Origin of the sequence: Streptomyces sp. NPDC057638 (assembly GCF_042800315.1) — a bacterium.
Lineage (GTDB): Bacteria > Actinomycetota > Actinomycetes > Streptomycetales > Streptomycetaceae > Streptomyces.
Window position 1 is genome coordinate 1 of sequence record NZ_JBHVHF010000019.1, and the last position, 55,856, is coordinate 55,856.

The window sequence follows — 55,856 nt, forward strand, 5'->3', positions numbered from 1 at the left end:
GTCCTTCCGGTGGGCCGCCGTGTCACGTTGAAGGGAGGGTTGGAAGGGTGAGTCGGAAGGGCGGAGGCTGGAGGTTGGAGGCGGAGGCGGGGGCGGGGGCTGGAGGCTGAGGCCGAGGTCTGGAGGTCCGGGGGCACTGCATCCCGGCGACCCGGGTGCGGGTGCCGGGCCGGGGTCGGGGGCCGGGGCCGGGGGGGTTCCGGATGTGGACCGGCGTGCCGGGTACGGGCGCTCGTGGCTCAGTTCCCGGCGGCTGCGAGCCCGAGGGGCGCGGGGCCGGGCCGGTGGCGCCGCAGGGCCGGGTGGGTTCCGGCGATCCGGCGCCGCATTCTGCGGGCGACATAGGCGGCGTCCTGGCCGACCCCGTGCAGACCGTTGGAGAGAACGGTGTGCTGCCCCTCGATCCCGACGAAGGCGAGCCCGGGGTGGACGGTGGAGATGCCGTGGCGCTGACGGGGCAGCCCGCGTCGGTCCAGGGCGCCGATCGGCCGCAGATACTCCAGCGCGGGCCGGTAGCCCGTACCGAGGATGATCGTGTCGGTCTTCTCCACCCGGCCGTCGGCCCAGCGCAGTTCATCGCCGTCGGAGTCGGTGAACATGGGCAGCCGCTCGATGACGCCCCGGGCGAACGCCTCCCGGTGGATGCGGCTGGGGTCGGGGACGACGTTGTACGCCCGGGTCGTCGACAGCAGCAAGGGGCCCACGGGAAGCCGGAAGAGACTCTCGGTGAGCCGGGTCAGCCCCTCGTGCTGCGGCAGGATGTTCCAGTCGGTGAATCTGATGGGGCGCCTGCTGGCCAGGAGGGTGGGGGTCCGTTCGGCGAGTTCGACGGCGATCTGCACCGCCGAGCTCCCGGCGCCGACCACGACGATCCGCTGTCCCTCGAAGGGTGCGGGTGAGCGGTAGTCGGCCGTATGCAGGACCGTGCCCGTGAAGGAGGCGAGCGCGGGGAGCCCGGGCCGGTAGGGGTTGTCGAAGTTGCCCGAGGCGGCCACGACGACGCGCGCGTGGAGCGCGCCACCGTCATCGGTCGCGACGACATAGCCGTCGCGGTCGGCGAGGACCGAGACCACACGCTGTCCGGTACGGATCTCGCAGTCCAGCCGGGAGGCGTAGCGCCGCAGATAGCCGACGACCTCGTCCCGGACGGGCAGATGGTCACGGGGTGCGGGGAACGCCATCCCGGGCAGAGAGAAGAGGCGGGCGGGGCTGAAGGTCCGGAGGCTGTCGTAGTAGCGGGGCCAGGAGCCGACGGCCTCCGTTCCCGCCTCCAGCACGATGGGCTGGAACCCCTGGTTCCTCAAGGTGAAGGCGGCGGCGAGCCCTGACTGCCCGCCACCGATGACTATGGCCGTGTCCATGTACGCGCTGACTCCTCGCTGGTTCTGCCGGGTGTACCTCGCCGGGCGGCACCCGGTGGGGATGGGTGGGAGCGGTCAGGCTTCGGGGAGAGTCCAGGGGCGCCGAGGGGGCCGGGGGTCAGAGGCTGTGCGGGGAGGTGTGAGGGCGAGAGGTGCGGGACCGGGCCTCGGAGTAGGGGGCCAGAAGGCCGGGGTGGGGGGACGGGGCCCGGGGGCGGGCCCGGGATCCGGATAGGCGCTCGCTCCGCGAGCGAGGTGGGGGGAAGTGACGGTCAGGGTGGCGGACCGCCGCTGGGGGCGAGGTCGCGCGGCGGAACAGGGCCGGGGGTTCAGGTCGTGGGGCGGCGGCCGGCGGGGTCGGGCCATCCGTCAGACCGGGGTGCGGCGGGGAGGGGCGGGGAGACCGGACTCGACCTGCGCCAGGCCCTGGTCGACCAGCGTCGTCAGCGGGACGGTCCCGCCGAGCCGCCGCCAGTGCGTCATCGCCGCGTACAGGACGCCACCGACCACGTGGTAGACGAGCGTGGGGTAGGGGTCGTCCCGGTCCAGTCCCAGCCGTTCGGCGAGCGCGTCGACCTTCCGACGCTCGTCCTGGGCCTCCCAGGCGAGCGCGCGGGCGGTGAGCGTGGGATGGTCGCCGATCACCTCCAGCCGGACGAGCCACTCCTCGCGGTCCTCGTCCATCTGGGCCAGTTCGTCGCGCCAGGACGCGGCGAGCACCCGGAGCGGGGAGAGCCGCTCGGGCATCGAGGCGATCCGTTCGGCGGCCAGCCGCACCCCCTCGTTCTGGTCCGGGTAGGCCAGGAAGAGGGCGTCCTCCTTGCTGGCGAAGTAGTTGAAGAACGTCCTGGGGGAGACACCCACGGCGCCGCTGATGTCCTCCACCGTGACGCGGTCCAGGCCGCGCTCGGCGACAAGGCGCAGCGCGGTGGTCGCGAGCAGGCGATAGGTCTCCCGCCGCTTGCGCTCGCGGAGACCCTCTGGCCGCTCGCTCTGTCGAGTCCGTGTCACACGATCGACCGTAGCCCGATTTTTGCAGGACCTGCAACTTTTCATATCACGCAATAATTCCGCCCGCTCGGGCCGCCACCCTCGGTCACCATCGGCTGCCGGACGCCCCCTCAGCCCCGTACTGCTCCCCGCGCCGCTCCCCCTCGCTGCTCCCCGCGCGCCGGACGGGAGCGCCGGACGGGAGCGCCAGACCACGGCGGACGGGGCGCGGCGGGCCCGTGCGGCGGGAGGGGTCGCCCACCAGGGCGCGCGAAGGGGCCACGGGCGTGGGGCGCCGGGCGTCAGGCCGAGGTGCGTTTACGGGGGGACCTCTTGGCGGGCGCCGCCTTCTTCGCCGTGGTCTTGGCGGCGGCCTTCGCCGTGGTGCCGGTGCCGGCCTTCGCCGCCTTCTTCGTGGCCGTCGCGCTCGCCGTGGCCTTCTTCGCCGCCGCCTTCTTCCTCCGCCCCTTCAACGGGGTCACCTCCCCCACCCTCTCCCCCTCGCCACGCGACTCCCGGGCGGCCTTGACGCTGCTCTCCAGCGCGGCCATCAGATCGATGACCTTGCCGCCCTCCGCCGCCGTCTCCGCCGGGGCCACCGTCTCCCCGCCCTCGGCCTTCGCGGCGATCATCGCCTCGACCGCCTCGCGGTAGTCGTCGTGCAGCGAGTCCATGGCGACCTCGCCGAGCGTGTCCATGAGGGCGTCGGCCAGGTCGAGTTCGGCGTCGCGGATGGTGACGGCCGCGTCCGGCGCCACCCCTTCCGGGCGGCGGATCTCGTCCGGCCAGAGCAGACCGTGCATGGCGATCACATCGTCCACGACCCGGAGCATCCCCAGCCGCTCCCGCCCGCGCAGCGCGAACTTGGCCAGCGCCACCTTCTCGCTCCGCTTGAGGGCCTCGCGGAGCAGGGTGTAGGGCTTGGCGGCCGGGACGCCGTTGGCGGAGAGGTAGTACGCGGAGTCCAGCTGAAGCGGATCGATCGAGGAGGCGGGCACGAAGGCGACGATCTCGATCGTCTTGGCGGTGGGGATCGGCAGCGCCGCCAGATCCTCGTCGGTGATCGGGACGATCGACCCGTCCGCGTCCTCGTACCCCTTGCCGATCTCCTCCTGGGAGACCTCCTCGCCCTCCAGCTCGCAGACCTTGCGGTAGCGGATGCGCCCTCCGTCGGCGGTATGGATCTGGCGGAAGGAGACGGAGTGGTTCTCGGTGGCGTTCACCAGCTTGATCGGGATGCTGACCAGGCCGAAGGAGATCGCGCCATTCCAAATGGACCGCACCGGCGACCCCTCTCATCCGAGACGTATGAGATGCATGAGACGTATGAGATATGCAAGATGGGCGGGATACATGAGAAATAGTCGTTGGTGGGGATTTATGGCGTTTCGTGGGATTCTCATCGTATGACGCCGATCACGGAGGTGGCAGGGCGGCGGCTGAAGCTCAGCAATCTGGCCAAGGTGATCCACCCGGTCACCGGGACCACCAAGGGCGAGCTGCTGCACTACTACGCGGTCACCGCCGAGGCGCTCCTCCCCCATCTGGGGGACCGGCCGGTCTCCTTCCTGCGCTATCCGGACGGACCCGACGGCCAGCTCTTCTTCACCAAGAACCCGCCGCCCGGTACTCCGTCCTGGGTACGGACCACCCCCGTGCCCCGCTCCGACGACCCCGGCGCCCGTCAGGTGGTCCTCGATGACCTGCCGTCGCTGGTCTGGGCCGCCAACCTGGTGGTGGAGCTGCACACCCCGCAATGGCGGGCGCCCACGCCCGCCGTCGCCGACCGGATGGTCTTCGACCTCGACCCCGGGCCGCCCGCGACCGCCGCCGACTGCTGCGCGGTCGCCCTGTGGCTGCGGGAGCGGCTCGCGGCCGACGGACTGGAGTGCGGGGTGAAGACCTCCGGTTCCAAGGGGCTCCATCTGCTGGTGCCGATCGAGCCGACCCCGTCCCGTACGGTCTCCGCGTACGCGCGGGGACTCGCCGTCGAGGGCGAGGCCGCGCGGCCCGCGCTCATCACCCATCGGATGACCCGGGCGCTGCGACCGGGCAAGGTCTTCGTGGACCACAGCCAGAACGCCGCCGCCAAGACCACCGCCGCGCCCTACACCCTGCGCGCCCGTGCCCGGCCGACCGTCTCCGCGCCCCTGACCTGGGCGGAGGTGGAGGCACGCCACCCTCTGGAGCTGTCGCTGGACGAGATGGGCGACCGGCTGGAACGGCACGGGGACCTGCTGGGGTTCCTGCTGGATCCGGCCCGGGCGCGGGCGCTGCCGCCCTGATGGAGGTGGCGTGCCCATGCTGAGACCGCCCGTACGTGTCGCGGGAGCGCTGTCCGTCGGGACGCTGCCGACGGGGGACGGGCTGGCCTATGAGCCGAAGTTCGACGGACACCGTGTGGTGGTCTTCCGCCTCGATCAGGAGGTGGTGCTCCAGGCACGGTCGGGGCGGATCATCACGGCGGCCTTCCCCGATCTGGCGGCGGCCGCCGGGGTGCTGCCCGTGGGGACGGTGCTCGACGGGGAGGTCGTCGTCTGGTCCGAGGGGCGCACCGACTTCGCCGCCGTACAGCGGCGGGCCGCCGCGACCCCGGGCCGCGCCCCCGCGCTGGCGCGCCGGCTGCCCGCCTCGTACGCGGCGTTCGATCTTCTCGCGGACCGGGGCGAGGACATCCGTGGCTGGTCGTACGCACGCCGGCGGCGCGCCCTTGTCGCGCTCCTCGCGCCGCTGGGCCCACCGATCCAGGCGGTGCCGATGACCCAGGACCCCCGGGAGGCCACCGAGTGGTACACCACCCTGCCCGCGATCGGGGTCGAGGGCCTGGTGGTGAAACGACTCGACCAGGGCTACCGGGTACGGGGGCGCGCCTGGTCGAAGCTGCGGCACACGGCGGTGCGGGACGCGCCCGTCCTCGGGTTCACGGGCACCGCGCGCCGGCCTGAGGCCCTGGTCGTGGCGGTGCCGGACGATGACACGCCCCAGGTGTCGGCCCCGCTGTCGGCACCGCTGCGGGCGGAGGCGGCCGACGCTCTGGTACGAGAGGTTCCGGAGGGAACAGCGGTGTCAGGGCGACCAGAGAAGCGGGAGAGTCCGGGGCTGCCCCTGGGGGTGGCGATGGCGGCGGGGCGCGGTGAGGTGACGTACCAGCCGGTACGGGCAGGGGTGATCGCGGAGGTCGCGTCCCCGACCACCCGCCACCCCAGCGTCAGCATCACCGTGCTGCGGCTCCGTCTCCCCCAGGACCTGCCGGAGGGTACGCGGGAGGAACCGTAGGAGGGCGCGTCGGAAGACCCGCCGGAGGGTACGTGGGAGGAACCCTCGGGCGACCCGCCGGACGACCACCGGGCGACCCGCCGGAGGACCCGCCCCGGGGCCTTCCGCGCCGACGGGCCGGACCGGCCCCGTGAGGACAAGAACCCCTCGTACCGCTTCCGTACCGCGAGCGGTGGTGGGCGCTCACGTTCACGCCTCCAGCCAGGTGTGCCGGTCGCGGGCGCGGACGTAGAGGGTGTGGACCGCCGCCGGGGCGTGGCGTGGCGTCAGTCGCCTGATGAGGCCCGCGATGCCGGTGAGCGCGGCGAAGCCGGTACGCCCCGTCCGCGCGTCCTCGCCCACCACCAGCACCTCCCGTGGCACCGCCGCCACCTCCAGCCGCGCCGCGCCCACCACCACCAGGGCCGCCCGGACCTCGGCCCCCAGCACCCGTTCCGCGCGCTCCGCGCGCCAGCGTGTCCGGCGCAGCAGGGGCACCGGCTCGCCGCGCCCCGCCCGTACCGTTCCGCCCGCCACCCGTACCCGCAGCCCGCACGCCGCGATGGTGTGGATGGCCAGCACCCCGCCCACCCCGATCGCGAGATGGTCGATCCGGTCCGCCCCCGGCAGTGGCACGGAGTGCAGAATCCGCCAACCCCCACCCTCCAGCGGATCCAGCGCCTCGCCGACCACCCTCTCGGCCGCTAGCTGCGCGAACGCCCCTCGGCGGCGGTCCGGCAGCAGTCGCCGCCGCCCTCCCCGGCCACGGTGCTCCAGCTCGCCCCGCAGGAGTTCGCCGGGTCGGTTGGGGGCCAGATCGTCATCGGGGTGGAGCGTCAGCCCGGCGAGGTCCACGGCGGTGGGCACGGGCGGCGGACCGACCGTGAAATCCCCGACCAGATAGGGCGCGAGGGCCTCCAGCACGGCGTCACGGCGCCCTTCGGAGACCAGGCTGACCCGGCCCCGGCCGGCGCCACCCCCGCCCCTGTCGTACCACGCGACGGGACGGCCGTCGGGCAGCGAGACGTAGAGCCGGTCCCGCCCGCCCCGGTGTGCCGGTGTGACCCGTAACGCCGTCATGGCACCACTCCCCGACCGCCTACGATCGCACTCCGAACCATGGGAACAGCCATGTGGCCTTCTGAGCAATAACCCCGCGAGGTCCGGGCTGTGGTGCAGACTCTCCCCAGGCGCGCGCTTCCAGCGCATCGTTCTGGGCGAGGAGTCCCGGGAGAACGGGGCGCGGAGTCCCGGCGGGGTTTGGGGAGGGGGCAGGCGTGTTCGGGGGCATCGAAGAGGTGCGGTGGGCCGCGCTGGAGCATGCCTACGGTCCGGCCGTCGACGTGCCGGAGCTGCTGTACGGTCTGGCGTCGCCCGACCCGGCCGAGCGCGAGGCCGCGCTGGACGGGATGTACGCGGCGGTGCACCACCAGGGCGACGTCTACGACTCGACGCTCGCCTGCATACCGTTTCTGCTGGAGCTGGTGGGTGATCCCTCGGTCCAGGACCGTGGCGGTGTGGTCGAACTCCTCACCAGCATCGGCTGTATCGACCTCGACGGCGATGACGAGCTGGACCCCGACGACGAGGAGTTCGAGTACGCCGCGAACTACGCCATGGCGGCCTCGGCCGTGACGGCGGGCGCGGACGTCTTCCTCGCCCTGATCGACTCCGAGGACCGGGGCGTGCGGCTCGCCGTCCCGCTGGCGCTGGCGACCCTGCACGGCGAGCCCGAGCTGGTGCTCGGGCTGCTGCGGGAGCGGCTGAAGGTCGAGCGCGACCCGGAGGTGCGGCTGGCCTGTGTGGAGGCCGGGGGGCGGATCGCGCTGCGGCACGCCTGGCTGGCCCCGGAGGTGGTGGAGTGGCTGGTGGAGCTGGCCCAGCTGCCGTTCGGTGCCTTCGGCGCGGGGGCGCCCGCGCTCCCCCGCGGCCAGGGTGAGCCCGCGCCGGGCCTCCGGTACGAGCGGGGTGGACCCGCCCCGGCGCGCCCGTACGGCCAGGGCGAACCCGCGCCCGACCTCCCCTACGAGCCGTATGAGCCCTACGGGCCGTATGAGCGTCACGAGCCGCACGAGCAGCGCGGAACCGCGCCCACCCCTCGGCTCACTCCGGGCACCCCCCTCCCGTACGACACCGCCGAACCACCCCCCTGTAACAGCTACGACAACGGCGACAGCCACGACAGCTACGACAGCTACGACAGCCGGGACGCCGCCGACACCACCGCCGGGCCCTTCCCGTACCGGCGCGGCGCGGCCCCCGCCCCGGCCGACCCGCCCGACGCGCATGACGCCGGGCTCCGGCTCTCCGCGCTCGCGCAGCTCGCCCGCTGCGCGCCCGGCACCCTGCCGGACGACATCGTCACCGGCGTGACCCGGCTGCTGCGGGAGCTGCGCGGCGAACGCCTCACCGCCCCGGGGCGGCGCCGGGACCCGGCCACCCCGGCGGGCCGCCGCGCCCCCTGGACCGGCGATCTGCTGCGCGCCCTGCACTCCGGGCTCGGCGACCGGGTCGAGGACCGTACCGCGCTCCTGTCCGACCAGCTCCGCAGCCCGGACCCGGCCCAGCGGATCGACGCGGTACGGATGAGCAGCGGCCTGCTGCGGACCTGGCGCGGGGAGTACGCGGAGCTGGTCCGGCTCGTCGGAGAGCAGCTCCAGCGCGGCGAACCCCGGCTCGCGGACGCCGCCGCCACCGCGCTCGGGGAGCTGTTCGGCCTGGCGGCCCCCGCCGCCGACGCGCTCGCGGACTATGTGGTCGCCGAGCCGGGGCGCTGGGTGCAGGAGTGGACCGGCGGCCCCCGCATGCTCGGCAGCGCGGTGGCGGCGCTGGCGCGGAGCGGGGACGCCCGGGTGGTGCCGGTGCTCGGCCGGATGCTGGAGCTGCCGGAGGCGCCCCAGGATCTGGGCTATCTGCTGGAGCATCTGGGTCCGGCGGCGCTGCCGCTGGCGCCCGCGCTGCGCCGCCGGCTGGCGGAGACCCGGCTGGATGACCGGCTGTACGACCTGGCGGGCCCGTTGCTGTCGGGGCTGACGGCGTTGCGGGCCAGTGACGCGATGCCGGAGGTACTGCGGGTGTTGCGGGGCGCCCCGGCGTATCGCCGTGAGTGGGTGGTGGAGCTGGTGCTGCGGGCGCTGGTCGCCTTCGGCCCGGCCGCGCGGGCGGCGGTTCCGGAGTTGCGGGCGCTGCTGGAGCGGGCCGCGGTCACCGGTCCCGGGCCGGGATCGGCCGTTCCGGGGGCGTTCGGTGCCAAGACGGCCGGTGCGCTCTGGGCGGTGGAAGGCGACGCGGAACCGATTCTTCCGGTGCTGCGCGCGGCGCTGGCGGCCCCGGACTCGGGCGCCCGGCGCTCGGCCGCCGCCGTGCTCGGCTCCATGGGGGAGGCCGCCGTGGACGCGGCCCCGGCGCTGCGCGCCCTGCTGCGGGCGGCGGACCCCTGGACCCGGGTGGACGCGGCCCTGGCGCTCTGGCGGATCACCGGCGATCCGGGGCGGTCCTGGCCGGTGCTGGCGGCCGCGTGGGAGGCGCTGCCGTTCACCCGGGTCCCCATCGCGGAGCGCCTCGCCGAGCGCACCCCGGGCACCCGGGAGCCGGTGGCGACCGACGTCACGGGCGCGGGCACACTGCTCCGCGCCGAGTTGTCCCGCCGCCGCAGGCACAACGCGATCGACGGCGGGTACGGGAGTCATGACATCGTGAGGGACGAGAAGCTGCTGGCCCTGTGCCGGCGCGCGCTGACCAGGGAGAGACCCGCATCATGATCATCTTTGGTACGAAGGGCTATCTGCACCAGCTCGCGATACTGACCCTCGTCTGCGGCTCCTGCGGCAATCCGGCCGCCCACACGCTGCGCAGGCGGGTCACCAAGTTCACCCTCTTCTTCATCCCGCTCTTCCCGGTCTCCACGAAGTACTCCACGCAGTGCACCTTCTGCGGCGCGGAACAGAAACTCACCCAGCAGCAGTCCGACCAGCTCATGGCCCAGCACGCGGCCCAGAGCGCGTCCGGCGGCGGCGCCCTGGGCGCGCCCCCGCAGTCGGGCCACCCCTACCAGCGCTGACGCCCGGCCCGCCGCCGGGGCAGCCCCGGCCCCGGGCCTGGTACGCCCCCGTATCCTCCCCGCCGCCTCGGGGCCCCGGCGGCGGGGAGCCTAAGGTGGGGGTCGACCCGACTCCCGTCCGGCGAGGAGAACCGTGCCCCCGCGCCCCCATCGCCCGCTGCTCGCGGCGGCCCTGACGGCCCTGGCCACGGTGTTCGTGGGCGGGCTCGCGGGCTGCGCCGACCCGGGCGGCCTGGAGAGCGCGGGCCCCACCCCCACCGCCACCGGACCGGTACGGCTCTGGCCCGATCTGCCGCCGGTCACGGCCCCTCCGTACGACTACGGCGAGACCGACACCGCGCTCATCGACGGGCTCACCGTCCCCGAGCAGGGGGTCCGGGCGCTCGATCCGCTCCAGGTGCTGCGCAAGGAGATCGGGCCGGAGCGCGGCGGCCCGGGCACCGTGGACGGGCTGTACCCGGAGACCGCCGACCGGCTGCGCTCCTGCGGGCCCCGGCGCTCCCCGTGCCCGCTGCTCCGCCCGCACTACCGCGATCTGACCGGCGACGGCCGGGAGGAGCTGATCGTGGGCCTGACCATGCCGGAGCAGCAGACGGCGGTGCGCGTCTACACCCCCGAGCGCCGGTCGGGCTCCAAGCAGACCGTGACCATGGTGCTGCGGCGGGTCCTGGCCACCTACGACCAGCTGGTCAGCGTGGAGGTGGCCGGACGGGATCTGGTGACGCGTTCGGTGTCGGCGGGGATCCCGGGGTACGAGTACCGGACCGTGTGGTCCTGGGACAGCCGCACCCGGGCGCTGCTGCCCGCGCGCGACGAGATCGTCCAGGTCACCAAGGCGCCCACCGGCCCGCCGGAACGGGTGCGGCCGTCCGGCGGCGCGACCTCACCGCGACCGGCGGAGAACCCGTGAGCCGACTCCGATCCCGGCCCCGACCCCGGCTCCGACCCCGGCTCCGGCTGCCGCGCTGGACCGCGACCCTGACCTGGAAGGCCGCCGTCTTCATCACCGTGATGTGCTGCGCGCTCGCCGCGCTGCTCGGCGCGCTGGTGCACGCGGCGGTCACGGACCAGACCGTGGACCAGGCGCGCGAGAAGGCGCTGGGGAAGCTGACCGAGGTCGCCTCCGAGTACGAGGTGGGGGCGCCCCTGCCCCCGTACGCGGGCGTCGACCCGGCCGGGCTGCCCGCCTCCCTGCGGGAACTGGCGCTCCGCGGCGAACGCGGCACCATGGTCGCCACCCACGCGGGACGGCCGGTGATGTGGGCCGCCGCGCCCGCCGACGGGCACGCGCTCGCGGTCCGCGTCGACTACACCCTCAGCGCGCGCACCATCACCGGACTCGACCGGGCCATCCTCGGCTCCTCGGTGCTGGCGATCGGGGCGACACTGCTGGTGGGGGCGTTCGCGGTGACCCGGGTGACCCGTCGGCTCCACCTCACCGCCCAGGTGGCGCGGCGGATCAGCGCGGGCGACCTCGACGCCCGCGTCAACGACCCGCGCACCCGGCGGCCGGGCCGCCCCCAGGACGAGGTGGCGACCGTCTCCGGCGCGCTGGACACCATGGCCTCCTCGCTCCAGCGCAAACTCCAGACCGAACAGCGCTTCACCGCCGATGTCGCCCATGAGCTGCGGACCCCGCTCACCGGGCTCTCCGCCGCCGCCGAACTGCTGCCCGAGGGCCGCCCCACGGAGATGGTCCGCGAACGGGTACGGACCATGCGGGCGCTCACCGAGGACCTGCTGGAGATCTCCCGGCTCGACGCGGGCGGCGAGACCGTGGAACTCGACATCCTCCCGCTCGGACCCCTCGCGGAACGGGTGGTCCGGGCGTCCGGGGCGGTGACGGAGATACGGATCGCGCGCGACGAACCCGTCGAGACGGACGCCCGGCGGCTGGAGCGGGTCCTCGGCAACCTCGTCGCCAACGCGCACCGGCACGGCGCCGCGCCCGTCGTCCTCACCATCGACGGGACCGTGGTCACCGTGACCGACGGGGGGCCGGGCTATCCGGAGTACCTGCTGGCGCACGGGCCCGCCCGCTTCCGTACGGAGGGCGGGGGGAAGGGGCATGGGCTGGGGCTGACGATCGCGGTGGGCCAGGCGGCCGTCCTGGGTGCCAGCCTCACCTTCACCAACCCGCCATCCGGCGGCGCCCAGGCCCGCCTCACCCTCCCCACCAACTAGACCTCGCCGCCGACGGCACGGCGCGGGCCCGGGCACGGGCACGGGCACACGGGCACACGGTGCGGGCCTGGGCACGGGCACGGGCACGGGCGCATGGACACACGGCGCGGGGGTACGGGCGCGAGGGCGAGCGAGCGAGCGGGCGGCGCGAGCGGGCGGCGCGGGCGGGCGGCGCGGGCGGGCGGGCGGCGCGGGGACATGGACGCATGGGCACGGCGCGGGCAGGACGAGCAGAGCGGACATCAGCGACATAGCACCCACGTCTTGTTACGTTGCGGGGCATGCGCGCCCCCACCGCCACCCCCCACCGCCGTGGCGTCGAACTCTCCCTCCTCCTCTGCGCCGTCCTCATCTCCGCCACCGGCTACGCCTCCGTCGGCCTCGCCACCACCGGCACCCTCCCCCCGGACACCCTCCGCCACGCCACCGGCCTCGGCGCCCTCGCCCTGCTCGCGCATCTCGCGGTCCGGCTGCGCGCCCCGCACGCCGACCCGCTCCCCCTCCCCATCGCCGTGCTCCTCAACGGCCTCGGTCTGGTCCTCATCCACCGGCTGGACCAGGAGACCCCGGGCGAGGCCGCCGCCCCCACCCAGCTGCTCTGGTCGACCCTGGGGGTGGCGCTCTTCATCGTCGTGGTGGTGCTGGTCCGGGATCACCGGGCGCTCCAGCGGCATGCCCGGCTCTGTGTCACCGCCGCGCTCGCGCTGATGATCGTGCCGATCTTCTTCCCCGCCGTGAACGGCGCCCGGATCTGGGTGCGGCTGGCCGGGTTCTCGTTCCAGCCGGGTGAGTTCGCCAAGATCCTGCTGGCGGTCTTCTTCGCCGCGTACCTCGCCGCCAACCACCGGACCCTGGCCCGCGCGGGCCGCCGGATCTGGTGGCTGCGGCTGCCCAGCGGGCGGGTGCTGGGGCCGGTGCTGGGGGTCTGGCTGATCAGCGTCGGTGTGCTGGTCCTCGAACGCGACCTCGGGACCTCGCTCCTCTTCTTCGGCCTCTTCGTGACCGTGCTCTACGTCGCGACCGGGCTCACCGGCTGGATCGCGGTGGGGCTGCTGCTCGCGGCGGCGGGGGCGTTCGCGGTCGGGACGCTGGAGCCGCATGTGCACGGCCGGGTGGAGGACTGGCTGGACCCGTTCGCCTCCATCACGGCGGGCCGGGGCCCGAGCCAGGTGGCACAGTCCCTCTTCGCGTTCGGGGCGGGCGGGCTGCTGGGCACCGGTCTGGGCCTCGGCCACTCCACCCTGATCGGGTTCGCCGCCAAGTCGGACTTCATCCTGGCGACGGCGGGCGAGGAGCTGGGGCTGGCCGGTCTGACCGGTGTGCTGCTGCTCTACGCGCTGCTGGTGGCGCGCGGCTATCGGGCCGGGCTCTGTCTGCGCGACCCTTTCGGACGGCTGCTGGCCGTGGGGCTGGCCTCGATCCTCGCGCTCCAGGTCTTCGTGATCACGGGCGGGGTGACCGGGCTGATCCCGCTGACCGGGATGGCGATGCCCTTCCTGGCGCAGGGCGGTTCCTCGGTGGTGACCAACTGGGTCATCGTCGCCCTGCTGATCCGGGTGAGCGACGCGGCCCGGCGCCCGGAACCCGTCCCGGACCGGCTCCCCCTGACACAGGGGGCGCACCCATGACCCGCGCCCCCCACCCGCTCCCCCTGACGCGAGGAGAGCGCCCGTGATCCGCCAGATCCGCCGCTCGGCCGTGCTCGGTCTGGTGCTGCTCTCCGCCCTCCTGGTCAATATCGCCCGGGTCCAGCTCGTCGACGCCCCCGAGCTGGACCACAACCCGGCCAACCGGCGCCCCGCCATCGCCCGCTACCAGGAACCGCGCGGTGATATCCGCGTCGGCCGTGGCGCCGTCACCGGCTCCCGCGACTCCGGGCAGCAGCTCCGCTACGAGCGTGTCTACACCGACGGCCCGCTCTACGCCCCGGTGACCGGGTTCTCCTCCCAGACCTACGGCACCAGCCTGGTGGAGCACGCCGAGGACGCCGTACTGGCCGGGACGGCGCCGTCGCTGACGGCGTTCCCGCTCTGGCACGACCTCACCCGGGGCCGCCCGCCCGCCGGTGATGTCCTCACCACCATCGACCCCATGGCACAGCGCGCCGCTTACGAGGGACTGGACGGCCGCCGGGGCGCGGTGGCGGCCCTGGAACCGGCGACCGGCCGGATCCTGGCGCTGGTCAGCAGCCCTTCGTACGATCCGTCGGCGCTCTCCGGCACGGGACGGACGGTACGGACGGCCTGGGCGCGGCTGAACGCGGCCCGCACCCAGCCCATGCTGAACCGGGCGCTCCACCAGAGCTATCCGCCGGGCTCGACGTTCAAGATCGTGACGGCGGCGGCGGCGCTGGACGCGGGCGCGGTCGGGGACGCCGACGCCCCGACCGACACCCCCGACCCGTATGTACTGCCCGGCACCCGCACCCGGCTGCCCGACGCGGTCAAGGGCTGCGCGGGCGCCTCCCTGGCCGCCGCGCTGACCTGGTCCTGCAACACGGTCATGGCCCATCTGGGCACCCGGGTCGGGCTGACCCGGATGCGGGAGACCGTGCGCGCCTTCGGCTTCAACGACCGGGGCCTGCGGATCCCCTCGCCGGTCGCGGCGTCGACCTTCGACACCCGGATGTCGGCGGACCAGCTCGCGCTCTCCTCGATCGGCCAGTTCAACACGACCGCGACCCCGCTCCAGATGGCGATGGTGTCGGCGGCGGTCGCCAACGGCGGCGCCCTGATGACCCCGTATCTGGTGGAGCGGACCCAGACCGCGGGCGGCCGGATCCTGCACCGGACCCACCCCCGGCTCTACGACCGCCCGATGAACGCCTCGACCGCCCGCCAGCTGCGGCGGCTGATGGTCCGGGTGGTGGAGCAGGGCACCGGCGCCAACGCGGCGATCCGGAACGCGACCGTCGGCGGCAAGACGGGCACCGCCCAGCACGGCCTCGGCAACTCCGGCACGCCCTACGCCTGGTTCATCTCCTGGGCCCAGGCCGATGACGCCCCGCGCCCGGGTGTCGCGGTCGCGGTGGTCGTGGAGGACGCGGAAGCGGTACGGGGGCATATCAGCGGCGGCGGCAGCGCGGCCCCCATCGCCCGCGCGGTGATGGCGGCCGCGCTCTGGCGGGACGATCCGCTCGACCCCGCCCAGGACCCGCTCGACCGCACCCACGATCCGCTCGATCCCGCCGGGGACCCGCTCGATCCCACCCCGTGAGAAAGGGGTTGCGTCACCGCACGAACGTTCGGTTACCGTGCGCCCATGATCCCGTACCAGCTCGCTCAGGTGAACATCGCCCGGATGATCCACCCCCTCGACTCCCCCGAGATGAAGGACTTCACCGACGCCCTCGACCCGGTCAACGCCGTGGCGGACGCCTCGGACGGCTTCGTCTGGCGGCTGACGGGCGGCGAGGGCGACGCGACCGACCAGCGGATCTTCGAGGACGACTGGATCCTGGTCAATATGTCCGTCTGGCGCGACGCCGACGCCCTGAAGGCGTTCATGTACGCCGGACTCCACCGCGAACTGCTCCGCCGCCGCCATGACTTCTTCGCCCGGGTCCAGGAGGCCATGTCCACCCTGTGGTGGGTGGAGCCGGGCCACCGCCCCACGGTGAAGGAGGCGGAGGAACGACTCCTGCTGCTGCGGGAGAAGGGGCCGACGGAGGAGGCGTTCACACTGGGACGGCTCTTCCCGCCGCCGTCGGCCCCGTGACCTGCTAGAGGGCCCTGAAGCCCCGTCGACCTGCCGCCGTGAGATCGATATCCATGGCGAACGGACGGTCCACGACCAGTTGTTTGTGGTGGATCCCCGTCAGGCCATAGGTCCGGGTGGCCGGGTCACGCTCGTATGTGTAGACCACCGGCAGCCCTTCGCTCTCCTCCACCCTCCAGAAGTGAGGAACACCCGCCTGGGCGTACTTCACGGGCTTGATCTCACGGTCCCGTTCCAATGAGTCCTCCGAGACCACCTCCACCGCGAGCACCACGTCCGACGGATGGAACGAGGTCTGCCGGGGCCCAGTGTCAGCGTCTAACGGAACCACCAGCACATCGGGCTCCGGCCGGTTCCGCCTGTCCACGTTCAGTGTCATCTCGGCGATGGCCTCCAGATGCTCCGGCGCCAGCGCGGTCAGGACCTGAACCAGAAAGTGGATCGTCCGAGCGTGGAAACGCGTCTGCGGACTCATGAAAACAAGGTTCCCGTCGATCAGCTCGGTGTGTGGAGGAAGGTCGGGAAGCCTGTCGAGGTCGTCAGCCGTCCAGCCCTCGGCCGGCGGACGAGGCCAGGGGTACTGCTCGTCCTGCACGTGTTCACGCGCGGCGCTCATGATTGCTCCCATGCGGCCGGAGTCTGCCTGACCTCACGAGCCTACCCACGGGGTACGACACAGCACTCCGCGTACGGGTGAACCACGGGGGCGTGTTGACGTACGGACCCCTGTCCAGGTCCGCACGCCCCATCGGCGGACACGGCCAGACCAAGCACGCTCCCGCCGCGCCGCCACGCCGGAACGAGGCCCGCCCTACCCCGCCGCCGCCCCCTCCTCGATCGCCGCCGCCACCTCCGCCACCCGTTCCCGTTCCTCCGCCGCGAAGCGCCGGCGGTCCAGTTCCTCCGCGATCTCCTCGTCCTGGGTCATCAGCAGGTCCAGGTTGGCGTCGCCGAACTCGAAGACGCCCATGTCGACGTAGGCGCGCTGGAGGCGCTCGCCCCAGAGTCCGATGTCCTTCACACAGGGCACGATCCGGGCGAACAGCAGCTTCCGGAAGAGCTGGAGGGACTCGGACCGCTCGGCCAGCTGATCGGCCTCCTTCGGGGGGATGCCGAAGTTCTCCAGCACCTCGGCGCCCTTGAGCCGGTTCTTCATCAGATAGCAGCCCTCGATCACGAAGTCCTCGCGCTCGCGCAGCTCCGCGTCGCTGAGCTGGCGGTAGTAGTCACGCAGGGCCATCCGGCCGAAGGCGACATGGCGGGCCTCGTCCTGCATCACATAGGAGAGGATCTGTTTCGGCAGCGGCCGGTCGGTGGTGTCGCGCAGCAGGCCGAAGGCGGCCAGCGCGAGTCCCTCGATCAGGACCTGCATACCGAGGTAGGGCATGTCCCAGCGGGAGTCGCGCAGGGTGTCGCCGAGCAGGCCCTGGAGGTTGTCGTTGATGGGGTAGAGCATTCCGACCTTCTCCTGGAGGAAGCGGCCGTATATCTCGGCGTGGCGGGCCTCGTCCATGGTCTGGGTCGCGGAGTAGAACTTGGCGTCCAGGTCGGGCGCGGACTCCACGATCCGCGCGGCGCAGACCATCGCGCCCTGCTCGCCGTGGAGGAACTGGCTGAACTGCCAGGCGACATAGTGGCGCCGCAGCTCGGCGATGTCGTCCCGGCTCATCGTGGACCAGTACGGGGTGCCGTAGAGGGCGAGCAGTTCGTCGGGGGTGCCCAGCGGGTCGTACGGGTCGACTTCCAGGTCCCAGTCGATCCGCTTGGCCCCGTCCCACTGCTTGTCCTTGCCCTTCTGGTAGAGGGCGAGGAGCCGGTCGCGGCCCTCGTCGTACTCCCAGGTGAAGCGGGCGGCGCCGGACGCGGGCACCTGCCACCGGGGGGAGTCGGGCGGGAGGACGTAGTGGTCGTACGTCGACATCGGATCGGCTCCTTCGCCTCATGGACCGTCGGTGCGGGCTTACTTGGGCGTTACTCGGAGGTTCCCGTCGCAGGCTCACACTTGGTAGACGCGTAGTCAACAAGTCGCGCGTCAGGGATTGACGGGCTTGCTGACAAGGAGTCTCATCATGGGCATGACGACCGTGACCGACCGCGACATCAGTCTCCTCCGCGACGCCCTCGGCCCGCTGCGGGACCGGGAACAGGTCGCCGCGCGCCTGCTGGAGTCCTCCGCCCGGCACTCCTTCGACCCGGACCGCGAACTGGACTGGGACGCCCCGCTGGTGGACGGCGCGTGGTTCTGGCCGCCGGAGCTGCTCTCCCTCTACGACACCCCGCTGTGGGACCGGATGTCGCAGGACCAGCGGATCGAGCTCTCCCGCCACGAGGCCGCCTCGCTGGCCTCCCTCGGCATCTGGTTCGAGATCATCCTGATGCAGCTGCTGGTACGGCACATCTACGACAAGCCGGTGACCAGCAACCACGTCCGCTACGCCCTCACCGAGATCGCCGACGAGTGCCGCCACTCGATGATGTTCGCCCGGATGATCGAGAGGAACGGCACCCCGGCCTACCCGGTGCCCCGCGTCTACCACCACATCGCCCGCGTGCTGAAGACCTGCTCGACCACCCCGGGCTCGTTCGCCGCCACCCTGCTCGGGGAGGAGATCCTCGACTGGATGCAGCGGCTGACCTTCCCCGACGAGCGGGTGCAGCCCCTGGTACGCGGGGTGACCCGGATCCATGTGATCGAGGAGTCCCGCCATGTCCGCTACGCCCGCGAGGAGCTGCGCCGCCAGATGGTGACCGCGCCGCGCTGGGAGCGGGAACTGACCCGGATCAGCTCCGGGGAGGCCGCCCGGGTCTTCTCCGTCTGCTTCGTCAACCCGGCCGTGTACGAGAAGGTCGGGATCGACCGCCGTACCGCCGTCGCCCAGGTGCGCGCCAGCGCCCACCGGCGCGAGGTGATGCAGACGGGCGCCCGCAGGCTCACCGAGTTCCTGGACGACATCGGAGTGCTGCGGGGCCCCGGGCGGGCACTCTGGCGCAAGTCGGGACTGCTCGCCTGAACAGCGAGCGGAACGGCGACCAGGACCGCGGCCAGCACGGCGAGCGGGACCGCGGCCAGCACCGCGGCCAGGACCGCGGCCAGGACCGCGGGCCGAACGACGAGCGGGACAGCGCGCCGAAGGGCGGACGGAACGGCGAGCGGGGCCGGGAACGGAACAGGCGGCGGGGCCGGGAGCAGGCCCCGGAGCCGGACCGGGCCCCGGACCGGGAACGCACCGGGCAGCCGGACGTCCGGTGGAGGGACGAGCCGGGCACCGGCCTGAACACCCCCTCCAGGGGGTGCGGTTACCCTGCGGTCATGACCAGTCCCGCTCCGGCGACCCGCGCGTACCGACGGCTGAGTGTCGAGGAGCGCCGCGCGCAACTCCTCGCGGCAGCGCTCCGGCTCTTCGCGCACCACCCACCGGAGGAGGTCTCCCTCGACGATGTCGCGGAGGCGGCCGGGGTCTCCCGGCCGCTCGTCTACCGCTACTTCCCGGGCGGAAAGCAGCAGTTGTACGAGTCCGCGCTCCGCTCCGCCGCGGACGAGCTGGAGGAGTGCTTCGCCGTCCCGTCCGAGGGCTCACCGACGGCCCGCCTCGGCCTGGTCCTCGACCGCTACCTCCTCTTCGTGGACGAGCACGACGCCGGGTTCAGCGCGCTCCTGCGCGGCGGCAGCGTCGCGGAGACCTCCCGGACGACCGCGATCGTCGACGAGGTGCGCCGGGCCGCGGCCGAGCAGATCCTGGTCCACCTGGGCGTACCGGAGCCGGAGCCGCGGCTGCGGATGCTGGTGCGCACCTGGATAGCGGCGGTGGAGGCGGCGTCCCTGATCTGGCTGGACGAGGGGAAGCAGCCCCCGGCCCCCACCCTGCGGGACTGGCTGGTCGACCAGCTGATCGCGCTGCTGACGGCCACGGCGGCGACGGACGCGGAGACCCGCACGGCGATGGCCGGACTGGCGAGCCTGGAGCACCCGGACGGCCCGGTCTCCCGCCTCGCCCGCGCCGTCTCCCCCTTGCTGCGGGAGCTTCCCGGGGCCTGCGGGACGGAGTAGCGCGCGCCGCGCCGCGACCGGCGCGGCGGCCCGGCCGCGGCGTCGGCTGATCCGCCGGTGCGTCATCCGGCGACACCGCCCCGCCCAGGACGGGCGCCCTCGCGCGCTGTCGCCCGCTCCGGCGCGGTCAGACAGGTGTGCCGGGCGGTGGCGCGGCGGCGTCGCCGGGCCGCCGCACGGCACCGGCCGCGGCGCAGGCTTCCGGATCGTAGCCCCCGGTCAGCGCCGTGGCGGCGATCATGGCGTCCAGCCTGTCCCGCGCGGCCAGCAGGCCCGCCACGGCCTCGTCGACGCGTTCACGTTCCCGGTTCAGGTCGGGCAGCATGCCGGAACAGGCGGGGGCCAGGGTCTGCCCGTCGTCGACCATGCAGGGCATCAGTTCGGCGATCGTGGCGGTGTTGAGACCGGCGCCGAGGAGCATGCGGATGCCCCGGACGGTGGCGATGTCCTCGTCCGCGTACTCGCGGTATCCACTGGGCCGCCGCGACGGCCTGAGCAGTCCCTGCTCCTCGTAATAGCGCAGCAGGCGCTGGCTGACCCCGGTCCGCCGGGAGAACTCCCCCATGCGCATGTGACGATCACCACGTCCAGTTGACTCTCACACCGATGTGAGACAGCAGTCTATTCCGCATGACGAACCAGCCATCAGCAAGCTCACAGCTCACTCCCGTCACGGTCATCGGCCTCGGCCCGATGGGTCTCGCCCTCGCCGGGGCACTTCTGGAACGCGGCCATCCCACGACCGTCTGGAACCGCACCCCGGAGCGGGCCGACCGTCTTGTCACCCGGGGCGCCCACCGGGCGGGGACCGTCGCCGAGGCGGTGTCCGCGAGTCCCGTCACCATCATGTGTCTCAAGGACTACGCGACGATGTACGCGATCTCCGCGTCCGCCGGTGACGCCCTGAAGGGCCGCGTCCTGGTCAACCTCAACTCCGGTACACCGCAGGAGGCGCACGCGGCGGTCGGCTGGGCGGCCGAGCGGGGCGCCGACTACCTGGACGGCGCGATCATGGTGCCGCCGCCGCTCGTCGGGCGCCCCGAGTCCGTCTTCCTCTACAGCGGGCCCCGGGACGTCTTCGACCGGCACCGGACGACGCTGGAGAGCATGGGCGGCCCTCGGTACCTCGGCTCCGACCCCAGCCTGGCGGTGCTGTACAACGCGGCACTGCTCGGCATGATGTACGCGACCATGAACGGCTTCCTGCACGCCACGGCGCTGGTCGGGTCGGCGGGCGTATCGGCCGTCACGTTCGCCGATCTCGCACTCGACTGGTTTGTGCCCTCGGTGGTGAACCCGACCCTCATCGCCCAGGCTCCCGAACTGGACAGCGGTCACTACCCCGGCGACATCGGCACCATGGAGATGAACCTCAGCGCGCTGGAGCACATCACCCGCACCTCGGTGGAGCAGGGCGTCCACTCCGACCAGCCGCGGCTGATGAGGACGATCGCCGAGCGGGCCATCGCCGAGGGCCACGGCGGCGAGAACTACCTGGCCGTGTTCGAGGTCTTCAAGCAGGCGTCGCCCTAACCACCCAGCCCCGGCAGCACCCGCGTGCCGAACGTCTCGATCGCCGCCAGGGCGTCCCGCTGCGACAGCCCTGGCGGCTGGACCCGCAGGATCACCCCGTCCGCGCCCATCTCCCCGTAGGCCGCGAGCCGTTCCGTACAGCGCTGGACGGAACCGACCACCGACCGCGCCTCGATGTCGTCCCACTCCTGGGCGTACCGCCCGGCGTCCATGGAGGTGCGCTTCCAGGTGCCGTACGCGTCGTAGAGCTTGCGCAGCGGGAGTTCCAGGGTGGCGCGGGCCTGCTGGGAGCGGGCGGCGGCGAAGCCCTCGCGGCAGACGATGACCTCCTTGCCGAGACTGGCCGGTCCCACCGGGTACGAGAGGTACTCGGCGATCTTGGCCGGGAGTTCGGCGTCGGTCTCGTTGAACGAGGTGGTCCAGCCGTCGCAGAGCCGGGCCGTGCGCTCCAGGACGGCGGAGACCCTGCCCCCGTTCCAGATCCGGGGCCGGGGCGACTGGAGCGGACGGGGCGACAGGAAGGCGCCCTCCAGTGAGGTCCAGCGTCCCCGGTGGCTGACCTCGTCCTCGGTCCACAGCCGGGTCAGCAGCTCCAGGCCCTCCTCGAACCGGGGGACCCGCTCCCTCGGCTCCGTCCCGTACAGCGTGAACTCCTCCGGCCGGTAGCCGAGCACGAACCCCGCCGTGAGCCGCCCCCCGGACAGCACATCGATATGGGCGAGGGTCTCCGCCAGCCAGACCGGGTGGTAGACGGGGGCGAGCAGCCCGGCCGTCGCCAGTCCGACGCGGTCGGTGTGGGCGGCGAGATAGGTGAGCGAGGTCAGCGCCTCGTGATAGCCCGGCCGGTGGAGGTGGCGCTCCCCCAGGACCACCCAGTCGAACCCGGCCTCCTCCGCGAGCCGGGCCTGTTCCACCGCGTCGGCGAGCCGGGGCCGGTCCGCCGGGTCCGCGTAGAGGTTGAGGTAGAGACCGAGGCGCGGGGCTCGCCGGGGAGGTTGCGGCGGCTGGGTCATAGGACTGAGCCTTTCCTTTACGGTCCGGGCCGTAAAGGCTAGCGTGAAGCCACCCAGCGCGACAGACGGGAGAGACGCCATGTCCGCGACGCCCGCACCCCTCGCAGCACAGACGCTGATCCGCCGACTGCGGGGCACACTGCTGCCCGCCGTCATCACCCCGATGGACGCGCGCGGGGTCGTCGACCTCCCCGCCCTGGAGTCCTACGCCGAACACATCGCCGCCCAGCGGATCGGCGGCGTCGCCGTCTGGGCGCACACCGGCCGGGGCCTCCATCTCACCGAGGCCGACCGGGAACGCGTCCTGCGGGTATGGCGCGCCGCCGTCGACGCGCCGGTCGTGGCCGCCGTGGGCGTACCGCGCTCGGTGCGCCCCGGGACCGCGCGGGAAGCCGTCGACGCGACCGTGGAGATGGCCGGACACGCGGCCGACCTCGGCGCCGACGCGGTGATGGTCTATCCGCTGGCCGCGCTCGCGGACCAGCCCGACCCGACGGCGGCGGCCCTGGACTGCCATGACCGGGTGGCGCGCGAGAGCGGACTGCCGGTCATCGGTTTCTTCCTCCACGGCGAGGCGGGCGGCTACCCCTACCCACCCCGACTGGTGCGGGAGCTGCTGGCCCGCCCCGCCGTCGCGGGCCTCAAACTGGCCACCCTGGACCGGGCCATGGCCTGCCAGGACGCGATCCGCGCCGCCGAGGGCAGCGGAAAGCTGGTGCTGACCGGCGAGGACCGGATGTTCGGCCCCTCCCTGATGTGGGGCTCCGACGCGGCGCTCGCCGGGATCGCGGCGGCGCGGGTCGGGCTCACCGGAGCCGTCCTGGACACCTGGACGGCGGGCGACCACGCGGGCTTCGTCCGGGCGTCGGGGCGCCTGGACCGGTTCGCGGAGGTGAGCTTCCGGGCGCCGATCGAAGGCTACGTGCGGCGGATGATGTGGGCGGCGGTGTGGGAGGGCCTGATCCCCGAGTCGGCCGCGCACGACCCCTACGGCCCGCGCCTGCCCCTGAGTGAACGCGACGCCCTCGTCCGGGTCCTGGAGTCCCTCGCCCACGAGAAGGACCTCGCCTAGCGGGCCCTTGGGCTCAGGCGGGCGGGGGCTCGCGCACCGCCTCGGGCCCAGGTCGGCAGGGGCACGCGGGCGGACCCGGGCGGGCACCGGCTCGCGTGCCGCCCCAGCTCAGGCCGCACCGGCTCGCGCGCCACCTCGGCCTCAGACCAGCACCGGCTCGCGCGCCGCCTCGGCCTCAGACCGGCACCGGCTCGCGTGCCGCCTCCAGGGCGTCGGCCAGCCCGAACAGCTCCACCGCGTTGCGCCACAGCACCCGCTCACGCTCCCGCGCGGAGAAGCCCGCGTCCCGGATCACCCCCAGCGACACACAGGGATCGATCAGCGTCGCGTCCGTCCCGAAGAGGATCCGTTCCACCGGAACCCCCGCCTCCAGCGCATAGGCGATCCGGCCCGCGTCCGTCGCCGTACGGCAGTGCTCCAGATACAGCCGGTCGCAGGAGGCGGCGGCGTGCGCCGCCTCGCGCCAGGCGTCGCCGCCCGCATGGCCCATGATGACGCGCAGGGCCGGGCGGCAGGCGACCAGCTCGGGCAGGAGGGTGACCTCCTGGCCCCAGGTGTGGAGCAGCAGCGGCACACCCGCCTCGGCGACGAGGTCGAACGCCTCCGCCATCTGGGGGCTGCCGGGGAGCCGTCCGGGGTAATGGGTGTGGATCTTCGCTCCGACGAAGCGTCCCGTGTCCAGGCAGCGCTTCAGATCGGCGGCGGACTCCTCGATCCGGTTGGGGTTGACGACCGCGTACCCGTGCAGCCGGGGCCTGCTCTCCAGGGCCTGGCGCAGAGCCGCGTTGCCCGCGACCGCGTCGTACACGACCGCCTCGGAGGCGGAGACCAGCTGGAGGTCGATGCCGTAGCGGTCCATCTGGCGGAGGTTGTTGTCCGCGTCGCCGCAGCTCAGATGGAACTGCCAGCGTCCGACGTGGGCGTGGACATCGATGATCGGCGTACGGCCGTCGAAGCGTGGCGCCGGGTCGCCGGTGGCCGGGGTACGGCCGTCGAAGCGTGGCGCCGGGTCGTCGGTGGCCGGGGTACGGCCGTCGAAGCGTGGCGCCGGGTCGTCGGTGGCCGGGGTACGGCCGTCGGTGGTCCGCATCAGTCCAGCAGCTCCTCGACATTGGTGGTGGAGATGGCGGCGCGGTCCTCCTCGGAGATGTCCGCGTACCGCAGTTTCAGGGTCTGCGGGGAGATGTCCATGAAGGGGGTGCGGGAACCGAAGACGAGGTGGCGGGCGCCGACGGACTCCACCACCCGTTCGATGGAGTCGGGTCCGGAGAGCATCCGGGTGGTGACGCGGAAGCCGGGCTCGCCGCGGGCGAGGAGCAGGAAGTCGGCGAGCAGGTAGGCGTGCAGATCGAGGAAGATCACGTCCGCGCCGCGTCCGGTCAGCGGCGGCCCGAAGCGGCGCGGGTCGCCGTCGTGGAGGAGGACCATCCGCCGTTCGAGGGCGAGGTCCACGACCCGGCGGTAGCCGGGGAAGCCGGGTTCGGCGGCCTGGTCGAGGGTGAAGAGCCGCAGGAAGCGCACTCCGGCGTCGGCGAGTTCGTCCAGGCGGTCCTCGGCGGTGAGGGCGTCGCGGACGTCGATGGTGCCGACGGGCCGCAGTTCGGGGCAGTCGCGCAGGTCGCGCACGGTTTCGGCGTTGCCCGCGCCGTCGTCGTAGAGGGGGCCCCGGGTGGAGAGCGCCAGTGCCCCGGCGACGGGGGAGTTCTTGAGGATCGAGCGGACCTCGGTGAGGCCGGTGTCCTGGTGGTGCCGGGGCCACGGTCCGTACAGCACGTCCACGTCCCAGCCGATGTGTTCCTCGGGTGAGGGGATCAGCCAGTCGTGTGCGTCGGTACTCATCGGGAGATTCCCACCTCTCGCAGGGCACGGGCGATCCGTTCGACATCGCCCGTGGTGTACGCCTCGTTCCACTCCAGGACGAGCAGGGTGCGGTCGATCAGTTCCTCGGCCCGGGGACAGAGCCCGGGCGGGTACGGGGGGAGCCCCGCGCCCCCGGCGGGCGCCACCGGCCCCTCGGCGCCCCTCAGTACCGGATTGGCGTACAGCGGCCGCTCCAGATATCCCGGGAGCGCCGGGATCCCGCGCTCCCGCAGCCCCTTCGCCCATGCCTGGTTGTCGTCCACCAGCAGGGGCATCACCCACCAGGCGTGGCCCTCGCGCCGCTCGGGCATCCGCACCCCGCGCGCGGTGGCGAGCGCGCCCGCGAGGTGTTCGGCGCCGGCCCGCCGGGCGCGGACGACCTCGGCGACCTTGGCGAGCTGGGCGCGGGCGACGGCGGCCACCAGTTCGGGCATCCGGTAGTTGAGGCCCATCTGACGGTGGATCCGGCCCTCCGTACGGTCCCAGCCCTTGTCCATGAAGAGCCGCATGGCGCGGGCGAGGGCGGGGTCGCCGGTGAGGGCGATGCCGCCGTCACCCGCGGTGATGTGCTTGTACTGCTGAAGGCTGAGGCAGGCGATGTCACCGACGGTGCCGAGGAGCCGGCAGGCGCTGTCCTCGCCGAGCCATGCCTGGGCGCAGTCCTCGATGAGGACGAGTCCGTGCCGGTCGCACAGGGCGCGCAGCGCGTCGGTGTCGGCGGCGGCGCCGAAGAGGTGGACCGCGATGACGGCTCTGGTGCGTGCGGTGACGGCGGCCTCGACGGCGGCCGGGTCGAGGGTGCCGTCGTCGGCGCGGACGTCGGCGAAGACGGGCCGGGCGCCCTGGGCGAGGATGGGGGCGACGGTCCCGAAGTCGGAGATGGGGGTGGTGATGACCTCGTCCCCGGGGCCGACCCCGGCCGCCGCGACCGCCAGATGCAGGGCGGCGGTGCCGGAGGAGCAGGCGACCGCCTCGGCCATGCCGTACAGCCGCGCGGTCTCGGCCTCCAGGGCGCGCGCCTCGGTCCCGAAGGAGCTGCACAGCACCGCCGAGTCGAGGACGCGCAGCACCGCGGCCCTCTCCTCCGCGCCGAGGGTGCGGCCGCGCGGTTCGAGAACTGTCGGTAGTGGCATTTCCCGTTCTGCCATCGGGGCACTATCCTCTCCGCAGATACGCGGTTATGGCCTGGGCCGAAAGTAGGGCCGTGGTCGCCGGGCGTCAACCCCGGTCGGGCGCGCGCCGTCACGAAGCTCCGGCCGCGCCGCCGTACGGCTCCGTCCCCGACGCCTCGGGGCGCGCCCCGCGCCATGGCGGCGACGGCGCCGTACGTGTACGAGTACGAGAGGGCTCCGCCCGCCCGGACGTGTCCGACCCCGGCACCCGACGGCGGCGCCACGGCAGCGCCGCGCTCGTGGCGGCGCCCCAGAGAACGGAGACCGGCCGATGGCACTCACGGTCGGCGTCATCGGTCCCGAGGACCTTGTCCCCAAGGTGATCGCGGTCGGCGGCGCCTCCGGCGCGGAGCGCCTCGTACCGCTGGCCTACCGGCATGAGGACGAGACCCTCGACCGGGTGGTCCGCGCGCGGGAGGAGGCGGACGCGCTCCTGTTCACGGGGGTGGTGCCGCATTCGCTCGCGGCGGCGGCGGGGCTGCTGGACCGGCCCGCGATGTACGTCCCGTACAGCGGCGCCACCCTGCTGCGGGCCCTGGTGGAGCTGCTGCGGCTCGGCCATGACGTCTCCCGCATCTCCATCGACACCCTGCCCCGGGGCGAGGTCATGGAGACCCTGACCGAGGCGAAGCTCCCCACCGAGCATGTCCAGGTGCTGCCGCACCGGCCCGGACTGACCTCCCGGGAGATCGCCGACTTCCACCTCCAGGCACGGGAGCGCAAGCGGACCCGGGTGGCGCTGACCTGTCTGGGCTCCGCGTTCCATCTGCTCGACCACGAGATGCACACGGTACGGCTGGCACCGGCCCGCCACTCCATACGCTCCACCCTCCAGGCGCTGGTGCTGGCGACGGCGGGCGCCCACAGCGGGGACGCCCGGGTGGCGCTCGGCATCGTCGACCTGCCCGGCGCCCGCCGCGGCCCCGCCGCCGAACGGGAACTCGCCGCCGAGCTGCGGGTCCTGGGCGGCTCGATCGCCGACCTGCCCGACGGCCAGCGGCTGATCGTCACCACGAAGGGCGTCCTCGCCGAGGTCAGCGAGGGCTTCACCACCCTCCCCTTCCTGGAGACCCTCGCCGACCGCTACGGCGCCGCCCACTTGGGCTTCGGCCTGGGGCGTACCGCGGCCGAGGCGGAGTCCCTGGCGCGGCGGGCGGTCAACCGGGCCCGCTCGGTGGGGTCGGTGGCGGCCGTGGTCTGTCTCGCCGACGACGTCGACATCGTCATCGACGGCGGACGCCCCAGGCCGCTGACCCTCGGCGGCGGCCCCGAGGGCACGGCCGCGCTCGCCCGCCGGGTCGGCCTCAGCCCGGCGACGGTGGACCGGCTGCGGGAGCTGGCCACCGCCTGCGGCCCGGACGGCGGACTCACCGCCCTGCGGGTCGCCGAACACCTCTCCGTCCAGCAGCGCACCGCCCGCCGCATCCTCAAACGCCTGGAGCGGGCGGGTGTCGCCGTCCCCACGGGCAGCCGCCAGGAAGGCCAGACCGGCCGCCCGCCGATCGTCTACCGCGTACGCCTCTGAACACGCGGGTCGGCCCCGGGGCCGGAGTCCGGGTGAACGCGCCCGGGTCAGCGTCGGAGTCCGCCTCGGGGCCCGGCGAAACGCACCCGGGCCCTTCTCAGGGTCCGGGGGAACGCACCCGGGCCGCACGCGCCTGGGCCACCACAGCCGGGCCGCACTCGACCCGGGCGAACGGAACCGGGCCGCACTCGACCCGGGCCGACACAGCCGGGCCGCACAGGTTCCGGGTGAACGGAACCTGGCCCCACAGGATCCAGATGAACGGAACCGGGCCGCACCAGGTCCCGGTGAACGGAACGACGCACCCAGGCCGCGCCGGGCCCGGGTGAACGCACCCGGGTCTCCTCCGAATCCGGGTGAACGCACCCGGGTCTCCCCTGAATCCGGGCGGACGCCCGGCCCCGTTCGGGTCCGGGCCGTAAACCGAAGGAGCCGTGCTTGAAGATCGCCGAGATCCAGACGCGCGTCATCAGGGCCCCCTACCGGCGCCCCTTCGTCATCAGCAGCGGAACCAGCCCCGAACTCGTCAGCCTCCTGGTGGAGGTCCGTACCACCGACGGCGCCACCGGCCATGGCGAGGCGTCCCCCATGACCGCCTACACCGGGGAGACCCTCGCCGGGCTGGCCGCCGCCGTCACCGACCATGTCGCCCCCGCCCTCATCGGCCGCGACCCGCGCGACCTCGCGGGCGCCCACACCGCCATGGACCGCGCCATCCGGGGCCAGCGCCTGGCCAAGGCCGCCCTCGACATCGCCCTGCACGACCTGGCGGCCCGCGCCGCGGGCTGGCCGCTGCACCTCCTCCTCGGCGGCGCCGTCCGCGACCCGGTGGAGACCGCGTGGGTCGTCGGCCTCGGCACGCTGGACGAGATGGCGGCGGAGGCCGCCGAGTACGCCGCGCGCGGCTTCACCCATGTGAAGGTCAAGGGCGGCGACGACCCGGAGGCGGACATCCGTCTGGTCCGCCTGGTCCGCGACGCCATCCCGTCGACCACCGAACTCTCCCTCGACGCCAACGAGGGCTACTCCCCCGCCACCGCCGCCCACACGGTCACCCGCCTCGCGGACGCGGGCCTGGACCTGATCGAACAGCCCCTCCCCCGCTGGGACCTGGACGGCATGGCCTCCCTGCGCCGCGCCGGAGCCGTCCGGGTGATGGCGGACGAGTCCCTTCACTCCCTCCAGGACGCGCTGGAGATCGTACGGAGAGGGGCGGCCGACGTCCTCAACATCAAGCTCCTGAAGGTGGGCGGGTTGTACCCGGCCCGCCAGGTGGCCGCGGTCGCGGCGGCGGCGGGCCTGCCCGTGAAGCTCGGCACCATGCCCGAACTGGGCGTCGCGACCCTGGCCGCCGCCCACCTGGCGGCGGCCCTCCCGGGCGCGACGGTCGCCCCCGACCTGGTGGGCCCCCTCCTGGTGGCCGCCGAGCCGCTGGCCCCGAAGGCGTTCGCGGGCGCGGCGGAGTCGGGCCGGGTGACGCTGCCGGGGGTGGCGGGGCTGGGGGACGATCTGTAGGGGTGTCGCCGGGAACGGCGGCGGGCCCATCGCGCGCCTCGGGACAGCACGATCAGGCGAGCGCTCCGATGCGCTGGGCGAACGCCCGTACCCCGGGAAGGCGCCTGTCGTACCGCACGAGGTCAGCGGCCAGGACACGGACGGCACCACGCCGGACCTCCTGGGCCGCCGCGGCCTCGGCGGCGAGCAGCGCGCGGTAACAGCGGTCGGGTTTGCCCCATTGACCGAAGGAGCGGGCGACATCGATCCAGTAGCGCGCTTGGCGCTCGGCGGTGGGCAGCGCGGCGGCGTCGACGCTCCGGGCGTGGTCGATGGCCTGTCCGGCGTCGCCGAGGAGCTGGCTGATCGAGATCCGGTGCAACAGGACCTGGCTGGGCCCGAAGAAGGCGGTACCGGCCCGCTGTTCATCCTGGCCGAGGCGTTCAGCGGTCGCCGCAGCCTCCTCGATGAGTACGTGGGCGGTGTGACGATCGCCCTGCTTGGCCGCCGTGTAGGCGGCGGTGGCGTAGAGGTTTCCCTGGACCGACAGGCATGCGGCGACGGGAGCGGTACGGTCGGCGGCCAGTTGCTGGGCGGCGCTGGCCGCGACGTCGGCGGCGCGGGCGTGGTGGCCCTGGCGGCGCCAGGAGCTGGAGACCATGCGATGGGCCTCGGCGACGGTGAGCGCGTCCGCCCCGGCGAGAGCGGCGGTCAGGGCCCGATCCGCGGTGACGGCGGCCAGCCCGTCCTCGCCAAGCTTGATGCACAGGCGGGTCGCGGTGTTGTACAGCTCGGCGACGGCGTTCGCGGACCGCTCCTCCGCCCCTCCCTGTCCACCGAGAGCGCGGGCGAGGGCGATCCGCCCGGGAAGGGCGCGGGCAAGGGTCTCGTAACGGCAGGTGCCGAACTCCCGCTGGGAAGCGGCGAGGGCCGCGGAGACGGTGTGCGCGGTGGCTTCGGTCCCGGGGCCCGGACCACCACGATGAAGCAGGAGATCTTCCAGACTGGCCAGCGCCGGATGTGCGGAGGCGGGCCCGGCACCGAGGGCCGTGCCCGTGGCAGCAGTGGCCAGGCCGGCGGCCAGGAGGTTGCGGCGTCGCACTGGGTCCTCACCCTCTTCACCGAACGACGGCAGTGGCGCAACCCTAGTTGTCGTACGGGACGGGTGAGGCGTGAAGACCCAGGGCGAGCAGGGGGTGTGTCGCGGAGCGAGCCCCAGCAACTGGGGCGGGATGTTCGGCGTGTCCGCAATGCGCTGGAGCAGGACGACGTCCGGCAGCGGCCGCTTGCCGCGTTCCATGCGGGAGATCAAGGCGGCGGTGTCGGCAGTTGAGCGGATCAACTCCACCTGATGACACGCCAGTCAGACGATGACAGCAGGGTGGCTCACGGTGAACTACCTATGCTGGCTGTCATGCGGACTCCACCTCTCGACCTGGTTCATGACGTAGTCCGACAGCTAGGTGCGCGCGGCATGCAACCAGCACTTGGCGGGTCTGGCCTACTCGTGGCGCTTGGGCTTGCCGAGGTTGCCAATGACTGGGATCTGACAGTCGACGCTCCGGAGGACCTGGTAAGCGAAGCATTGGAGGAGGGAGGCTTCCGGTTCTCTGACGGAACGGGCGGCGATCGGTTGTACGCGACGCGGCGACGGTTTGTCATCGACGGTGGTGATCACTCAATCGACCTGCTTGTGGGGTTCGCTTTGAGAACTGCGCACGCGGTCGTGCCGCTGCCCGTACGGACTACCAGTTCGTGGAGAGGGCTACCACTGGCGGATCCGGTGGTGTGGGAGCAGGCGTATGTTCTGCTGGGACGCCCAAGGAAGGCAGCTGCCCTGCAGCAGTGGCTGAACAGCCAACCCGGCGGGAGGTCATGAGCCACCTACCGTCCACAGCTACAGAGGTGCGCTGACAGCTTCCCCCTGGTCACGTCTCCATCGGCGGACGCCGCACCTCCAGCCAGCACGCTGCGTGAAGCAGACAAAGTCGTACCGGGCCTTTAAGACAATGGAGAAGTGGGGTCGGGCACGCCCGCCACAACCTGCGCCTCCCTCACGCCGTATCCCCTCAGCCTCGTACCTGGCCTCTCCTCCCGCTCGTGACAATCCACGGCGGTCCACGGTCAAGGTCACCCTCGCCGGATTCCCGAAAGACTCACGTGCGGCCACGGCGAATGCTCACCGATGAGCTGGTGCATCGCCGCCGACTGACCCTCACTGGTCGATCGCCCGTCTACCGAGCGACCGGATGGCCTGCCGGACCAGCCCCAGCGAGCCGGACGCAGGGACCGCAAGGAGGCTCTCCCCACCTTCATTCCAGCGCCATGTCGCGTTCCGGGCCACTCGTCCGGCCCTCCATGCGAATGACCGGCCGTCGCCCCGACCGCCGCCACAGACCGCCCCGCCTGGCGCTCTCAGGGCACCCCCCTTCCTCACGCACTTGCCGCCCCAGGTATCTTGCATCGCATGGAACCAGGCGATTCGACCAAGCAGGCCCGGGCCGCCGCCCAACTGCGCAAAGGGGTCCTGGAGTACTGCGTCCTCGCCCTGATGCGGGACCGCCCCCGCTACGGCGTCGAGCTGCTCCACGCTCTGGAGGAGTCCGGCGCCCTGGCCACCAGTCAGGGCACGGTCTACCCGCTGCTCTCCCGGCTGCGCCGCGACGACCTGGTCACCACCACCTGGCAGGAATCCACCTCCGGGCCGCCCCGGCGCTACTACGCGCTCACCGACAGCGGCCGGGCCGCGCTGGAGGAGTTCACCCGCGCCTGGCCCGGCTTCCGCGACGCCGTCGACGGCTTCCTGACCACCCCGCACCCCGCGACCGGAGACCCCGCATGAAGACGTCCGCCGACCCCGTACGCGACTACCTCTCCGCCGTCGAGCGCGAGACCTCCGCGCTCCCCGCCGACCGGCGCCAGGAGCTTCTCGCCGACCTCGCCGAGCACATCGAGGTGACGCGCGCCGAGCGCCCCGGCGCGGCGGTCGGTACGGTCCTGACGGAGCTGGGGGACCCCCGCACGATCGCGGCGACGGCGCTGGCCGAGGCGGGAGCGCCCCAGGGCGATACCGGCGCATCCGCCCGGCGCGGCAAGGTGCACCCTCTGGTCCCGCTCCTGATGACCACGCTCTCCGCCGCCGTCATCATGCTCGTCCCGGTCCTGCCCGTGTCGCTGCCGGCCGTCGTGCTGCGCCTCACCGGCGCCGTACTGCTCTGCACCTCGGTGCACTGGAGTGCCGTCCAGAAGACCGTCGGCGTGCTGCTCACCCTCGTCCTGCCGACCGGCGTCTTCATCACCTGGAACCTGGTCTCGGGTCACGCGGCGGAGCAGATCCCGGCCCTGCTGGGCAATCTGGGAGCGCTCACCCTGATCACCGGCACGGCGGTATGGCTCTGGCGGGTCCGCCGCGCCTGAACGCGGGCGGTGCCGTCTTACGGAGAGGAGCGGAAGGCCGTGGACACCCGCGTACGGGTACGGATCCCGGCCTACCCGGTCGTGGTCGGCGACGACCGGCTGCCGGTGGACATGAGCCGCCGACGCTAGCTCCCCAGCGCCATCCGGATGCCCAGACCCACCAGCACGACCCCCGCGACACGGCTCATCCCGCGCCGGAACCCCGGCGTGTCCAGGACCCCGCGCGCGGCGGAGATCACCGACGCGCAGAACAGCAGCCATCCGAGGAGGACGACCACGTGCGCGGCCACGAGCGCCGCGATCTGCGGCGCGACGGGACGGCCCGGGGTGAGGAACTGCGGTACGAGGGTGAGATAGACCGTCACCGCCCTCGGGTTGGTGACATTGGCCCAGAAGCCCTGACGGAAGCCCCCGAGCCCGGCCCCGCGAGCGGGCGGGCCCGCCCCGGCGGGATCCCGGCGGGCGGAGCGCCAGGTGGTCACGCCCAGCCAGACGAGATAGACCCCGCCCAGGATCTGTACCGCCGTCAGGGCCCACGCCGACGACATCACCAGCGCCGACAGTCCCACGGCGGCGAAGGCCGCGTGGACCAGGAGCCCGCAGGCCGTGCCGAGGGCGACGAGCACGCCGTCCCTGCGGGAGCCGTTGATCACCCGCTGGGTGACGAGGGTGAAGCTGGTCCCGGGCGTGAGGGTGAGGGGGATGACGGCGGCCGTGAAACCGAGTACCTGATGCCACTCCACCCGGTGAGCCTAAGCAACGGGCCATCCGTTCCGTCCAGAGGCGCATACCCAGGGCCCCGGCGCTCCGAAGGAAGCTTGGATTCTCGTGATCGTCGCCACACCGACCCGGATCTCCACGAGGCTCTCCACCAGCCCGCCGCGCCGAACCTCCCGGCGCATTCACCGGTAGCGCCGGTCTCCAGCGCCGTGCCCGCTCAGGCCGAAAACGAAAAGTTGAAAATCTCCTCTCGGTTTCCCTCGGCGATGTGGGCACCGCGTAGCCCATCCACCCTCTGCGAGGTCAACCCGCGATGCATCCGTGAGCTGCGGAGCCCGCCCCGCATTTCACCAGAGGTGACGCCTCCGGGTTCCATTCCTTCGGGTGGGCCGACAATCTCCAACATTTCTGTCTCGGCCGCGAAGTTGAGCGGACTCTGCCGATACACCAGGCTGAACCGCCGTGGGAGTGCGAGCACTACGGCGAGGAGCGGGCCGAACCGGTCTCCGTGGTCATCCCGGACGGCCCCCACCGCGACACGTTCGCCATCGCCCCGGCCCCCACCCTCCTGGAGACACACCATGGCCACCCCCCGAAAGCATCGCGAACGGGCCCTCGCCGACGGGGAGCGGCTGATCATCCGCTCCCGCCACTACGGCGACACCCTCGAAGCCCTCACCGCCGAGTACCGCGTACTCCTCCACCGCCATCTGACCACCACCCACCCACCGGAGGAGCGGAACGAACAGCCCGACACCCACAACACCCCTTGACCTGAACCGCGCTTGAGGTCCTACCGTCCTGCCTCGTTGATCATCTCCCGACGACAGGAAGAAGAGACCCGTGATCCTTGTGACGGGAGCGACCGGGAACATCGGCGGCGCCCTGCTCGGAGAACTGCTGGCCACCGGTGCCGGGCCGGTGCGGGCCCTCAGCCGCGACCTCGCCCGCGCCGCGTTCCCGGACGGGGTGGAGGGGGTGGAGGGCGACATCGGCGATCCGGCGTCGCTGGCGGCCGCCCTGGACGGGGTGCGTTCGCTCTTCCTCGTCAGCGGGATGGGGTCGGAGGAGGAGATCATCACGGCGGCCCGGCGGGCCGGAGTGGAACATGTGGTGCTGGTGTCGTCCATCGTGGTCGAGAGCCATCCGCACCTCGCCGCCGCCCGGGAGAAGCGGGAGGCGGAACAAGCCCTGCGGGAGAGCGGACTGGCGTGGACCGTGCTGCGGCCGACCCAGTTCGCGTCGAACGCGCTGTGGTGGGCGGAGACGATCCGGGCGGGCGAGCCGGTGCTCCTGCCCTATCCGGAGGTCGGGCTGCCCACGGTCCATCCGGCCGATATCGCGGCCGTGGCCCGGGTGGCGCTGACCGAGCCCGGCCACCGGGGGCGGGTCCACACCCTCACCGGGCCGGAGCTGGTCACGGCCCGGGGGCAGCTGGAGGCGCTCGGAGCGGCGCTGGGGCGGGAGGTTCCGTACGCCACCGTCGGACTGGAGGAGGCCCACCGGCGGCTCGCCACCCTCCTCGGCGACGAGACCGCGGACGCGGTGCTCGATCTGACCGGCCGTGATCTGAACGACGCGCTGGTGGCGGTGCGCGACACGGTCTCGCGGGTCACCGGAGAGCCGGGGCGTACGGTGCGGCAGTGGGCGGTGGAGCACGCGGCCGCCTTCCGCTGAGCGCCGGGCCGGAGCAGGGCTGGGCAGGGGCACGGGCCAGGCAGGGCAGGGCAGGACAGGGCCGGGGATCACGGACCGGGGTTGTCTCCAAGATCACCGTGACGGAGTCTGAGGGGATGCGAAACTCACCGACCTTCGTCCTCGTCCACGGCGCGTTCGCCAACTCGTTCTCCTTCGCGCCGCTCCAGGCCGAACTCGGCCTGCTCGGGCACCGGTCGGTCGCCCTCGACCTGCCCGGCCACGGCTTCCAGGCCACCTTCCCCGCCGCCTACCAGGCCCCCCAGGACCCGGCCGGGCTCGCCACCGCGCCGGGCGCGATACGGGGGGTCACCCTCGCCGACAACGTCGCCCATGTCATCGAGGTACTGGAGCGGGCCCGGCGCAACGGGCCGGTCATCCTCGTCGGCCACAGCCGGGGCGGCATCACCATCACCGCCGTCGCCAACGCCCGGCCCGACCTCATCGACCGGATCTGCTACGTCTCCGCCTGGTGCCCGGTCGAGCTGGACGTCAACGACTACTACGGCGAGCCCGAGATGGCCTCGGTCGACCCGATGGCCTTCGCGGGCGCCGTCGCCGCGAACCCGGCCGAGCTGGGAGCCCTCCGGGTCAACTTCCGCACCGCCGACCCGGAGGCGCTCGCCGCCTTCCGGCACGCCTTCGCCGCCGATCTGACCGACGACGAGTTCCGTACCTTCCTCAACACCTTCCAGCCGGACGAGAACCTGGACGTCGGCACCTCAGCCGACCGCGCCCAGGCCGCGACCTGGGGCCGGATCCCCCGGACGTACATCCGCCTGGCCGATGACACCAGCATGCCGCCCGCCGTCCAGGACCGCATGATCCGCGAGGCCGACGCCCTCACCCCGGACAACCCCTTCGATGTCCACACCCTCCCCGGGGGCCATCTCCGCTGGCTGGTCCACCCCCGGGGCGCGGCCGAGGTGCTGGCGGGGCTCGCGGAGGACTGACGGGCCCGCTGAGGCGTCAGCCCCGCTCCCGCACCGCCTCCGCCGCCTCCGCCACGTCCGCCATCGCGCCCTCCTCCGCCATCAGGAGTTCCTGGCGCAGCCAGACCACCGACGCGCCCGCCTCCTCCGCGACCGGGCACGACGCGAACCGGCCCAGCTGGGGAGCCACGGCGGGCTCGCGGGTCAGGGAGCGGTAGCCCGCCGCCAGGGGGACGCCCTCCGCCGCCATCGCGGTGAGGAAGTCGGCGGTGGGGCGGCCGCCGAAGGCCGAGGGGGTGTAGCGCAGCAGGGCGAGGTGCCAGGTGTGGCGGGTGGTGCCGGGTGGGGCGGGGAGGAGGTCGAGGCCGGGGACGGAGGAGAGGGCGTGGGCGAGGGCGGTGGCGTTCGTGGCGCGCTGGTCGATCCAGGGGTCGAGGAGGTCGAGCTGGGGGTGGAGGAGGGCGGCCTGGAACTCGGTCATCCGGAGGTTCCAGCCGAGGCGGGGGTGGTCGTACCAGGCGCCGCCGTCCACCGAGCGGCCGACGTTGTGGAGCGCCCAGAGGCGTTCGTACACGGCCCGGTCGCTGGTGACGACGATGCCGCCCTCGCCCGCCGTCATCGCCTTGCTGGACTGGAAGCTGAAGCAGGCGGCGTCGCCGAGGGTGCCCGCCGGGCGGTCGTGGCGGTGGGCGCCGTGGGCCTGGGCGGCGTCCTCCACGACGGCGAGGCCGTGGCGGCGGGCGACCGTGCGCAGGGCGTCGGTGTCAGCGGGGGCACCGCCCAGGTGGACGGGGATGACCGCCGTCGTCCGGGGCCCGGCGAGCTGGTCGACGGCGGCCGGGTCGAGGTGGAGGGTGTCGGTGACATCGGCGGCGACGGGGACGGCCCCGGCGAGCACCACGGCCGTGGCGGTGGCGACGAAGGTGTAGGCCGGGACGATGACCTCCTCCCCGGGCCGTACGCCGAGGGCACGCAGGGCGAGGAAGAGGGCGATGGTCCCGTTGGCCACGCACACCCCGTGGGCCGCGCCGACCCGTGCGGCGAAGGCGGCGGCGAACCGTTCGGTCTCCTCGCCCGAGGTGGCGCCCCACCGGCCGCTCTCCAGCACCCTCAGCAGCGCCTCCCGCTGCCGCCCGGTGGGCGGCGGCGGCCAGGTCGGCCAGCCCCGCGTCCGTACCGGGGTCATGGGCCCACCCCGCTGAGCAGCCGGTCCATCGTGCCGTGCAGGACCGCGCGGCGCTCGTCCCCTGTCAGCTCCGCGAACAGCACCCGGCCCAGGGTGGTGCGCGGATCCAGGAAGAGCGCGTCGGAGCCGAAGACGACCCGGTCGGCGCCGACCGTGCGGACCAGCCGGGTCAGCTGGTGGGCGGTGGTGCGCGAGCCGCAGATCTCCAGGACGAGGTGGGGGTGGTCGGCGGCGATCCCGGCGGCGGCCACCAGGCCCCGGGGCCAGAGCCCGGCATGGCCCATCAGGATCGGCACCCCGGGCCAGCGGGCCGCGACGGCCGCGAATCGGGCCGGATCGGAGTGGAGGGAGCCGTACTCGCTGTGGGCGAGGACGATCCGGCCGCGCTCGGCGGCGAGCGCGAACGCGGGGTCGTAGGCGGGGTAGTCCAGCGGGAGGCGGTGGGTCTCCGGGTGGAGTTTGACGCCGATCACCCCGGGCGCGTCGAGGAGTTCGGCCAGCCGGGCGGGGCCTTCCGGGTCGTGGGGCTGGTGGACGGCGTAGCCGAGCAGCCGCCCGGGGTGGGCGGCGAGCGCGTCGAGCAGCAGGCGGTTGCCGGTCCGGGCGTCGGGGCCGACCGCGAGGAGGTGGGAGACGCAAGCGGTCGCGATCCCGTGCCGGTCCATCGCCCGCACCAGCCCGTCCGCGCTCCCGTCGGTGATCGCGAAGGCGCCCCACCGGCCGAGGTGGCCATGGGCGTCCACGATCCGTTCCGTACGGGGGAGGGTGAGCGGAGGGGGGACGGCGGCCGTCTCGGTGAGCGGCGCGCGGGCGGAGAGCGTCTCCTGTACGCCCAGCAGGCGCAGCGCGTTGCCGCCGCCGATCCGGTCCCGGTCGGCCTCCGGCAGATCGAGCGTGGCGAGCTGGTAGCGCGGCCCGGCGGCGTCGGTCTCGGGGGCTCCGGTGCCGAAGAGGACCCGCCCGGCTCCGTATCTCCGTACCAGCCACTCCACCTGGAGATGGCCCGCGAGGGTGGAGGTCTCCACCCTCAGGTGGGGGTGGGCGTCGAGGAGGTCGGCGAGGTCGCGCAACGAGCGGTAGCCGGTGCCCGTGAGGACGGTGGTGAGCCGGGGCGCGGCGCGGGCGAAACGGTCCAGGCCGTCGGGGGTGGCGCTGTCGTACGGGAGGAGGACGGCGGTCTCTCGGCGGGTCAGCTCGCCGGTGAGGGCGCGGGCATGGGCGCCGGTCAGGGTCCAGTGGTGGGCGGCGGGAGTGAGCCGGACCAGTCGGGTGCCAGGGGGCGGGAGGCCGGTGCCGAGCGGGCCGGGGATCAGGACCGGGACCGGGACCAGCCGCCCGGCCGGAAGGGGCGGGACGGCGGTGGCGTCGCGGGGGTCGCCGTGGGTGGCGTGGGTGTGGCTGACACAGGCGGTGTCGATGGCGAGCCGGTCGAGTTCATGGAGGAGGGGGGCCGGATCGGGCAGGGCGGTGTCCGGTGTCCGTACGAGGGTGTCGGGCGTCCGGACGAAGGCACCGGGCTCGTGTCCGTACGGCAGCGGCCCCCACAGCCGGTGGATATCGACGACGGGGGCGCGGCTCACGGCGTCACGACTTCATGCCGGAGGTCGCGATCGAGTCCGTCAGATAGCGCTGGAGCAGGCCGAAGACCAGCAGGCAGGGGATCACGGTGATGGTGGCGCCCGCCATGATCTGGTTGATGGTGACGTTCTCGCCCTCCAGCGTGGCCAGCCCCACCGTCAGGGTGCGCATCTCGCCCGACTGGCCGATGACCAGCGGCCACAGGAAGTCGTTCCAGTGCCACAGGAAGACGAAGACGCCCAGCGTGGCCAGGATCGGACGGATCAGCGGCACCACGACCGTGACATAGATCCGCCACTCGGAGGCGCCGTCGATCCGGGCGGCCTCGAACAGTTCGTCGGGGAGTTGCGCGATGAACTGGCGCATCAGGAAGACGGCCTGCGAGTTGGCGAGCGTCGGCACGATCATGCCCCAGTAGGTGTCCACCCCGCCCATCTCCGAGATGAGGAGGTAGTACGGGATGAGCGTGGCCTGGAAGGGGACCATCAGCGTCGCCAGGAAGGACCAGAAGAGGATCTCCCGGCCCGGGAAGCGCTTCTTGGCGAAGGCGTATCCCGCCATGGAGGCGAAGAGCAGGATCAGGACGACCGACACCAGCGAGTAGACCAGCGAGTTGAGGGCCCAGCGGGTGATGTCGGCCGTCTGGAGCACTCCGGTGAAGTTCTCCCAGGTGGCGCGGGTGAGGTCGAAGGCCCCCGGCAGTGTCTTGCCGCCGGGCGGGGCGAAGGCGACCAGCACCATCGCCACGAAGGGCGTGACCGTCACCAGCGCCACCAGGATCAGCAGCACCGGCAGCCTCAGCCGCCCCATCACCCGGCCTCCCCGCCCACGAAGAACCGCGCCATCACTCCGCCTCCCCGCCCACGAAGCACCGCGCCATCAGTCCGCCTCCCTGCCGATGAGCCGGCGCTGGATCAGCGAGAAGACCAGCACGACCAGGAAGAGGACGATGCCGATGGCGCTCGCGTAACCGAAGTCGAAGAACTTGAACCCGGAGTCATAGAGGAAGTACACGAGCGAGTAGCTCGCCCGCACCGGCCCGCCGCCGGTCATCACATACATCGCGTCGAAGACCTGGAACGCGCCGATGGCCTCGATGACCAGCACGAAGAAGAGCACCGGGCGCAGCAGCGGCAGGGTGACCCAGCGGAACCGCTGCCAGGCGGAGGCGCCGTCGATGGTGGCGGCCTCCACGACCTCGCGCGGGATGGACTGGAGCCCGGCGAGCAGGATGAGCATCGAGTAGCCGAAGCCCTTCCAGGCCGAGGTGACGGCGATGGAGGAGAGCACCAGCTTGTCGTCGCCGAGGAAGTCGACGGGGCCCAGGGAGATCCAGCCGAGGGCCGTGTTGAGGAGGCCGTCCTCCAGGTCGTAGATCCACTTCCAGATGACGGCGGCCAGCACGACGCTGGTGACGTACGGGAGGAAGAAGAGGCCCCGGAAGAAGCCCCGGGCCCAGACCGTGCGGTGCAGCAGGACGGCGGTGCCCAGCGAGAGCAGCACGGTCAGCGGCACGAAGACGGCGGTGTAGAGGGCGGTGACCCCGAGGCTCTCCCAGAACAGGTCGTCGTCGAGCAGCCGGGAGTAGTTCTCGGCGCCGATGAACTCCCACTGACCGCTGAGCCGGTAGTCGGTGAGGGAGAGGAAGAAGCCGCCGAGGGTCGGGCCGAACCGGAAGACCAGGAAGAGCAGGAGCATCGGCGCCACGAAGGCGAGCCCGACCCGGGCCTCGCGGCGCCGGGCGATCCGTCCGGCGCGTGAGGGGCGCTGGGGCCCGGTCCGGCGGCGGCGCGGGGACCCGGTGCGGCTCGCGGGGGCGGCGGTGCCGTCCGCCTCACCTGTGCTCTCGGGATCCTTGGTGAGCATGGTCGTCAGCGCTGCCGTGCCAGCAGGTCGTTCCCCGCGCGGGCGGCCTCCTCCAGGGCCTCCTTGGGCGACTTCTTGCCGGTGAGCGCGGCCTGGATCTCGGGGCTGACCAGCGACATCAGCTGACGGGCCGCCGGGTGGGGCTCACCGGGGAAGGTGTGGTCCAGCGCCTCCTGGTACGGCTTGGCGTAGGGGCTGTCATGCGGCACGGTCACATCGGTGCGCGGGGAGAAGAAGCCCGCGGCCTGGCCCATGTCGATGATCTGCTGGGGCTGGGTCATAAAGGTGAGGAACTTCTCCGCGCCCGCGATGTTCTTGCTGCGCGCGTTGATGCCGAGGCCGCCGGGCATGCCGAAGGAGACCTGCTTGACGCCCTTGAGCGGGGTGCCGACGACCACGTTCTCCGCGCCCCACGCCTTGGCGGCCAGTTCGGCGTCGGCGGGGGTGTTGGTGAAGCCGGTGGCGACCTTCTGGTTGCCCAGGGCCTGGTCGGTGAAGAGGTTGGCGTTGGTCAGGGCCGAACGGGGCACCGAGCCGCTCTTGTAGAGATCGGTGAGGAAGGTGAGGGCGGCCAGTCCCTCGGGGCCGTCGAACGCGACCTTCTTGCCGCCGTCGGCGAAGACCTTCCCGCCCGCCTGCCACAGCAGCGGGTAGAAGCTCATATTGAGGGAGGCCTCGTTGCTCGCCGAGTAGTCCAGGGCGCTCAGCCCGGCCTTCTTCAGCTTGGGGGCGGCGGCCCGGATCTGGTCCCACGTGGTGGGCGGTGTGCTTATCCCCGCCTTGGCCAGCAGCTTCTTGTTGTGCAGGGTGCTGGTGACGGTGTGGTAGAAGGGCGCCGCGTAGACCTTGCCGTCCTGGGACATGGCCGCCAGGGCGGCGGGCCGGAACTTCGCCTTGTCCTTCTCGATCGCCCGGTCGACGGGGGCGAGGGCGCCGTTGGCGTGGTACTGCGGGATCTGGTCGGGGCCGAGGAGGACCACGTCGGGGCCCTTGCCCCCGGCGAAGGCGGTGGCGAGCTTCTGGTCCCGGTTCTCCCAGGGCTGCTGTTCGATGAGGAGGTCGACGCCCTTCTCGGCGGCCTCGTACTTCTCCTCGACGGACTCCCAGAACTCCGCGTTGGCGGCCGCGTTCATGATCACCGGGAACATCCAGACGGTGACCTTCTTCGAGGAGCCCGAGCCGCCGTCCTCCGTACAGCCCGCGAGTAACCCGGCGGTCAGGGTGAGCAGCGCGAGCGGCGCCGCCGCGCGCGTGAAGCCTGTCTTCATGAAGGGCCTCCGGAAGACCTGAGAGAGGGAGTCAGCGCCCGAGTTTCGGCCTGGGCCGAAAGTAACTCTGTGGTTACGGCATGTCAATGCATCGGTATCAGGTCGCCCTTGGAGCGTTCGTGCGAGTTCGGGGCGTGCCCGCCGTCGGCCCGGTGGGGGACCTGGGACAGACTGACCGCTGTGAGAAGTGAGAACACCCCCTTCGTGGGCGGACCGCTGGACGGACGCGTACTGCCGGTACTGGTGGGACCGACGGGCCATCCGCCGAAGTGGTACGAGATCCCCGTGCCGAACGACGACGGGCGTCCGCCGACAGTCCATGTGTACCGACGCGCACCCGCTGGTTACACCAAGCGGCTGGGGTTGCAACGCGGATGGAAGTACGAGTACGCCCCCGAGGGCCGCACCCGCCCCACCCGGAACTGGCCGTTCCGGTCCTCTTCGTAGAGCGGTACGGGCGTACCGCGCGGGGCGGTTCGACGGGGGCCGGACCCGCAAGGAGGCGCGCCCGGCGGGAGACCGGCCGGGCCGGTACGGAGGACAGGGCGGGGCCAGGCGGAGCAGCCCCGGATGCGGGGGCGGCGGACGGGTTCCACGCTGCGCCCGTAACGCCCACCCCACCGGAGGCGCCATGCAAGCCCGACTGCTCCGTACGGCGTGCACCGCCGCGCTGCTCGCCACCGCCGCGACGGCCCCGGCCCTCGCCGACCCGGATCCGGGGGGCCGTCCCGCGCCCCCGTCCGCCACGACGGCGCTCACCCGTCTTCCGTCCCTCTACCGGGAGGCGGAGCGGGCGACGGCCGCCCATCGCACCGCGCAGACCCAGCTCACCCGGGCCCGTACCCGCTCGGCCACGCTCGGCCGGGCGCTGGCGGGGGCGCGGGCGCGTCTCGACATCTCCCGTACGGAGGCGGGCCGGTTCGCCCGCGCCCAGTACCAGGGCGGCTCGGAGCTGTCGCGGCCGCTGCGGCTGCTGTTCGCCCGGTCGGCGCAGAGCGCCCTGGACGAAGGCCATCTGCTGGCGCGGGTGGCGGCCCGCCGCACGGCCACCCTGGCGCGGAGCCAGCGGGACACCCACCGCGCCGCCACGCTCGCCACCGCCGCGCGCCGGGCGCTGGACCGGGAGCGCGCGCTGGCGGACCGGCACCGGGCGGCGAGCGCGCGGGCGGCGGCGAAGCTCCGTGAGGTCGAGCGGACGCTGGCGGCGCTGACACCCGCCCAGCTCACCGCGCTGACCTCGCCCGCGTCCCAGCGTTCCCTGACGGCCTCCGGCGCGCTCGGCGCCCCGGCCGCCGACCGTCCGCCGACCGCCGAGGGCGAGGCGGCCGTACGGTACGCGGTGGACCAGATCGGCAAGCCGTACGTCTGGGGCGCGGCCGGGCCCGACACCTTCGACTGCTCGGGGCTGACCTCACGGGCCTGGGCGGGCGCGGGCCGCCCGATCCCCCGGACGAGTCAGGAGCAGTGGGCCTCGCTGCCCCGGGTGCCGCTGGGCGAGCTGCGCCCGGGGGATCTGGTGGTCTACTTCCCGAAGGCCACGCATGTGGGGATGTATCTGGGGGGCGGCCAGGTGGTGCACGCCCCGCGTCCGGGGGCGGTGGTGAAGGTCTCCCCGCTGGCGGCGAACCCAGTGCTGGGGGCGGTCCGCCCGGATGAGGGCGGGGTGCCGCTGGACCGGTATGTCCCGCCACGGCTGCCCGAGGGGGCCATGGCGGGACCGGACCGGGGCTACTCAGAGGAGGAGGCTCCGCTTCCGTAACGCACGTATACATCTCCCTGGCTCAGCAGGGCCTCAAGGACCTCAAGGATCACAAGGCCCTCAAGGATCACCGGGACCCCAGCGGCGCCCTCACGGCGAGGCGACCGCCGCGCCAGCCGCGACCTGGGCCAGATACGCCCCGGCCAGTTCCGGCTCGTAGAAGAAGTTCTCGAAGTCGGAGGGGTCGTCGAACCCGTTGGCGAACCGGTCGGCGACCGGCTGGAGGGAGCCCGCCGCGCCGATCACGTTCAGGACGTGCTCCGGCGGGGGCGCCAGCATGGCGTTGGTCCACTTGGTGACGTGCTGGGCGGTCTCCCAGTAACGGTCGAAGGTGGACCGCATCCACTCCCCGTCGAACGGCCGGTCCCCGTGGGACACGATCGACTCCAGATAGGAGGCCGCGCACTTGGCGGCCGAGTTGGAGCCCTGACCGGTGATCGGGTCGTTGGCGACCACGACGTCGGCGACGCCGAGCACCAGCCCGCCACTGGGGAGGCGGCCGATGGGGTGGCGCACGGTGGGGGCGTAACGACCGGCGAGGGTGCCGCCCGCGTCGGTCAGCTCCACCTTGGTGGCACGGGCGTACTCCCAAGGGAGGAAACGTTCCAGCAACTCCAGGGTGAGCCGCAGATGCTCCCCCGGGTCCCGGATCCCCTGGAAGGCGTCCAGAGGACCGCCGGGGATCCCCTCCCAGAAGAGGATGTCGGCCCGGCCGGAGAGGGTGTAGGTCGGCATCACGAACAGTTCGCCGACCCCGGGCACCAGATTGCACCGCACGGCGTCGAACTCCGGATGCTCCGGACGCGGCCCCAGACCGTGCACATAGGCCACGGCCAGCGCCCGCTGCGGGGTGGAGTAGGGCGAGCGGGCGGCGTCCCGGCCGAACATGGAGACCAGCTCGCCCTTGCCCGCCGAGACCATGACGAGGTCATAGGTACGGGCGAAGTAGTCGAGGTCCCCGACGGCCGCGCCATGGATGACGAGCTGACCCCCGCGCTGTGCGAAGGTCTCCATCCACCCCGCCATCTTCACCCGCTGGTCCACCGACTGGGCATGGCCGCGCAGCCTGCCGACCCAGTCGACGGCCCGCTGTCCGTCGGGCCCGGCGACGGAGACGCCGAGGCCCTCGATGTCCGGCGCGTGCGGCTCCCAGAAGTTGATGCCGAGGTCGCGCTCGTGCTGGAGGGCGGTCTGGAACATGCACTGGGTGGACATGACCCGGCCGGAGCGGATCTCCTCGGCCGTGCGGTTGGACATCAGGGTGATGTCGTACCCGCGCGACTGGAGGCCGAGGGCGAGCTGGAGACCGGATTGACCGGCGCCGACAATGAGGATCTTCCGCATACGGTGATCTCTTTCGTCTGAGCGAGGGGACTTTTCGGGGAGGGGCGGGGGGTCACTCGGGGTGTTCGCCCGGCGGGATCACCGGGGATCACCCGGGGGCGCCCCGGGGGATCGGCCGGGAGGATCTCCGGAGGGATCGCCCGGGATGGCGGCTCCACGGAGGTGCTCGAAGCCGCTCAGAGCTCACGGGGCTGTGCGAAGCCACTCGGGGCGGCTCGGAGCCGCTCAGCTCCTCGGAGCCACTCGGGGGAGCCGCTACTCGGGTGTGGCTTCGAGCGCGTGGGCCACGAGTTCGAGCAGCGACTCGATGACCGTGACCCGCTCGCGCGCGTCCATGATCACGATCGGTACCCGCGCCGGTATGGTCAGGGCCTCCCGTACATCCTCCGTCTCGTACAGCGTCGAACCGTCGAAGTGGTTCACGGCGACGACATACGGCAGCCCGCTGCTCTCGAAGTAGTCCAGCGCGGGGAAGCAGTCGGACAGCCGCCGGGTGTCGGCGAGCACGACGGCACCCACCGCACCCCGCGCCAGGTCGTCCCACATGAACCAGAAGCGCTGCTGCCCCGGGGTGCCGAAGACATAGAGCACCAGGTCCTGGTCGAGCGTGATCCGGCCGAAGTCCATGGCGACGGTGGTCGTCACCTTCTCCGGGGTGTCGCTGAGGTCGTCGGTCTCCTCGCTCGCCTGGGTCATCAGTGCCTCGGTCTGGAGCGGGGTGATCTCCGAGACCGAGCCGACGAAGGTGGTCTTGCCCACGCCGAAGCCGCCCGCGACGACGATCTTGGCGACGGTGGGGGCCCGGGTGTGGTCGAGCTGCCACGCCTGGAGCCCTTCCTCGGTGGCGGGGGCGCCCTGTCGCCCCGCCCCCTCGGCGGGGTCGGCGGCGGGAAGAGTCTCAGAGGCGACGGAGTCCACTCAGCACCCTTTCAAGCAGTGCGCGTTCGGGTCGTGCCGGGCCCTGCCCGGTGCCGTATACACGGATCTTTCCCTGGTCGGCGAGGTCGCTCAGCAGCACCCTCACCACACCCAGCGGCATCTTGAGGATCGCGGAGATCTCCGCGACCGTCCGCATCCTGCGGCACAGCTCCACGATGGCCTGGAGCTCGGGCATGACCTTCGACAGGTCGCCCTTCGGCAGCTCCCTGCGGTCGGCCGGCGCCTCCAGCGCGGCCACGAAGGTCTCCACCAGCAGGACATGCCCGAAGCGGGTACGGCCCTGGGTCAGCGCGTAGGGGCGCACCCGGGCGGGCCGCCGGTTCTCACCGCGTACGGGGAGACCATGGGGGCTCCTGCGGCCCGGGGCCGGAGCCCCCGGGGAACCGGGCGGGCCCGGCAGGGCTGGGGGCGGGGTCATCGTGAGCCCTCCAGGGACTTGCGCAGCTCGCTGCGGAGTTCGGGGGTCAGCACATGTCCGGCGCGCCCCACGAACAGGCCCATGTGGTAGGCGACGACGGTCATGTCGCAGTCGGCGTCGGCCCGCACCCCGAGCAGCGAGCCGTCACTGATCGACATGACGAACACACAGGCGTCCTCCATCGCGACCACCGTCTGCCGCACCCCGCCGCCGTCCATCAGTTTGGCCGCGCCCACCGTGAGGCTGCCGATGCCGGAGACGATGGTGGCGAGGTCCGCGCTGGAGCCCTTGGGCCCGTCCTGGCCGCTGGTGCGGGCGGCCGGGGCGGCCGTGTTCTGGTCGGGATCGGAGGAGAGCAGCAGCAGCCCGTCGGATGAGACGACGGCGACCGAGCGGAGCCCTGGCACCTCCTCGACGAGATTGCCCAGCAACCATTGGAGGTTGCGGGCCTCACTACTCAGGCCGAACGTGCCGGTCGCAGTCAACTGCGTGCCTCCTCGACTGTGTCCCCCGAATCCTCTGGTGCGGTGTGCCCCGTGTCCGTGGTCGTACGCGCGCCCACGGGTGCCGTGCCGCCCGGGTCCGTGGCGGCGCCCGTGCGGGCGATCTCCGCCTCGGCCTCGCGACGGCCCTGGTCGGCCGCGCGCTGGAAACCCCCCAGCCTGCGCCGGAGATCCTCCGCGTCGACGCTGCCGGTGCGCTCCCCGGGCGCGGCGGCGGGCTTGACGACCTTGGGGGTGCGCTTGGGCAGGCCCTTGTCGGTGACGCGGTCCCACACGGGCGCGGGACCGGCCAGCGGGCCGGGCGGCTCGGCGCCCGTGGCGCGGGCGGCCCCGGTGCCGCGCCCGGTGCCCATGGCGGGCCGGTCCGCGTCGTTCCGGGCCTCCGGCTCGGTGACCCCCGGTTCGGACGGTTCGGACGGTACGGATACGGGGGCGGTGGGCCCCGTCGCCGACGCGTCCGGCCCGGGCTCGGGCTCGGCCCCGGGCTCGACCTCCGGCTCCGGCTCCGGCTCCGGCTCCGGCTCCGGGGGCAGCCTCATCTCGAAGGTGGGCTCGTCGACGAGGTGGGCGTCGCCCCCGTCCGGGGTGCGCTCATGTGTCTCCGGCTCCGCCTTGCGCAGGGCGGCCTCGGCCGCCTCCACCAGGGGATCGGCCAGGGCGGGCGGCGGGATGAGCCCTCCGGCGGGATCCCCCGTCCCCGTACCGGTCTCCGATCCGGAACCAGAAACGGAAACAGAGCCGGAACCGGAACCGGAGGCAGAACCAGAACCGGGCGACGGCGCCGCCTCGGCGGGCGGGGCCTCCAGGGCCTTCGCGGACGGCCTCTGACGCGGCAGGGGCGGGCGGGAGCTGGTCGGCAGGGCGTTGGAGTTGGCCTCGGCGACCGAGCCGGGCAGCTGGACGGTCAGGGTGTCACCGGAAGCAGAACCGGAACCCGCACCGGACCCGGGACCCGCGCCGGGACCCGCGCCGGACGCCCCGGGCTTGGCCGGGTCCTCCGTCGGCAGCAGCCCCTGCGGCAGGACGACGACGGCGGTGATACCGCCCTGCTTCTGGTCGCGGAGCTGGACCCGGACGCCATGGCGGGCCGCGAGGAGCGCGGTCACCCGCAGTCCGAGCCCCTCCGCGTCCCGGCCCGAGGGCGGGGTCTCGAACGAGGCCGGATCCTCCAGCTTGGCGTTCAGCTCGGCGAGCCGCCCCGCCGTCATCCCGATACCGCCGTCCTGCACGGAGAGCATCACCTCGCCGCTCTCCAGCAGCCAGCCCGACAGCTCGACCTGGGCCTCCGGCGGCGAGAAGGAGGTGGCGTTCTCCAGCAGTTCGGCGATCAGATGGCTCAGATCGTCGGCCGCGAACCCGGCGACATGGACATGGGGCGGCGACGACTGGATGACCACGCGTTCATAGCGCTCGATCTCGCTGACGGCGGCGCGCAGCACATCGACCAGGGGCACCGGGTTCGGATGCCCCTGACCGTGCTCGGCGCCCGCGAGGACCAGCAGGTTCTCGCTGTGACGGCGCATCACGGTGGCCATGTGGTCCAGCTTGAAGAGCGTGGAGAGCCGGTCCGGGTCCTGCTCGCGCTCCTCCAGCTTCTCGATGACGCCGAGTTGGCGGTCGACGAGGCCGAGGGTACGCAGGGAGAGATTGACGAAGGTGTGGTCGACGGTGTGGCGCAGCCGCTCCACCTCGGCGGTCAGCTCCTGACCCCTCTCGCGCAGTTCGGCACGGGCGGCGGCCAGTTCGGTGGCGAGGGCGTCCCGGTCATCGCTGAGCCGGGTGCGCTCGGTGTCGAGGGCGTCGGCGCGGGTGGCGAGCTCACGGAGCCTGCCGTGGAGGGCGTTGAGGGAGCGGACGGTCTGGGCGAACTCGTCGTTGCGGCCGGTGAAGCGGAGCGGCTCCTCGACCTCGGGGGCCGCCGCGATCCGGGCGGCGCCGAGCCGCAGCGCCGCCAGCGGGTGCGTCAGGCTGCGGGCGAGCGCGGCGAGGATCGCGATGGCGAGCAGCGCCAGCCCGGCGAGGATCGCGATCCGGATCTGGAGGGCGGTGACATCGTCGTCACGCAGCCGCTCCAGGGTCTCGATCCGCTCGGTGGCCAGCGCGGACTCGACGCCGCGCATCGCCTCGATCCGGGCGGTGAGGGCGCGGTCCAGGGTGGCCGGGGCGGTGCCGCGCTCGGTCTCGGAGAGCTCGGGCCGGTCGGTGAGGGCGGCGAGCAGGGTTTCGGCGGCCTTGACCTCGGCGCCGGTGACGGTGGCGGCCAGGGAGTCCCGGGCGGCCTTGGTCGCGGTCTGGTCGACGTCGGCGAGGGCGGCCAGTTCACGGACCCGGGCCTGCTGGGCGGCGGAGCTGAGGGCGTCGCGGGCCTCGGCGGCCTTCTTCTCCTCGTCGCCTCCGCCGTCGTCGATCCGCTCGCCGGTGATCGGGTCATACGTTTCCTCATCACGCCCGCCCTCACCCTCGCCGTCGCCGCCACCGTCACCGGACGGGACGGCGAGCGCGGCCAGCAGCAGCCCCCGGGTAGCGGACGCCTGGTCGGCGGCGACGCCGAGGTCGGCGGGGGCGCGGCTGTGGTCGGCGGCGCGGGCGGGGATGCGCTCGGCCAGTTCGTCGGCGAGCGCGTGCAGGGCGGTGATGATGGTGGAGTAGGCACGGTGGGCCTCCATCGCGGTGCCCTTGCCGGTGAGGGCGGTGCGCCGCAGGGAGGGCACGGTGGAGAGTTCACGGCGGAGCTCGGCGCGCTCGCCGGGGACCGCGCCCCGGATCTCCTCGATCTGCCGGTCGACCCGGGCGGTACGGGCCGGGGTGACGGACCGTTGGGCCCGCTCCCCCGACTGCTCCTCCCGGCCCGCCGCGATAGAGGCGGTGACCTCGTCGCGTTCGTCGGAGAGGGAGTGGGCGAGGGTGACGGCCTGCCGGTTCAGTCCGGCGAGGGTGACAAGCCGCTGGGATTCCCGCAGTTCACCGGAGACGTCGAGGGCCCCGGGGACTCCGGCGCCCACGACGATCAGACCGACGACGGTGACACCGGTCACCAGCCTGGTGCGGACGCGCTTGGCCCGGCCCTGGGCGACAGGCTCGGGGGTGATGTCATGCGCCGCGAACGTCTCAGGGAACGAGGGGGCCCCTGAAGGCCGCTTCTTCTGCACCGGTGCTCGCAATCCTGCTTGACTCGTCCACCTTCGAAACGCGCAGCAGAGATGACGACCGGTCACACACGAGATCCCCACCCGCCACAGGCGCTGGCATGACATAAGACCATTCCAGCGCCTTTGGGAGGGAGGCGCGCATCGGCCGCTCCGCCACCTGAACGAGTGAACATCACTGAGGAGTTGGCAAACAACTCCTCTCCGTTGCCGTAAGGGGCCCTGACGAGGCGCTGACTGGATCTTATGGCCGGGCTTTGGCAGGATGCGCGCCCGCAGTCCGCCGGGACGCTTTCCCGACGGTCGTTCAGATTTTCGAACAGGCTCTGACCTGGCCGGACGCTACTCCCTGACATGTGTGCAGGCGTCGTGAACGACTCATGCAGACTGGAAGTCATGCATATGGATCTGGCCACTTCTCCCGGTTCACCCGAACGCCCCAACGAGGACTGGACATCCGTGGCACTGCCCGCGTCCGGTCAGGGGGGAACCCTCGTGATGCTGGACGGGGTCACCCCACCAGCGGGGAAGGACGGCTGTGAGCACGGCGTCCCCTGGTTCACCACACACCTCGGAAGCGCCCTGCTCGAACTGTCCGCTTCCCGGCGGGACCTCTCTCTGGCCGAGATTCTCTCCCGCGCAATCCGGCACACCGCCGATCAACACCGAGGCCGGTGTGACCTTTCTCACGTTCGAACGCCTCAGGCGACGGTGATCGTGGTCCGCTGGGGCGGTCCGGACGGCGAAGTGGAGCATCTGGTGCTCTCCGACTCCCTCCTGCTGCTGGAGTCACCCGACGGCACGGTCCGGGTGATCGCCGATGACCGGCTCGACCGGATCCCCGGGGAGCGGCTGCGCACCGACGACCTCGCGGACGCCCTGCGCAACGCGGAGGGCGGCTTCTTCACCGCCGCCGCCGACCCCTCGGTGGCGGCGCGCGCGGTGACGGGCCGCACCCCGGTGGCGGAGGTACGGGCGGTCGCGGCGCTCACGGACGGCGCGGCCCGCTGGGTGGAGATGTTCGGCGAGGGCGACTGGGCCGACGTTCTCGCGCTGCTGCGCAAGGAGGGCGCCCAGGGGCTGCTCGACCGGGTCCGCGCGATCGAGTCGGCGGAGCCCGCACGGGTCCGGGGCAAGCGCCATGACGACGCCACGGCCGCCCTCGCCGAGCTGGCCCCCTGATCCGACCCCCGCGAACCGGGCCCCTCACCTCCGTACCGCCCCGGCGGCGGGGGGCGCGCCGCCGGGGAGAGAGGCGTTAGAACGTCTCGCCGGAGCGGGCGTTGAGCTGGTGGAGCAGCCGGGCCAGCTCCGCCACCTCGGCCCGGTCCCAGCCGGCGAGCTTGCGTACGTACCGTTCCCGGCGGGCGTCCCTCACCCGGCCGAATCGCTCCCGTCCTTCTTCCGTGAGCCGGACGAGTGATGCCCGGCCGTCCCCCGGGTCGGGTTCCCGGGCCACCAGGCCGACCTCCTCAAGACCCCGGAGCTGGCGGCTCATCGTGGCCCGGCCGACGCCGAAATAGCCCGCGAGATCGGTGGCGCGCTGGGGCCCGGCGGCCTCCAGCCGGACCAGCAGCCCATAGGCGGCGGGTTCGAGTCCGGGGTGGACGGCCCGCGCCATCTCGCCCGACGAGGCCCGCGCGCGACGGAGGAAGACGGCCAACTCCCGCTCCAGCGCGAGGAATTCCTGGTCCACACCATTCTCCGCCTGGGCGTCGGCTTCACTCCCCGTACCGCTTCTGTGCACGTCAGCACCCCTCGCGCGCTCTTGAACAACTGAAAGTTCGGGTCGGCGTTCACGCATCGCCGCAGTTCGCCCAGTATTTCGCAGGAGTAGACCAACGGCGGTGCGCGCGGGGCCTTCCCGGGGGTGGTCTACGTGCGTAGCGTCAGCTATGGCATGTCCATACCATATTGCTCCATCAGGGCAGATGTCAGGGCATGTCATCACATCGTCAGAACCTCCCACCGGAGGCACGCTGTGACCGTGCGTAGATCCGGAACCACCGTTCCCCCCAGCAGCCGAAGGAGACCGGGCCGACCGCTCCACGTGGCGGGAGGCTCCCTCCTCTCCCTCCTCCCCCTCCTTCTCATGGCCTCCCTTCTCTCCACCTCCTCCCCCGCGGCCGCGCGGGAGGTCCCCCCGCGCGGCTCGGCCCATATGGGCATCGGGATCGCGGCGCACGAGGGCCGGTGGAGAGCGGGCGGGCCCCCGCCCGCCACCCGCGCCGCCCAGACCGAGGGCGTCGACGTCTCCAGTCACCAAGGCGCCGTCAACTGGGCCTCGCTCTGGACCAGTGGGGTGCGCTGGGCCTATGTGAAGGCCACCGAAGGCACCTACTACAAGAACCCGTACCACGCGTCCCAGTACAACGGCTCCTACGCCGTCGGGATGATCCGGGGCGCCTATCACTTCGCCACCCCGGACACCGCCAGCGGCACCGCCCAGGCCGACTACTTCATCGACAACGGCGGCGGCTGGTCCGCCGACGGACGCACCCTGCCGGGCGCGCTCGACATGGAGTGGAACCCCTACGGGGCCGCCTGCTACGGGAAGTCGACCTCGGCGATGGTGTCCTGGATCCGGGACTTCCTGAACCGCTACCGGGCCCGCACCGGACGCCACCCGGTGATCTACACCTCCACCACCTGGTGGGCCCAGTGCACCGGCGACCACGCGGGCTTCGGCGCGACCAGCCCGCTGTGGATCGCCCGGTACAACACCACGCCGGGACCGCTGCCCGCGGGCTGGGCCGTCCACACCATGTGGCAGTACACCTCGAAGGGGCCGATCGTCGGCGACCACAACAAGTTCAACGGCGACTACGACCGGGTGGCCGCCCTCGCCTCCGGCTGACGCCCCGGCCCTCCCCCACGCGGCCGAAGGCCCCGCCCCTCACCCGGGGGACGGGGCCTCTTCGAAGACGGCCGCCCGACTCCGTACCCCCGCTGACGAAGGGGTACGGAGCCGGGCGGGCGTGCCTCAGGCCGCGACGGGCACCAGCACCTCCGCCGGGGCGAGGGCGATCTCCAGCACCTGGCGGACCTCGGTCACCGGGTGGACCTCCAGCTTCTCCAGGATCTCCGCCGGGACATCGTCCAGGTCCGGCTCGTTCCGCTTGGGGATGACCACGGTGGTGATCCCCGCCCGGTGGGCGGCGAGCAGCTTCTGCTTCACCCCGCCGATCGGCAGCACCCGGCCGGTCAGCGAGATCTCACCGGTCATCGCCACGTCCGTACGGACCAGCCGCCCCGAGAGCAGCGAGGCCAGCGCCGTCGTCATGGTGACGCCCGCGCTCGGACCGTCCTTGGGCACCGCGCCCGCCGGGAAGTGGATGTGGATGCCCCGGTCCTTCAGATCACCCACCGGCAGCCCGGTCTCGGCGCCGTGCGACCGCAGATAGCTCAGCGCGATCCGGGCCGACTCCTTCATCACATCGCCGAGCTGTCCGGTCAGGGTCAGCCCCGACGCCCCGGTCTCCGGGTCGGCGAGCGACGCCTCCACATAGAGGACGTCACCACCGGCGCCGGTCACCGCGAGCCCGGTGGCGACCCCGGGCACGGCCGTCCGGCGCTCGGCCGGATCCTGCGCCGACTCCGGTACGTGGTGCGGCCGGCCGATCAGCGGGCGCAGCTGCTCCGCGCCGATGGTGAACGGCAGCTCACGGCCGCCCAGCTCGTGCTCGGCCGCGACCTTGCGCAGCAGCCGGGCGATGGAACGCTCCAGCGTCCGCACCCCGGCCTCCCGGGTGTACTCGCCCGCGAGCTTGCGCAGCGCCGACTCCTCCAGCACGACCTCGTCCGCGGCGAGCCCCGCCCGCTCCAGCTGGCGCGGGAGCAGATGGTCCCGGGCGATGACGACCTTCTCGTCCTCGGTGTAGCCGTCCAGCCGGACCAGCTCCATCCGGTCCAGCAGCGCCTCCGGGATGGCCTCCAGCACATTCGCGGTGGCCAGGAAGACAACATCGCTCAGATCCAGCTCGACCTCCAGATAGTGGTCCCGGAAGGTGTGGTTCTGGGCCGGGTCCAGGACTTCGAGGAGGGCGGCGGCCGGGTCGCCCCGGAAGTCCGAGCCGACCTTGTCGATCTCGTCGAGCAGGACGACCGGGTTCAGCGAACCGGCCTCCTTGATCGCCCGGACGATCCGTCCGGGCAGCGCGCCGACATAGGTACGCCGGTGACCGCGGATCTCCGCCTCGTCCCGGACACCGCCGAGGGCGACCCGGACGAACTTCCGGCCCATCGCGTGCGCCACGCTCTCGCCGAGGCTGGTCTTGCCGACACCCGGCGGGCCCACCAGCGCCAGCACGGCACCGCCGCGACGGCCGCCGACGACGCCCAGGCCCCGGTCGGCGCGGCGCTTGCGCACCGCCAGGTACTCGGTGATCCGCTCCTTCACGTCCTTCAGCCCGGCGTGCTCGGCGTCCAGCACGTCCTTGGCGCCCTGGATGTCGTAGGCGTCCTCGGTGCGCTCGTTCCACGGCAGCTCCAGCACGGTGTCCAGCCAGGTGCGGATCCAGGAGCCCTCGGGGCTCTGGTCACTGGACCGCTCCAGCTTCTCCACCTCCTTGAGCGCGGCCTCGCGCACCTTCCCGGGGAGGTCGGCGGCCTCCACCCGGGTGCGGTAGTCGTCGGCCTCATCGCCCTCCGACTCGCCGTTGAGCTCGCGCAGCTCCTTGCGTACGGCGTCGAGCTGGCGCCGCAGCAGGAACTCGCGCTGCTGCTTGTCGACGCCCTCCTGGACGTCCTTGGCGATGGACTCGGCCACATCCTGCTCGGCGAGGTGCTCGCGGAGCTGCTCGGTGGCCAGCTTCAGCCGGGCGACCGGGTCGGCGGTCTCCAGCAGGGCGATCTTCTGGGCGACGGTGAGGAACGGGGAGTACCCGGCGTTGTCCGCGAGCTGCGGGATCTCGTCGATCTGCTGCACCCGGTCCACGACCTGCCACGCGCCGCGCTTCTTCAGCCAGTCGGTGGCCAGTGCCTTGTACGCGGTGGCCAGCTCGGCCACCTGGCCCGGCAGCGGATCCGGCACGGACTCGTCCACCCGGGTGCCCTCCACCCACAGGGCGGCACCGGGACCCGTGGTGCCCGCGCCGATACGGACCCGGCCACGGCCCTTGATCAGGGCGCCGGGGTCACCGTCGGAGAGCCGGCCGACCTGCTCGACCGTGCCGAGCACACCCATGGCGGCATAGCTGCCGTCCACCCGTGGAACAAGGAGCACCTGCGGCTTGCTGTCACCGGTGGCGCGCGCGGCGGCCTGCGCGGCCTCCACGGCGGCGCGGACCTCGGTGTCGGTCAGGTCGAGGGGCACCACCATTCCGGGCAGCACGACCTCGTCGTCAAGGGGCAGCACGGGCAGGGTGAGCGATGTGGACGTCGAAGCCATGATCTCCCCTTTGGCAGTGAACTTGAGCTATACCGACTCAATGCACGGCCCCGCCCAGATGTTCCCCCGCCCGTGTTCGCTCTGAGCGATCACCTCCCCGGGGCCCCGCCGCCCAGGCGGGAAAGCGGAAAAGTGGTGGCCCGGCCCCGAAGGCGGCACCAGCATGGGGGCAGCCGAGCGCCCCGGAGGGCAGATGCACCATGATCAGCAACGCCATCACGCATACGAGCGCCCCGTCACCCTCGCCCGCCACGACGGCCCCCACGGCGAGATCGTCCTCCGCCGGCACGGCCCCCATCACGAGATCATCGCCAACGGCTGCTTCCTGATGGACACCTCCGACGGCCGCTCGGAGCGCCATCTCGTCAACACGGCCGCGCGCGCCACCCCCGTCCGCGCCACCCTCCTCCTC

49 protein-coding genes and 1 pseudogene are annotated in these 55,856 nt (G+C 72.8%); 25 read left to right on the plus strand and 25 right to left on the minus strand.

What is annotated here, in order from left to right; translation table 11 throughout:
- Nucleotides 1-239: 239 nt before the first annotated feature.
- The 3 genes from ACFVIM_RS04715 to ACFVIM_RS04725 all read right to left on the minus strand — a co-directional run bounded on the left by ACFVIM_RS04715 (nt 240) and on the right by ACFVIM_RS04725 (nt 3,634).
- A complete protein-coding gene (locus ACFVIM_RS04715; RefSeq protein WP_384298432.1) occupies nt 240-1,361 on the minus strand; it encodes a flavin-containing monooxygenase in 1,122 nt (373 codons plus the stop codon).
- Between the two features lie 369 nt (nt 1,362-1,730).
- Nucleotides 1,731-2,372 carry a TetR/AcrR family transcriptional regulator gene (locus ACFVIM_RS04720; RefSeq protein ID WP_384298435.1) on the minus strand — a complete coding sequence of 214 codons (642 nt, stop codon included), beginning with the start codon at nt 2,370-2,372 and terminating at the stop codon, nt 1,731-1,733.
- Nucleotides 2,373-2,653: 281 nt separating this feature from the next.
- Nucleotides 2,654-3,634 carry a Ku protein gene (locus tag ACFVIM_RS04725; protein ID WP_384298437.1) on the minus strand — a complete coding sequence of 327 codons (981 nt, stop codon included), beginning with the start codon at nt 3,632-3,634 and terminating at the stop codon, nt 2,654-2,656.
- A gap of 123 nt (nt 3,635-3,757) precedes the next feature.
- Here ACFVIM_RS04725 and ligD point away from each other — a divergent pair, with 123 nt between their 5' ends.
- Both ligD and ACFVIM_RS04735 read left to right on the plus strand, forming a co-directional pair.
- Complete coding sequence (gene ligD / locus ACFVIM_RS04730; RefSeq protein ID WP_384298440.1) at nt 3,758-4,636, plus strand: non-homologous end-joining DNA ligase; 879 nt, start codon at nt 3,758-3,760, stop codon at nt 4,634-4,636.
- A gap of 16 nt (nt 4,637-4,652) precedes the next feature.
- On the plus strand, nt 4,653-5,627 hold the full coding sequence (locus ACFVIM_RS04735; RefSeq protein ID WP_384298550.1) for an ATP-dependent DNA ligase: 975 nt from the start codon (nt 4,653-4,655) through the stop codon (nt 5,625-5,627).
- Nucleotides 5,628-5,816: 189 nt separating this feature from the next.
- Here the strand turns inward: ACFVIM_RS04735 and ACFVIM_RS04740 are convergent, their stop codons facing one another.
- The gene (locus ACFVIM_RS04740; RefSeq protein WP_384298442.1) at nt 5,817-6,686 is read right to left on the minus strand and encodes a nuclease-related domain-containing protein; all 870 of its coding nucleotides are present in this window, start codon (nt 6,684-6,686) and stop codon (nt 5,817-5,819) included.
- A gap of 197 nt (nt 6,687-6,883) precedes the next feature.
- On the opposite strand from ACFVIM_RS04740, the gene ACFVIM_RS04745 reads away from it, so the two are divergent.
- The 7 genes from ACFVIM_RS04745 to ACFVIM_RS04775 all read left to right on the plus strand — a co-directional run bounded on the left by ACFVIM_RS04745 (nt 6,884) and on the right by ACFVIM_RS04775 (nt 15,567).
- Complete coding sequence (locus tag ACFVIM_RS04745; RefSeq protein ID WP_384298445.1) at nt 6,884-9,367, plus strand: hypothetical protein; 2,484 nt, start codon at nt 6,884-6,886, stop codon at nt 9,365-9,367.
- Entirely contained in the window at nt 9,364-9,666 is a 303-nt protein-coding gene (locus tag ACFVIM_RS04750; protein ID WP_384298448.1) for a zinc-ribbon domain-containing protein, read from the plus strand. The genes ACFVIM_RS04745 and ACFVIM_RS04750 overlap by 4 nt, the downstream gene beginning before the upstream one ends.
- A gap of 133 nt (nt 9,667-9,799) precedes the next feature.
- A complete protein-coding gene (locus ACFVIM_RS04755; RefSeq protein ID WP_384298451.1) occupies nt 9,800-10,576 on the plus strand; it encodes a hypothetical protein in 777 nt (258 codons plus the stop codon).
- Between the two features lie 101 nt (nt 10,577-10,677).
- Nucleotides 10,678-11,850: an ATP-binding protein gene (locus tag ACFVIM_RS04760; RefSeq protein ID WP_384298553.1), complete on the plus strand. Its 1,173-nt coding sequence runs from the start codon at nt 10,678-10,680 to the stop codon at nt 11,848-11,850.
- A gap of 281 nt (nt 11,851-12,131) precedes the next feature.
- On the plus strand, nt 12,132-13,478 hold the full coding sequence (locus ACFVIM_RS04765; RefSeq protein ID WP_384298454.1) for an FtsW/RodA/SpoVE family cell cycle protein: 1,347 nt from the start codon (nt 12,132-12,134) through the stop codon (nt 13,476-13,478).
- Between the two features lie 43 nt (nt 13,479-13,521).
- Nucleotides 13,522-15,066 carry a penicillin-binding transpeptidase domain-containing protein gene (locus ACFVIM_RS04770; RefSeq protein ID WP_384298457.1) on the plus strand — a complete coding sequence of 515 codons (1,545 nt, stop codon included), beginning with the start codon at nt 13,522-13,524 and terminating at the stop codon, nt 15,064-15,066.
- A 45-nt stretch (nt 15,067-15,111) separates the two neighbouring features.
- Nucleotides 15,112-15,567: a DUF3291 domain-containing protein gene (locus tag ACFVIM_RS04775; protein WP_384298460.1), complete on the plus strand. Its 456-nt coding sequence runs from the start codon at nt 15,112-15,114 to the stop codon at nt 15,565-15,567.
- A gap of 4 nt (nt 15,568-15,571) precedes the next feature.
- Here the strand turns inward: ACFVIM_RS04775 and ACFVIM_RS04780 are convergent, their stop codons facing one another.
- Together ACFVIM_RS04780 and ACFVIM_RS04785 are read right to left on the minus strand one after the other, a co-directional pair.
- Nucleotides 15,572-16,183 (minus strand): Uma2 family endonuclease, encoded by a 612-nt coding sequence (locus ACFVIM_RS04780; protein ID WP_384298463.1) that lies wholly within the window; start codon nt 16,181-16,183, stop codon nt 15,572-15,574.
- Nucleotides 16,184-16,378: 195 nt separating this feature from the next.
- Nucleotides 16,379-17,488 (minus strand): ferritin-like domain-containing protein, encoded by a 1,110-nt coding sequence (locus tag ACFVIM_RS04785; RefSeq protein WP_384298466.1) that lies wholly within the window; start codon nt 17,486-17,488, stop codon nt 16,379-16,381.
- A gap of 154 nt (nt 17,489-17,642) precedes the next feature.
- Between ACFVIM_RS04785 and ACFVIM_RS04790 the strand changes: the two genes are divergently transcribed.
- Both ACFVIM_RS04790 and ACFVIM_RS04795 read left to right on the plus strand, forming a co-directional pair.
- Nucleotides 17,643-18,578 carry a diiron oxygenase gene (locus ACFVIM_RS04790; protein WP_384298555.1) on the plus strand — a complete coding sequence of 312 codons (936 nt, stop codon included), beginning with the start codon at nt 17,643-17,645 and terminating at the stop codon, nt 18,576-18,578.
- Between the two features lie 299 nt (nt 18,579-18,877).
- Nucleotides 18,878-19,615, plus strand: a complete 738-nt coding sequence (locus ACFVIM_RS04795; RefSeq protein WP_384298469.1) for a TetR/AcrR family transcriptional regulator — start codon at nt 18,878-18,880, stop codon at nt 19,613-19,615.
- Between the two features lie 127 nt (nt 19,616-19,742).
- Here ACFVIM_RS04795 and ACFVIM_RS04800 read toward each other — a convergent pair whose 3' ends face one another.
- Nucleotides 19,743-20,186: a MerR family transcriptional regulator gene (locus tag ACFVIM_RS04800; RefSeq protein WP_384298471.1), complete on the minus strand. Its 444-nt coding sequence runs from the start codon at nt 20,184-20,186 to the stop codon at nt 19,743-19,745.
- Nucleotides 20,187-20,245: 59 nt separating this feature from the next.
- Between ACFVIM_RS04800 and ACFVIM_RS04805 the strand changes: the two genes are divergently transcribed.
- On the plus strand, nt 20,246-21,148 hold the full coding sequence (locus ACFVIM_RS04805) for an NAD(P)-dependent oxidoreductase (protein ID WP_384298474.1): 903 nt from the start codon (nt 20,246-20,248) through the stop codon (nt 21,146-21,148).
- On the opposite strand, the gene ACFVIM_RS04810 is transcribed toward ACFVIM_RS04805, so the two are convergent.
- The gene (locus ACFVIM_RS04810; RefSeq protein WP_384298477.1) at nt 21,145-22,161 is read right to left on the minus strand and encodes an LLM class flavin-dependent oxidoreductase; all 1,017 of its coding nucleotides are present in this window, start codon (nt 22,159-22,161) and stop codon (nt 21,145-21,147) included. The genes ACFVIM_RS04805 and ACFVIM_RS04810 overlap by 4 nt on opposite strands.
- Nucleotides 22,162-22,240: 79 nt before the next feature.
- Here ACFVIM_RS04810 and ACFVIM_RS04815 point away from each other — a divergent pair, with 79 nt between their 5' ends.
- Nucleotides 22,241-23,233 carry a dihydrodipicolinate synthase family protein gene (locus ACFVIM_RS04815; RefSeq protein WP_384298480.1) on the plus strand — a complete coding sequence of 331 codons (993 nt, stop codon included), beginning with the start codon at nt 22,241-22,243 and terminating at the stop codon, nt 23,231-23,233.
- Nucleotides 23,234-23,408: 175 nt separating this feature from the next.
- Here ACFVIM_RS04815 and ACFVIM_RS04820 read toward each other — a convergent pair whose 3' ends face one another.
- From ACFVIM_RS04820 to ACFVIM_RS04830, 3 genes are read right to left on the minus strand one after another with little or no spacing between them, the layout of a single operon-like run.
- A complete protein-coding gene (locus tag ACFVIM_RS04820) occupies nt 23,409-24,323 on the minus strand; it encodes an amidohydrolase family protein (RefSeq protein ID WP_384298482.1) in 915 nt (304 codons plus the stop codon).
- Nucleotides 24,323-25,072: a hypothetical protein gene (locus tag ACFVIM_RS04825; RefSeq protein WP_384298485.1), complete on the minus strand. Its 750-nt coding sequence runs from the start codon at nt 25,070-25,072 to the stop codon at nt 24,323-24,325. Before ACFVIM_RS04825 ends, ACFVIM_RS04820 begins: the two co-directional genes overlap by 1 nt.
- Nucleotides 25,069-26,241, minus strand: coding sequence for a DegT/DnrJ/EryC1/StrS family aminotransferase (locus ACFVIM_RS04830; protein ID WP_384298488.1), 1,173 nt, complete (start codon nt 26,239-26,241; stop codon nt 25,069-25,071). Before ACFVIM_RS04830 ends, ACFVIM_RS04825 begins: the two co-directional genes overlap by 4 nt.
- Before the next feature lie 295 nt (nt 26,242-26,536).
- On the opposite strand from ACFVIM_RS04830, the gene ACFVIM_RS04835 reads away from it, so the two are divergent.
- Together ACFVIM_RS04835 and ACFVIM_RS04840 are read left to right on the plus strand one after the other, a co-directional pair.
- Entirely contained in the window at nt 26,537-27,790 is a 1,254-nt protein-coding gene (locus tag ACFVIM_RS04835) for a hypothetical protein (RefSeq protein WP_384298491.1), read from the plus strand.
- A 438-nt stretch (nt 27,791-28,228) separates the two neighbouring features.
- The gene (locus ACFVIM_RS04840; protein WP_384298493.1) at nt 28,229-29,305 is read left to right on the plus strand and encodes a mandelate racemase/muconate lactonizing enzyme family protein; all 1,077 of its coding nucleotides are present in this window, start codon (nt 28,229-28,231) and stop codon (nt 29,303-29,305) included.
- Nucleotides 29,306-29,357: 52 nt separating this feature from the next.
- Here the strand turns inward: ACFVIM_RS04840 and ACFVIM_RS04845 are convergent, their stop codons facing one another.
- Entirely contained in the window at nt 29,358-30,584 is a 1,227-nt protein-coding gene (locus tag ACFVIM_RS04845; RefSeq protein WP_384298495.1) for an XRE family transcriptional regulator, read from the minus strand.
- Nucleotides 30,585-31,751: 1,167 nt separating this feature from the next.
- On the opposite strand from ACFVIM_RS04845, the gene ACFVIM_RS04850 reads away from it, so the two are divergent.
- Nucleotides 31,752-32,126, plus strand: coding sequence for a PadR family transcriptional regulator (locus ACFVIM_RS04850; RefSeq protein WP_384298497.1), 375 nt, complete (start codon nt 31,752-31,754; stop codon nt 32,124-32,126).
- Nucleotides 32,123-32,701, plus strand: coding sequence for an HAAS signaling domain-containing protein (locus ACFVIM_RS04855; RefSeq protein ID WP_384298499.1), 579 nt, complete (start codon nt 32,123-32,125; stop codon nt 32,699-32,701). The genes ACFVIM_RS04850 and ACFVIM_RS04855 overlap by 4 nt, the downstream gene beginning before the upstream one ends.
- A gap of 125 nt (nt 32,702-32,826) precedes the next feature.
- Here ACFVIM_RS04855 and ACFVIM_RS04860 read toward each other — a convergent pair whose 3' ends face one another.
- Nucleotides 32,827-33,444 (minus strand): LysE family translocator, encoded by a 618-nt coding sequence (locus tag ACFVIM_RS04860; RefSeq protein WP_384298502.1) that lies wholly within the window; start codon nt 33,442-33,444, stop codon nt 32,827-32,829.
- Nucleotides 33,445-34,002: 558 nt separating this feature from the next.
- On the opposite strand from ACFVIM_RS04860, the gene ACFVIM_RS04865 reads away from it, so the two are divergent.
- From ACFVIM_RS04865 to ACFVIM_RS04875, 3 genes are all read left to right on the plus strand, one after another.
- Nucleotides 34,003-34,194, plus strand: a complete 192-nt coding sequence (locus ACFVIM_RS04865; protein WP_384298504.1) for a hypothetical protein — start codon at nt 34,003-34,005, stop codon at nt 34,192-34,194.
- Between the two features lie 70 nt (nt 34,195-34,264).
- Nucleotides 34,265-35,098 carry an NAD(P)H-binding protein gene (locus ACFVIM_RS04870; protein WP_384298507.1) on the plus strand — a complete coding sequence of 278 codons (834 nt, stop codon included), beginning with the start codon at nt 34,265-34,267 and terminating at the stop codon, nt 35,096-35,098.
- Between the two features lie 116 nt (nt 35,099-35,214).
- Nucleotides 35,215-36,069 carry an alpha/beta fold hydrolase gene (locus ACFVIM_RS04875; RefSeq protein ID WP_384298510.1) on the plus strand — a complete coding sequence of 285 codons (855 nt, stop codon included), beginning with the start codon at nt 35,215-35,217 and terminating at the stop codon, nt 36,067-36,069.
- Nucleotides 36,070-36,085: 16 nt separating this feature from the next.
- Here the strand turns inward: ACFVIM_RS04875 and ACFVIM_RS04880 are convergent, their stop codons facing one another.
- The 5 genes from ACFVIM_RS04880 to ACFVIM_RS04900 form a co-directional block, all read right to left on the minus strand.
- Nucleotides 36,086-37,234 (minus strand): DegT/DnrJ/EryC1/StrS family aminotransferase, encoded by a 1,149-nt coding sequence (locus ACFVIM_RS04880; RefSeq protein WP_384298512.1) that lies wholly within the window; start codon nt 37,232-37,234, stop codon nt 36,086-36,088.
- Nucleotides 37,231-38,814, minus strand: a complete 1,584-nt coding sequence (locus ACFVIM_RS04885) for an amidohydrolase family protein (RefSeq protein ID WP_384298515.1) — start codon at nt 38,812-38,814, stop codon at nt 37,231-37,233. Before ACFVIM_RS04885 ends, ACFVIM_RS04880 begins: the two co-directional genes overlap by 4 nt.
- 4 nt (nt 38,815-38,818) lie before the next feature.
- Entirely contained in the window at nt 38,819-39,622 is an 804-nt protein-coding gene (locus tag ACFVIM_RS04890; RefSeq protein WP_384298517.1) for a carbohydrate ABC transporter permease, read from the minus strand.
- Nucleotides 39,623-39,691: 69 nt separating this feature from the next.
- Nucleotides 39,692-40,678 (minus strand): carbohydrate ABC transporter permease, encoded by a 987-nt coding sequence (locus ACFVIM_RS04895; protein WP_384298520.1) that lies wholly within the window; start codon nt 40,676-40,678, stop codon nt 39,692-39,694.
- A gap of 5 nt (nt 40,679-40,683) precedes the next feature.
- Nucleotides 40,684-41,946 carry an ABC transporter substrate-binding protein gene (locus ACFVIM_RS04900; RefSeq protein ID WP_384298523.1) on the minus strand — a complete coding sequence of 421 codons (1,263 nt, stop codon included), beginning with the start codon at nt 41,944-41,946 and terminating at the stop codon, nt 40,684-40,686.
- 180 nt (nt 41,947-42,126) lie between these two features.
- Between ACFVIM_RS04900 and ACFVIM_RS04905 the strand changes: the two genes are divergently transcribed.
- Together ACFVIM_RS04905 and ACFVIM_RS04910 are read left to right on the plus strand one after the other, a co-directional pair.
- On the plus strand, nt 42,127-42,393 hold the full coding sequence (locus tag ACFVIM_RS04905; RefSeq protein WP_384298525.1) for a hypothetical protein: 267 nt from the start codon (nt 42,127-42,129) through the stop codon (nt 42,391-42,393).
- Nucleotides 42,394-42,577: 184 nt separating this feature from the next.
- Nucleotides 42,578-43,705 (plus strand): C40 family peptidase, encoded by a 1,128-nt coding sequence (locus ACFVIM_RS04910; protein WP_384298528.1) that lies wholly within the window; start codon nt 42,578-42,580, stop codon nt 43,703-43,705.
- Between the two features lie 90 nt (nt 43,706-43,795).
- On the opposite strand, the gene ACFVIM_RS04915 is transcribed toward ACFVIM_RS04910, so the two are convergent.
- The 5 genes from ACFVIM_RS04915 to ACFVIM_RS04935 form a co-directional block, all read right to left on the minus strand.
- Complete coding sequence (locus ACFVIM_RS04915; protein ID WP_384298530.1) at nt 43,796-45,049, minus strand: styrene monooxygenase/indole monooxygenase family protein; 1,254 nt, start codon at nt 45,047-45,049, stop codon at nt 43,796-43,798.
- Nucleotides 45,050-45,304: 255 nt separating this feature from the next.
- Nucleotides 45,305-45,967, minus strand: coding sequence for an ATP/GTP-binding protein (locus ACFVIM_RS04920; protein ID WP_384298533.1), 663 nt, complete (start codon nt 45,965-45,967; stop codon nt 45,305-45,307).
- A complete protein-coding gene (locus tag ACFVIM_RS04925) occupies nt 45,948-46,406 on the minus strand; it encodes a DUF742 domain-containing protein (protein WP_384298535.1) in 459 nt (152 codons plus the stop codon). The genes ACFVIM_RS04920 and ACFVIM_RS04925 overlap by 20 nt, the downstream gene beginning before the upstream one ends.
- Complete coding sequence (locus tag ACFVIM_RS04930; protein WP_384298537.1) at nt 46,403-46,891, minus strand: roadblock/LC7 domain-containing protein; 489 nt, start codon at nt 46,889-46,891, stop codon at nt 46,403-46,405. Before ACFVIM_RS04930 ends, ACFVIM_RS04925 begins: the two co-directional genes overlap by 4 nt.
- Nucleotides 46,888-50,058 carry a nitrate- and nitrite sensing domain-containing protein gene (locus tag ACFVIM_RS04935; RefSeq protein ID WP_384298539.1) on the minus strand — a complete coding sequence of 1,057 codons (3,171 nt, stop codon included), beginning with the start codon at nt 50,056-50,058 and terminating at the stop codon, nt 46,888-46,890. Before ACFVIM_RS04935 ends, ACFVIM_RS04930 begins: the two co-directional genes overlap by 4 nt.
- Before the next feature lie 393 nt (nt 50,059-50,451).
- Here ACFVIM_RS04935 and ACFVIM_RS04940 point away from each other — a divergent pair, with 393 nt between their 5' ends.
- Complete coding sequence (locus ACFVIM_RS04940; protein WP_384298542.1) at nt 50,452-51,237, plus strand: hypothetical protein; 786 nt, start codon at nt 50,452-50,454, stop codon at nt 51,235-51,237.
- 76 nt (nt 51,238-51,313) lie between these two features.
- Here ACFVIM_RS04940 and ACFVIM_RS04945 read toward each other — a convergent pair whose 3' ends face one another.
- Nucleotides 51,314-51,859, minus strand: coding sequence for a MarR family winged helix-turn-helix transcriptional regulator (locus tag ACFVIM_RS04945; RefSeq protein WP_384298543.1), 546 nt, complete (start codon nt 51,857-51,859; stop codon nt 51,314-51,316).
- A 177-nt stretch (nt 51,860-52,036) separates the two neighbouring features.
- Between ACFVIM_RS04945 and ACFVIM_RS04950 the strand changes: the two genes are divergently transcribed.
- Nucleotides 52,037-52,912 (plus strand): lysozyme, encoded by an 876-nt coding sequence (locus tag ACFVIM_RS04950; RefSeq protein ID WP_384298545.1) that lies wholly within the window; start codon nt 52,037-52,039, stop codon nt 52,910-52,912.
- A 126-nt stretch (nt 52,913-53,038) separates the two neighbouring features.
- Here the strand turns inward: ACFVIM_RS04950 and lon are convergent, their stop codons facing one another.
- On the minus strand, nt 53,039-55,444 hold the full coding sequence (gene lon, locus ACFVIM_RS04955) for an endopeptidase La (protein WP_384298548.1): 2,406 nt from the start codon (nt 55,442-55,444) through the stop codon (nt 53,039-53,041).
- 193 nt (nt 55,445-55,637) lie between these two features.
- On the opposite strand from lon, the pseudogene ACFVIM_RS04960 reads away from it, so the two are divergent.
- A pseudogene (locus ACFVIM_RS04960) lies at nt 55,638-55,856 on the plus strand (hypothetical protein); the annotation flags it as partial.

Bases quoted from the DNA above. Each gene is read 5' to 3' on its own strand.
- ACFVIM_RS04715 (WP_384298432.1), bottom strand. From the start codon at position 1,361: ATGGACACGGCCATAGTCATCGGTGGCGGGCAGTCAGGGCTCGCCGCC.
- ligD (WP_384298440.1), top strand. From the start codon at position 3,758: ATGACGCCGATCACGGAGGTGGCAGGGCGGCGGCTGAAGCTCAGCAAT.
- ACFVIM_RS04735 (WP_384298550.1), top strand. From the start codon at position 4,653: ATGCTGAGACCGCCCGTACGTGTCGCGGGAGCGCTGTCCGTCGGGACG.
- ACFVIM_RS04740 (WP_384298442.1), bottom strand. From the start codon at position 6,686: ATGACGGCGTTACGGGTCACACCGGCACACCGGGGCGGGCGGGACCGG.
- ACFVIM_RS04750 (WP_384298448.1), top strand. From the start codon at position 9,364: ATGATCATCTTTGGTACGAAGGGCTATCTGCACCAGCTCGCGATACTG.
- ACFVIM_RS04760 (WP_384298553.1), top strand. From the start codon at position 10,678: ATGTGCTGCGCGCTCGCCGCGCTGCTCGGCGCGCTGGTGCACGCGGCG.
- ACFVIM_RS04765 (WP_384298454.1), top strand. From the start codon at position 12,132: ATGCGCGCCCCCACCGCCACCCCCCACCGCCGTGGCGTCGAACTCTCC.
- ACFVIM_RS04775 (WP_384298460.1), top strand. From the start codon at position 15,112: ATGATCCCGTACCAGCTCGCTCAGGTGAACATCGCCCGGATGATCCAC.
- ACFVIM_RS04780 (WP_384298463.1), bottom strand. From the start codon at position 16,183: ATGAGCGCCGCGCGTGAACACGTGCAGGACGAGCAGTACCCCTGGCCT.
- ACFVIM_RS04785 (WP_384298466.1), bottom strand. From the start codon at position 17,488: ATGTCGACGTACGACCACTACGTCCTCCCGCCCGACTCCCCCCGGTGG.
- ACFVIM_RS04790 (WP_384298555.1), top strand. From the start codon at position 17,643: ATGACGACCGTGACCGACCGCGACATCAGTCTCCTCCGCGACGCCCTC.
- ACFVIM_RS04795 (WP_384298469.1), top strand. From the start codon at position 18,878: ATGACCAGTCCCGCTCCGGCGACCCGCGCGTACCGACGGCTGAGTGTC.
- ACFVIM_RS04800 (WP_384298471.1), bottom strand. From the start codon at position 20,186: ATGCGCATGGGGGAGTTCTCCCGGCGGACCGGGGTCAGCCAGCGCCTG.
- ACFVIM_RS04805 (WP_384298474.1), top strand. From the start codon at position 20,246: ATGACGAACCAGCCATCAGCAAGCTCACAGCTCACTCCCGTCACGGTC.
- ACFVIM_RS04810 (WP_384298477.1), bottom strand. From the start codon at position 22,161: ATGACCCAGCCGCCGCAACCTCCCCGGCGAGCCCCGCGCCTCGGTCTC.
- ACFVIM_RS04815 (WP_384298480.1), top strand. From the start codon at position 22,241: ATGTCCGCGACGCCCGCACCCCTCGCAGCACAGACGCTGATCCGCCGA.
- ACFVIM_RS04820 (WP_384298482.1), bottom strand. From the start codon at position 24,323: ATGCGGACCACCGACGGCCGTACCCCGGCCACCGACGACCCGGCGCCA.
- ACFVIM_RS04825 (WP_384298485.1), bottom strand. From the start codon at position 25,072: ATGAGTACCGACGCACACGACTGGCTGATCCCCTCACCCGAGGAACAC.
- ACFVIM_RS04830 (WP_384298488.1), bottom strand. From the start codon at position 26,241: ATGGCAGAACGGGAAATGCCACTACCGACAGTTCTCGAACCGCGCGGC.
- ACFVIM_RS04835 (WP_384298491.1), top strand. From the start codon at position 26,537: ATGGCACTCACGGTCGGCGTCATCGGTCCCGAGGACCTTGTCCCCAAG.
- ACFVIM_RS04845 (WP_384298495.1), bottom strand. From the start codon at position 30,584: ATGGAACGCGGCAAGCGGCCGCTGCCGGACGTCGTCCTGCTCCAGCGC.
- ACFVIM_RS04850 (WP_384298497.1), top strand. From the start codon at position 31,752: ATGGAACCAGGCGATTCGACCAAGCAGGCCCGGGCCGCCGCCCAACTG.
- ACFVIM_RS04855 (WP_384298499.1), top strand. From the start codon at position 32,123: ATGAAGACGTCCGCCGACCCCGTACGCGACTACCTCTCCGCCGTCGAG.
- ACFVIM_RS04865 (WP_384298504.1), top strand. From the start codon at position 34,003: ATGGCCACCCCCCGAAAGCATCGCGAACGGGCCCTCGCCGACGGGGAG.
- ACFVIM_RS04875 (WP_384298510.1), top strand. From the start codon at position 35,215: ATGCGAAACTCACCGACCTTCGTCCTCGTCCACGGCGCGTTCGCCAAC.
- ACFVIM_RS04880 (WP_384298512.1), bottom strand. From the start codon at position 37,234: ATGACCCCGGTACGGACGCGGGGCTGGCCGACCTGGCCGCCGCCGCCC.
- ACFVIM_RS04890 (WP_384298517.1), bottom strand. From the start codon at position 39,622: ATGGGGCGGCTGAGGCTGCCGGTGCTGCTGATCCTGGTGGCGCTGGTG.
- ACFVIM_RS04895 (WP_384298520.1), bottom strand. From the start codon at position 40,678: ATGCTCACCAAGGATCCCGAGAGCACAGGTGAGGCGGACGGCACCGCC.
- ACFVIM_RS04900 (WP_384298523.1), bottom strand. From the start codon at position 41,946: ATGAAGACAGGCTTCACGCGCGCGGCGGCGCCGCTCGCGCTGCTCACC.
- ACFVIM_RS04910 (WP_384298528.1), top strand. From the start codon at position 42,578: ATGCAAGCCCGACTGCTCCGTACGGCGTGCACCGCCGCGCTGCTCGCC.
- ACFVIM_RS04915 (WP_384298530.1), bottom strand. From the start codon at position 45,049: ATGCGGAAGATCCTCATTGTCGGCGCCGGTCAATCCGGTCTCCAGCTC.
- ACFVIM_RS04925 (WP_384298535.1), bottom strand. From the start codon at position 46,406: ATGACCCCGCCCCCAGCCCTGCCGGGCCCGCCCGGTTCCCCGGGGGCT.
- ACFVIM_RS04940 (WP_384298542.1), top strand. From the start codon at position 50,452: ATGCATATGGATCTGGCCACTTCTCCCGGTTCACCCGAACGCCCCAAC.
- ACFVIM_RS04945 (WP_384298543.1), bottom strand. From the start codon at position 51,859: ATGCGTGAACGCCGACCCGAACTTTCAGTTGTTCAAGAGCGCGCGAGG.
- lon (WP_384298548.1), bottom strand. From the start codon at position 55,444: ATGGCTTCGACGTCCACATCGCTCACCCTGCCCGTGCTGCCCCTTGAC.